The 56298-nt window shown below is 58.3% G+C and carries 58 protein-coding genes and 1 other RNA gene (1 of these 59 cut by a window edge); 42 read left to right on the top strand and 17 right to left on the bottom strand.

The features are described from left to right. Positions 1–169: 169 nt before the first annotated feature. From ADS46_RS14295 to tldD, 7 genes are read left to right on the top strand one after another with little or no spacing between them, the layout of a single operon-like run. A complete protein-coding gene (locus ADS46_RS14295; protein ID WP_066321157.1) occupies positions 170–1207 on the top strand; it encodes a rod shape-determining protein in 1038 nt (345 codons plus the stop codon). A gap of 24 nt (positions 1208–1231) precedes the next feature. Further along, positions 1232–2176, top strand: a complete 945-nt coding sequence (gene mreC, locus ADS46_RS14290; RefSeq protein ID WP_066321155.1) for a rod shape-determining protein MreC — start codon at positions 1232–1234, stop codon at positions 2174–2176. Then, a complete protein-coding gene (gene mreD, locus ADS46_RS14285) occupies positions 2176–2664 on the top strand; it encodes a rod shape-determining protein MreD (RefSeq protein WP_066321153.1) in 489 nt (162 codons plus the stop codon). Before mreC ends, mreD begins: the two co-directional genes overlap by 1 nt. Positions 2665–2703: 39 nt before the next feature. After that, positions 2704–3300, top strand: a complete 597-nt coding sequence (locus tag ADS46_RS14280) for a Maf family protein (RefSeq protein ID WP_066321151.1) — start codon at positions 2704–2706, stop codon at positions 3298–3300. 18 nt (positions 3301–3318) lie between these two features. Beyond that, positions 3319–4782: a ribonuclease G gene (gene rng / locus ADS46_RS14275; protein ID WP_066321149.1), complete on the top strand. Its 1464-nt coding sequence runs from the start codon at positions 3319–3321 to the stop codon at positions 4780–4782. A gap of 3 nt (positions 4783–4785) precedes the next feature. Continuing rightward, a complete protein-coding gene (locus ADS46_RS14270) occupies positions 4786–8661 on the top strand; it encodes a YhdP family protein (protein WP_066321147.1) in 3876 nt (1291 codons plus the stop codon). Continuing rightward, positions 8658–10109 carry a metalloprotease TldD gene (gene tldD, locus ADS46_RS14265; protein WP_066321146.1) on the top strand — a complete coding sequence of 484 codons (1452 nt, stop codon included), beginning with the start codon at positions 8658–8660 and terminating at the stop codon, positions 10107–10109. The genes ADS46_RS14270 and tldD overlap by 4 nt, the downstream gene beginning before the upstream one ends. 5 nt (positions 10110–10114) lie before the next feature. Here tldD and yjgA read toward each other — a convergent pair whose 3' ends face one another. Continuing rightward, complete coding sequence (yjgA, locus tag ADS46_RS14260) at positions 10115–10633, bottom strand: ribosome biogenesis factor YjgA (protein ID WP_066321144.1); 519 nt, start codon at positions 10631–10633, stop codon at positions 10115–10117. Positions 10634–10728: 95 nt separating this feature from the next. On the opposite strand from yjgA, the gene pmbA reads away from it, so the two are divergent. After that, the gene (gene pmbA, locus ADS46_RS14255; RefSeq protein ID WP_066321142.1) at positions 10729–12069 is read left to right on the top strand and encodes a metalloprotease PmbA; all 1341 of its coding nucleotides are present in this window, start codon (positions 10729–10731) and stop codon (positions 12067–12069) included. 21 nt (positions 12070–12090) lie between these two features. On the opposite strand, the gene ADS46_RS14250 is transcribed toward pmbA, so the two are convergent. The 10 genes from ADS46_RS14250 to ADS46_RS14205 form a co-directional block, all read right to left on the bottom strand. Then, entirely contained in the window at positions 12091–12360 is a 270-nt protein-coding gene (locus ADS46_RS14250; protein ID WP_066321140.1) for an HPr family phosphocarrier protein, read from the bottom strand. 63 nt (positions 12361–12423) lie between these two features. Continuing rightward, positions 12424–13305 carry an RNase adapter RapZ gene (rapZ, locus tag ADS46_RS14245; RefSeq protein WP_066321139.1) on the bottom strand — a complete coding sequence of 294 codons (882 nt, stop codon included), beginning with the start codon at positions 13303–13305 and terminating at the stop codon, positions 12424–12426. 78 nt (positions 13306–13383) lie between these two features. Continuing rightward, positions 13384–13857 carry a PTS sugar transporter subunit IIA gene (locus ADS46_RS14240; protein WP_066321137.1) on the bottom strand — a complete coding sequence of 158 codons (474 nt, stop codon included), beginning with the start codon at positions 13855–13857 and terminating at the stop codon, positions 13384–13386. A 4-nt stretch (positions 13858–13861) separates the two neighbouring features. After that, positions 13862–14170 carry a ribosome hibernation-promoting factor, HPF/YfiA family gene (hpf, locus tag ADS46_RS14235; protein WP_027335376.1) on the bottom strand — a complete coding sequence of 103 codons (309 nt, stop codon included), beginning with the start codon at positions 14168–14170 and terminating at the stop codon, positions 13862–13864. An 86-nt stretch (positions 14171–14256) separates the two neighbouring features. Continuing rightward, on the bottom strand, positions 14257–15678 hold the full coding sequence (locus ADS46_RS14230) for an RNA polymerase factor sigma-54 (RefSeq protein WP_066321136.1): 1422 nt from the start codon (positions 15676–15678) through the stop codon (positions 14257–14259). 104 nt (positions 15679–15782) lie between these two features. Continuing rightward, a complete protein-coding gene (gene lptB / locus ADS46_RS14225; RefSeq protein ID WP_066321134.1) occupies positions 15783–16532 on the bottom strand; it encodes an LPS export ABC transporter ATP-binding protein in 750 nt (249 codons plus the stop codon). A gap of 10 nt (positions 16533–16542) precedes the next feature. Further along, positions 16543–17037, bottom strand: a complete 495-nt coding sequence (gene lptA, locus ADS46_RS14220; protein WP_066321132.1) for a lipopolysaccharide transport periplasmic protein LptA — start codon at positions 17035–17037, stop codon at positions 16543–16545. A gap of 3 nt (positions 17038–17040) precedes the next feature. Further along, positions 17041–17619: an LPS export ABC transporter periplasmic protein LptC gene (gene lptC / locus ADS46_RS14215; RefSeq protein WP_066321131.1), complete on the bottom strand. Its 579-nt coding sequence runs from the start codon at positions 17617–17619 to the stop codon at positions 17041–17043. 6 nt (positions 17620–17625) lie between these two features. Beyond that, positions 17626–18162 carry a KdsC family phosphatase gene (locus ADS46_RS14210; RefSeq protein ID WP_066321130.1) on the bottom strand — a complete coding sequence of 179 codons (537 nt, stop codon included), beginning with the start codon at positions 18160–18162 and terminating at the stop codon, positions 17626–17628. 21 nt (positions 18163–18183) lie between these two features. Continuing rightward, positions 18184–19167, bottom strand: coding sequence for a KpsF/GutQ family sugar-phosphate isomerase (locus ADS46_RS14205; protein WP_066321128.1), 984 nt, complete (start codon positions 19165–19167; stop codon positions 18184–18186). Between the two features lie 265 nt (positions 19168–19432). Between ADS46_RS14205 and ADS46_RS14200 the strand changes: the two genes are divergently transcribed. The 9 genes from ADS46_RS14200 (at position 19433) to hisD (ending at position 26267) form a co-directional block, all read left to right on the top strand. Continuing rightward, the gene (locus tag ADS46_RS14200; protein WP_066321127.1) at positions 19433–20254 is read left to right on the top strand and encodes an ABC transporter ATP-binding protein; all 822 of its coding nucleotides are present in this window, start codon (positions 19433–19435) and stop codon (positions 20252–20254) included. Further along, the gene (gene mlaE / locus ADS46_RS14195; protein WP_156524524.1) at positions 20254–21054 is read left to right on the top strand and encodes a lipid asymmetry maintenance ABC transporter permease subunit MlaE; all 801 of its coding nucleotides are present in this window, start codon (positions 20254–20256) and stop codon (positions 21052–21054) included. Before ADS46_RS14200 ends, mlaE begins: the two co-directional genes overlap by 1 nt. A 17-nt stretch (positions 21055–21071) precedes the next feature. Beyond that, complete coding sequence (mlaD, locus tag ADS46_RS14190; protein WP_066321123.1) at positions 21072–21536, top strand: outer membrane lipid asymmetry maintenance protein MlaD; 465 nt, start codon at positions 21072–21074, stop codon at positions 21534–21536. Positions 21537–21657: 121 nt separating this feature from the next. Then, a complete protein-coding gene (locus ADS46_RS14185; RefSeq protein WP_066321235.1) occupies positions 21658–22293 on the top strand; it encodes an MlaC/ttg2D family ABC transporter substrate-binding protein in 636 nt (211 codons plus the stop codon). Positions 22294–22295: 2 nt separating this feature from the next. Next, complete coding sequence (locus ADS46_RS14180; protein ID WP_234346840.1) at positions 22296–22628, top strand: STAS domain-containing protein; 333 nt, start codon at positions 22296–22298, stop codon at positions 22626–22628. A 98-nt stretch (positions 22629–22726) separates the two neighbouring features. Continuing rightward, positions 22727–22978: a BolA family protein gene (locus tag ADS46_RS14175; protein ID WP_066321120.1), complete on the top strand. Its 252-nt coding sequence runs from the start codon at positions 22727–22729 to the stop codon at positions 22976–22978. Between the two features lie 10 nt (positions 22979–22988). After that, the gene (gene murA, locus ADS46_RS14170) at positions 22989–24251 is read left to right on the top strand and encodes a UDP-N-acetylglucosamine 1-carboxyvinyltransferase (RefSeq protein WP_066321119.1); all 1263 of its coding nucleotides are present in this window, start codon (positions 22989–22991) and stop codon (positions 24249–24251) included. Positions 24252–24279: 28 nt separating this feature from the next. After that, on the top strand, positions 24280–24936 hold the full coding sequence (gene hisG, locus ADS46_RS14165; protein WP_066321117.1) for an ATP phosphoribosyltransferase: 657 nt from the start codon (positions 24280–24282) through the stop codon (positions 24934–24936). An 11-nt stretch (positions 24937–24947) separates the two neighbouring features. Continuing rightward, on the top strand, positions 24948–26267 hold the full coding sequence (gene hisD, locus ADS46_RS14160) for a histidinol dehydrogenase (protein ID WP_066321116.1): 1320 nt from the start codon (positions 24948–24950) through the stop codon (positions 26265–26267). Positions 26268–26296: 29 nt separating this feature from the next. Here the strand turns inward: hisD and ADS46_RS14155 are convergent, their stop codons facing one another. Then, positions 26297–27571 carry a Do family serine endopeptidase gene (locus ADS46_RS14155; RefSeq protein ID WP_066321114.1) on the bottom strand — a complete coding sequence of 425 codons (1275 nt, stop codon included), beginning with the start codon at positions 27569–27571 and terminating at the stop codon, positions 26297–26299. A 139-nt stretch (positions 27572–27710) separates the two neighbouring features. Here ADS46_RS14155 and ADS46_RS14150 point away from each other — a divergent pair, with 139 nt between their 5' ends. Then, a complete protein-coding gene (locus tag ADS46_RS14150) occupies positions 27711–28472 on the top strand; it encodes a Nif3-like dinuclear metal center hexameric protein (RefSeq protein ID WP_066321112.1) in 762 nt (253 codons plus the stop codon). Between the two features lie 56 nt (positions 28473–28528). Here ADS46_RS14150 and ADS46_RS14145 read toward each other — a convergent pair whose 3' ends face one another. After that, positions 28529–28981, bottom strand: a complete 453-nt coding sequence (locus ADS46_RS14145) for a YhcB family protein (RefSeq protein ID WP_156524523.1) — start codon at positions 28979–28981, stop codon at positions 28529–28531. 194 nt (positions 28982–29175) lie between these two features. Between ADS46_RS14145 and zapE the strand changes: the two genes are divergently transcribed. From zapE to ADS46_RS14105, 8 genes are all read left to right on the top strand, one after another. Next, complete coding sequence (zapE, locus tag ADS46_RS14140; protein WP_066321109.1) at positions 29176–30357, top strand: cell division protein ZapE; 1182 nt, start codon at positions 29176–29178, stop codon at positions 30355–30357. A 236-nt stretch (positions 30358–30593) separates the two neighbouring features. Continuing rightward, complete coding sequence (gene rplM / locus ADS46_RS14135; RefSeq protein WP_066321107.1) at positions 30594–31022, top strand: 50S ribosomal protein L13; 429 nt, start codon at positions 30594–30596, stop codon at positions 31020–31022. A gap of 13 nt (positions 31023–31035) precedes the next feature. Further along, entirely contained in the window at positions 31036–31425 is a 390-nt protein-coding gene (gene rpsI, locus ADS46_RS14130) for a 30S ribosomal protein S9 (protein WP_066321105.1), read from the top strand. Between the two features lie 194 nt (positions 31426–31619). Continuing rightward, complete coding sequence (gene petA, locus ADS46_RS14125; RefSeq protein WP_066321103.1) at positions 31620–32219, top strand: ubiquinol-cytochrome c reductase iron-sulfur subunit; 600 nt, start codon at positions 31620–31622, stop codon at positions 32217–32219. Next, positions 32219–33478 carry a cytochrome b gene (locus ADS46_RS14120; protein ID WP_066321101.1) on the top strand — a complete coding sequence of 420 codons (1260 nt, stop codon included), beginning with the start codon at positions 32219–32221 and terminating at the stop codon, positions 33476–33478. The genes petA and ADS46_RS14120 overlap by 1 nt, the downstream gene beginning before the upstream one ends. Further along, positions 33478–34227: a cytochrome c1 gene (locus ADS46_RS14115; RefSeq protein ID WP_066321099.1), complete on the top strand. Its 750-nt coding sequence runs from the start codon at positions 33478–33480 to the stop codon at positions 34225–34227. Before ADS46_RS14120 ends, ADS46_RS14115 begins: the two co-directional genes overlap by 1 nt. Before the next feature lie 148 nt (positions 34228–34375). Next, complete coding sequence (sspA, locus tag ADS46_RS14110) at positions 34376–35002, top strand: stringent starvation protein SspA (RefSeq protein ID WP_066321097.1); 627 nt, start codon at positions 34376–34378, stop codon at positions 35000–35002. A 53-nt stretch (positions 35003–35055) separates the two neighbouring features. Then, a complete protein-coding gene (locus tag ADS46_RS14105) occupies positions 35056–35562 on the top strand; it encodes a ClpXP protease specificity-enhancing factor (RefSeq protein WP_066321092.1) in 507 nt (168 codons plus the stop codon). Positions 35563–35651: 89 nt separating this feature from the next. Here ADS46_RS14105 and ADS46_RS14100 read toward each other — a convergent pair whose 3' ends face one another. Genes ADS46_RS14100 through ADS46_RS14085 form a run of 4 tightly spaced genes read right to left on the bottom strand, consistent with a single transcriptional unit; the run spans position 35652 to position 38769 of the window. Next, a complete protein-coding gene (locus ADS46_RS14100) occupies positions 35652–36236 on the bottom strand; it encodes a BON domain-containing protein (protein ID WP_066321087.1) in 585 nt (194 codons plus the stop codon). A 33-nt stretch (positions 36237–36269) separates the two neighbouring features. Then, positions 36270–36857, bottom strand: a complete 588-nt coding sequence (locus tag ADS46_RS14095; RefSeq protein WP_066321086.1) for a phosphoheptose isomerase — start codon at positions 36855–36857, stop codon at positions 36270–36272. Between the two features lie 21 nt (positions 36858–36878). Next, positions 36879–37250 carry a YraN family protein gene (locus ADS46_RS14090; RefSeq protein WP_066321085.1) on the bottom strand — a complete coding sequence of 124 codons (372 nt, stop codon included), beginning with the start codon at positions 37248–37250 and terminating at the stop codon, positions 36879–36881. Then, a complete protein-coding gene (locus ADS46_RS14085; RefSeq protein WP_066321083.1) occupies positions 37240–38769 on the bottom strand; it encodes a penicillin-binding protein activator in 1530 nt (509 codons plus the stop codon). Before ADS46_RS14085 ends, ADS46_RS14090 begins: the two co-directional genes overlap by 11 nt. Before the next feature lie 110 nt (positions 38770–38879). Between ADS46_RS14085 and rsmI the strand changes: the two genes are divergently transcribed. From rsmI to ftsZ, 16 genes are all read left to right on the top strand, one after another. Continuing rightward, complete coding sequence (rsmI, locus tag ADS46_RS14080) at positions 38880–39737, top strand: 16S rRNA (cytidine(1402)-2'-O)-methyltransferase (protein WP_066321081.1); 858 nt, start codon at positions 38880–38882, stop codon at positions 39735–39737. 32 nt (positions 39738–39769) lie between these two features. After that, positions 39770–40128: RNase P RNA component class A (gene rnpB, locus ADS46_RS14075), an RNA gene on the top strand. An 80-nt stretch (positions 40129–40208) separates the two neighbouring features. After that, positions 40209–41159: a 16S rRNA (cytosine(1402)-N(4))-methyltransferase RsmH gene (gene rsmH / locus ADS46_RS14070; protein WP_066321079.1), complete on the top strand. Its 951-nt coding sequence runs from the start codon at positions 40209–40211 to the stop codon at positions 41157–41159. Positions 41160–41173: 14 nt separating this feature from the next. After that, positions 41174–41509, top strand: a complete 336-nt coding sequence (gene ftsL / locus ADS46_RS14065) for a cell division protein FtsL (RefSeq protein WP_066321077.1) — start codon at positions 41174–41176, stop codon at positions 41507–41509. Beyond that, positions 41506–43212 carry a peptidoglycan D,D-transpeptidase FtsI family protein gene (locus ADS46_RS14060; RefSeq protein WP_066321074.1) on the top strand — a complete coding sequence of 569 codons (1707 nt, stop codon included), beginning with the start codon at positions 41506–41508 and terminating at the stop codon, positions 43210–43212. The genes ftsL and ADS46_RS14060 overlap by 4 nt, the downstream gene beginning before the upstream one ends. Positions 43213–43227: 15 nt before the next feature. Next, complete coding sequence (locus tag ADS46_RS14055; protein ID WP_066321072.1) at positions 43228–44712, top strand: UDP-N-acetylmuramoyl-L-alanyl-D-glutamate--2,6-diaminopimelate ligase; 1485 nt, start codon at positions 43228–43230, stop codon at positions 44710–44712. After that, positions 44713–46071 (top strand): UDP-N-acetylmuramoyl-tripeptide--D-alanyl-D-alanine ligase, encoded by a 1359-nt coding sequence (locus ADS46_RS14050; protein WP_066321070.1) that lies wholly within the window; start codon positions 44713–44715, stop codon positions 46069–46071. 9 nt (positions 46072–46080) lie between these two features. Next, a complete protein-coding gene (gene mraY, locus ADS46_RS14045; protein WP_066321067.1) occupies positions 46081–47163 on the top strand; it encodes a phospho-N-acetylmuramoyl-pentapeptide-transferase in 1083 nt (360 codons plus the stop codon). Between the two features lie 56 nt (positions 47164–47219). Continuing rightward, positions 47220–48608: a UDP-N-acetylmuramoyl-L-alanine--D-glutamate ligase gene (gene murD / locus ADS46_RS14040; protein ID WP_066321066.1), complete on the top strand. Its 1389-nt coding sequence runs from the start codon at positions 47220–47222 to the stop codon at positions 48606–48608. After that, entirely contained in the window at positions 48605–49786 is a 1182-nt protein-coding gene (gene ftsW / locus ADS46_RS14035; RefSeq protein WP_066321065.1) for a putative lipid II flippase FtsW, read from the top strand. Before murD ends, ftsW begins: the two co-directional genes overlap by 4 nt. Positions 49787–49806: 20 nt before the next feature. Then, positions 49807–50901: an undecaprenyldiphospho-muramoylpentapeptide beta-N-acetylglucosaminyltransferase gene (gene murG, locus ADS46_RS14030; protein ID WP_082926092.1), complete on the top strand. Its 1095-nt coding sequence runs from the start codon at positions 49807–49809 to the stop codon at positions 50899–50901. 53 nt (positions 50902–50954) lie between these two features. Then, complete coding sequence (gene murC, locus ADS46_RS14025) at positions 50955–52364, top strand: UDP-N-acetylmuramate--L-alanine ligase (protein WP_066321231.1); 1410 nt, start codon at positions 50955–50957, stop codon at positions 52362–52364. Beyond that, a complete protein-coding gene (locus ADS46_RS14020) occupies positions 52361–53302 on the top strand; it encodes a D-alanine--D-alanine ligase (RefSeq protein ID WP_066321064.1) in 942 nt (313 codons plus the stop codon). The genes murC and ADS46_RS14020 overlap by 4 nt, the downstream gene beginning before the upstream one ends. Further along, positions 53299–54012 carry a cell division protein FtsQ/DivIB gene (locus tag ADS46_RS14015; RefSeq protein ID WP_066321061.1) on the top strand — a complete coding sequence of 238 codons (714 nt, stop codon included), beginning with the start codon at positions 53299–53301 and terminating at the stop codon, positions 54010–54012. Before ADS46_RS14020 ends, ADS46_RS14015 begins: the two co-directional genes overlap by 4 nt. 298 nt (positions 54013–54310) lie before the next feature. Beyond that, on the top strand, positions 54311–55600 hold the full coding sequence (gene ftsA, locus ADS46_RS14010) for a cell division protein FtsA (protein WP_066321059.1): 1290 nt from the start codon (positions 54311–54313) through the stop codon (positions 55598–55600). Positions 55601–55634: 34 nt separating this feature from the next. Further along, positions 55635–56298: the 5' portion of a cell division protein FtsZ gene (ftsZ, locus tag ADS46_RS14005; RefSeq protein WP_066321058.1), read on the top strand. It continues 509 nt past the right edge of the window; 664 of the gene's 1173 nt are visible here — the first part of the coding sequence; its start codon is at positions 55635–55637; its stop codon lies off the right edge, out of view.

Below are 56298 nucleotides of genomic sequence, written 5' to 3'. Positions count from 1 at the left end.
TTATTGTAATAACGTCTTGTATCGCAGATGTGTAAAATAGCCGCAAAATGTACCACATCTTGGCGCAAACGGGCAGTGTCTGGCGCGACTCGTGCTTGCTGCCAGGGGGTTGCGGTGATACCGTTTGCATCCGCACAGGGTTCCCAGTCTGCACTAGGTATCAACATCCATGTTCAAACGTCTGAGGGGGCTGTTTTCCAGCGATCTATCGATCGACCTGGGTACGGCCAACACACTGATTTACGTACGCGGTCGTGGCATTGTCCTTGATGAGCCATCCGTCGTTGCTATCCGTCAATCCGGTAATATGCGCAGCGTCGCGGCAGTAGGTGCCGACGCCAAGCGTATGCTGGGGCGTACGCCGGGTAATATCACGGCTATTCGCCCAATGAAAGACGGCGTCATCGCTGACTTTACCGTCACCGAACAAATGCTTCAGCACTTTATCCGCAAAGTGCATCAAAGCACCTTCATTACCCCCAGCCCGCGCGTGCTGGTCTGCATCCCCTATATGGCGACGCAGGTGGAGCGCCGCGCGATTCGCGAGTCCGCGGAAGGCGCTGGCGCTCGCCGTGTGGACCTGATCGAGGAGCCCATGGCGGCGGCGATTGGTGCCGGGCTGCCCGTGGAAGAAGCCCAGGGGTCAATGGTCGTGGATATCGGCGGCGGTACCACTGAAATTGCGATCATTTCGCTCAACGGTATTGTCTATTCCGAATCCATTCGCGTGGGTGGCGACCGCTTCGACGAAGCGATTATCGCCTACGTGCGTCGTCATTACGGCAGCCTGATTGGTGAAGCCACGGCTGAGCGTATCAAGGAAGAAATTGGTTGTGCTTATCCTGGCGGCGAGCTGCGCGAGATCGATGTGCGCGGGCGAAACCTGGCTGAAGGGATTCCGCGCAGCTTTACGCTCAATTCCCACGAAATTCTCGAAGCACTTCAGGAGACACTGGGCTCGATTGTCGCCGCGGTAAAAAATGCGCTTGAGCAATCACCCCCCGAACTGGCGTCTGATATTGCCGAGCGGGGACTGGTACTGACCGGTGGTGGCGCATTGCTGCGTGATATCGACAAGCTGATCGCTGAAGAAACCGGGCTGCCCGTGATCGTGGCGGAAGACCCGTTGACCTGTGTGGCCCGCGGTGGCGGCAAAGCGCTGGAAATGATCGATCAGCACACCTTTGAGTTGCTGTCGAGCGACTGATCGCAGCGGTTAATCGCGGGGGATTTGCCTATTAAACCGCTGTTTTCGCATGGTCCTTTACCGGGATATCGGCTGTTTTTCTGCGTGCTGGTTGCCAGTGCGCTGATGTTCGTCGACCAGCGTTTCACACGTATGGAAAGCGTGCGTGCCCAGATGTCAGTGGTGGTCGCCCCCATCCAGTGGGTGGTGGGCGTTCCCAGCCGGGTTCTGGATTGGGGGTCGCTGGCACTTTCAGACCAGCAAGCGCTCGTTGATGAAAATCAGCGCCTGCGTGAGCAAATTCTGACGCTGTCACACCGCGGGCAGCGAATGGCGAACCTCACCAGGGAAAACGCTGAACTACGGCGTTTGCTTGGCGCTGCCCAGCAGCGCGATATCCCCTTTATGACCGCGGAGCTGCTGTCCCTCGACAATGACCCCTTCAGTCATCAGATGGTGGTGGATCGGGGGCATCGCCACGGTGCCTATGTGGGCCAGCCGGTCATCGATGCCACCGGGCTAGTCGGTCAGGTAACAGCGGTTTCGACCTACTCCAGCCGTGTGCTGCTGGTAGCCGATGCCAGCCATGCCCTGCCGGTGCAGGTCAATCGCAATGGTTTGCGCTTCATTGTCCAGGGGACGGGGCGCTATGATCATGTGAAAGTGTTGCATGTGCCGAACACGGCGGATATCCGCGAAGGTGATCTGTTGACAACGTCTGGCTTGGCAGGGCGATTTCCACCTGGCTATCCCGTTGCGCGTGTCACCAAGGTCGAGCATGACCCGGGGCAGCCGTTTGCTCAGGTCACCGCGGAGCCGATGGCTCAGCTGAAACGCTCACGCCATTTTCTGCTTCTTTCCCCGCCGCCCCAAATACCAGATGATGAGCAACACTGGGACGACTCCCTGCGGGTCTCGGTCGATGCGTTACGCAGTGCGCGTCAGGTGGCCAACCCTGACGGTGAATCATCTACCCAGGAGGTGCCCTGATGCCCCGCGTTCCGGTCACGCCTTTGGTGGTGGTGTGGTTGACCTTGCTGATGGCGCTGTGTCTGCAGGTGATGCCTCTAGGTGATGAGTGGCAGGTATTCCGGCCCCAGTGGCTGGGGTTGATGATGATCTATTGGTGTATGCGCGAGCCCGATCAAGTGGGAGTTTTCCACGGCTTTGTGCTGGGTATTCTGCTGGATTTGATCGAGGGAACGCCTTTGGGCCATCACGCCATCATGTTCTCCCTGCTGGCATTCTTGTGCGCGCTGGTCTATGCCCGTTTTCGTGCCTACTCACTGCTCCAGCAGGCGTTGCTGGTGCTAGTGCTACTTGGGCTGGTACAGCTGGTCGACCAGTGGCTGCGTAGCCTGGTGGGAGATTTTTCCATTCATCTGGCGTTCTTGACCTCGTCGCTGGTCAGCGCCGTGCTATGGCCTTGGCTTGCGACGATGTTTGCCGCACTACAGCGTCGTTCTGCCGGTAGCTGATCGCACGGCGCCGTCCTGAGTCACCGATGTGGAGCCGATATGTTGGAACCAGAGCTGGTCTTGTGTCTGGCGTCTGCCTCGCCACGCCGCCAGGCGTTGCTCGCATCGATTGGCGTTTCAGTCCAGGTTGAGCCCTGCAACATTGACGAAACCCCCTTGCCTGGCGAGCCCGCCGAGCGTTATGTCGTCCGTTTGGCTCAGGCCAAGGCCCAAGCGGCGATGCCCTTGACCGCGCTGCCGACACTGGGCTCGGATACGGCGGTCGTGGTGGATGGACAGATTTTAGGCAAACCCGACGATAAGTCCCACGCTGCGAGCATGCTGCGGCGTCTCTCGGGGCGGCAGCATGACGTATTGACAGGGGTCGCGGTGACGGGTCCCAAGGGGGTCTTGACGTGCTGCGTGACAACCCGCGTGACGCTGCGCGATATCAGCAACGCAGAGATAGCGGCCTACTGGAAAACGGCTGAGCCATGCGACAAGGCGGGCGGTTATGCCATCCAGGGCATGGCGTCGGTATTCGTGGCAGGCATTGAGGGCAGCCACTCGGCAGTGGTGGGGCTGCCACTTTTTGAAACAGCGTGCTTGCTGCGTCGTCAGGGGGTACCGTTATGGAATGGACATTTACCCGCGTAAACCCACAAGGATTTTTGCATGAGCGGTGAGGTTCTGATTAATCTGACGCCGATGGAGACCCGCGTGGCGCTGGTCGAAAACGGCGTGCTGCAAGAGGCGCTCATCGAGCGTTCCCGTCGGCGCGGTATTGTCGGCAATATCTACAAAGGCAAGATCGTACGTGTACTGCCTGGAATGCAGGCTGCCTTTGTTGATATTGGCCTCGAACGTGCCGCCTTTATCCATGCCCAGGAAGTGATGCCCCCGGGCACCTCCGTTGACGAGCAGCAGACCATTGGTCAGTTGCTGCATGAAGGCCAGGCGCTGGTCGTGCAGGTCACCAAGGACCCGATTGGTAGCAAAGGTGCGCGGTTGACCACGCATCTTTCGGTTCCCTCCCGTTACCTGGTCTACATGCCCGATTCGCCTCACCATGGCGTTTCCCAGCGTATTGAAGACGAGCGTGAGCGTGAGCGGCTGAAGGCGTTGCTGGATAACAGTATCGGCGAGCAAACGCTGGAGGTAAGCGGCGGCTTTATCGTGCGTACCGCCGCTGAAGGCGTGGGCGATGAAGAGCTTATCGGCGATATGCATTTTCTGCTTCGCCTATGGCGCAAGGTCAGTGAGCGTAAAATTTCAGCGGCGCCCGCAACGGTCATCTACGATGATCTGCCTCTGTTCATGCGCACCTTGCGTGATGTCATGCGCGACGATATCGAAAAGATCCGCATCGACTCCCGGGAAAACTTTGTCAGGCTGATTGAGTTTGCCGAGGAGTTCATGCCCGACGCCGTGGACCGTATCGAGTATTATCCCGGTGAGCGACCCATTTTTGACCTGTACAGCGTCGAAGACGAGATCCAGAAAGCGCTGGGCCGCAAGGTACAATTGAAGTCGGGTGGCTATCTGGTGATTGATCCCACCGAGGCAATGACCACCATTGACGTCAACACCGGCGGCTATGTCGGCCATCGCAATCTGGAAGAAACCATCTTCAAGACCAACCTGGAGGCGGCGACGTCGATCGCCCGGCAACTGCGCCTGCGTAACCTGGGCGGCATCATCATTATCGACTTTATCGATATGGAAGATGCCGAACACCAGCGCCAGGTACTGCGTGTGCTGGAAAAGGCCCTGGAACGTGACCATGCCAAGACAAAATGCACCGGTGTCACTGAACTTGGCCTGGTGCAGTTGACCCGCAAGCGGACCCGGGAAAGCCTGGAGCAAACCCTGTGCGAAGCATGCCCTACCTGCAGTGGTAGAGGCACCCTCAAAACCCCCGAGACCGTGTGCTACGAGATTTTTCGCGAGATTCTTCGTGAAGAGCGGGCCTACAGTGCCGAGACGTACATGGTGTTGGCTTCCCAGCCGGTCGTTGATCGCCTGTTGGATGAAGAGTCCGCTGCGGTTGCAGATCTGGAAACTTTTATCAACAAGACGATACGTTTTCAGGTAGAACAGCACTATTCTCAAGAGCAGTACGATATTGTGTTGATGTAATCCATGACGACTCGCCCGGTGGTGCATACTGCATTGAGAATCGCCGCGTGGTGGCTCGGCGCGCTGGCGATCATTCTGCTGTTAGTGCGCCTGGCGATGAGCCAGGCGGATGCCCTGACGCCTCGTATAGAGGCATTCCTGGAATCCCAGGTGGGTGTGCCGGTTCACATTGAGCGGCTAACGCTTGCCCTTCAGCGCAATGATATCGAACTCATGGTGGGCGATGTCAGCGCACAAACGCCTAACGGCTACCCCCTTTTCAAGCTGGCCCACGCCACTCTGCGGCTGGACGTGTGGGCGTCGCTTAAAGCACGCGCGCCTATTTTCAACGACGCCGATATTCGCGGCACCGAATTCCACCTGTATCGACTCTTCAGTGATCGATGGGAGTGGCCAGCGCCCGCCAAACTGCCAGTGGTGGAAGAACAGCCTGATATCAATCTAACCGCGCTCGATCGTTGGGTGGGGATCTTGCTCCGCCAACGGTTAAGCGTGGAAGATACCCGTCTGGTGCTGCACGGTGAGGATAATACGGTTGATTTGCATGCGCCGACCCTGTTGCTGGGGGGCGACGAACAGCACACCCAGCTTGAAGGCAGTATCAATATTATTGATCAGTCAGACGGTGAGCCTTCAAGTCCATTGCCGGTGGCGTTTCTGCAGGCGGAGGTTTCTCCGGGGGAAGACGGATATCGAGACTTCTCGGCGGCGTTGAACGTGGATGTTCAGCTTGACAATTTGGCTCTGCTGGCGGATGTCATACGACCCGAGTATGTCCCCCAGGTTACCCAGGCGGGGGGGGACGCGCGTCTTTGGGGGCAATGGTACAAAGGCCAACTGGACCGGGCGCGTATCGGGGTGGATATACCCCAGTTGACGCTGCGCCACGACGTACAGCGGGCAATATTACGAAATGTAGAAGCCTTGGGCCAGTGGCAGCGCGACGGCAAGGGTGGCGAAGCCTGGGTAAGTGGTGACGCTGAGAATGTCGAGTGGGCAAAGCCTTCGGGGGTCAGTGAAGGCCCCGCGCTGCCAAGGCATTGGTACCTGACCCACCAGCCCAGTGATTGGGAGCTGCGCACCAGTGCCTTTGAGCTGGCGTCACTCGCCGCATGGCGCGACTATGTGCCGATGCCGGAATCGGTGACCCGGGTGTTGCAAACGCTTGCGCCGCGTGGCCAGGTAGAAGGGTTTCGGATCGGTCAGAAGGAAGGTGAATGGGGCGTTGATGCGGCCATCAGCAGTCTCGAAGTACTGCCCTGGGAACAGGCACCCGGCGGAGGCCCCTTGGATGCCTGGGTGCAGGCGCGTGATTTCAGGGGGCGCGTTCAATTTGCTAACCGTCGCGAAAGTACGCTTTATTTTCCAGAACTCTTTGATGCCCCCATGCAGTTACGGCATGCCTCAGGCCAGGTGGAATGGGTTTACGATGGCCCGCGTGCCTTGGTCAGCGGGCGCGATATCGCGCTTGATTGGGAGGGGGCGAGCGTCACCGGTGGCTTTGGATTAGTCACCGATGCTGATCGTGGGCACTTCGGCCTGGACATTGATTTTAAGGATGTCGATGCCCTGGAGAACCCGCTCGCGCAGTGGGTGCCAATGAAGGCACTAGCGCCGGAATTGCGCGACTGGTTGGGTAGCGGAGTGGGTGGCTATGTCACGCAAGGCGCGTTAAAGCTCAGCCAGCCTTTGGGCGATGACGTCAGCGACGATGCGTTAACCTCCACCCTTGAACTGACGTTGCGTGATGGGTACCTGCCCATTGCGCCTGACTGGCCGCAGATCGAGGACTTAGCCGGTCGCCTGAAGTGGCAAAACGGGCGTCTTCTGGCTGAGGTTGAGCGTGGGCAAACGCAAGGCGTCATGCTTAGCAATGGCGAAGTGCGGTTGCAGGATGAGGCGCTGAACCTGTCGGGGCAGTGGCAGGCAAGCGGGCAAGACGCGCTGGCGTTCTTGTCGGCGATGCCCGATATCGATACACCTGAGATTAACGCATTGGCGCTTCAGGGCGATATTGATGGAGACGTGGCGCTTGCCATGTCGCTGGATAAGGAAGACGACTTCACTCTTGAAGTCAACGCCGAACCCAGAGGCATGCAGATAGGCTATGGTGAGCTTGCGGAGCGCATCGAGTCGCTGCAGGGCCGGATTACCTGGCAGCAACAGGGCGAGCAAGGCGTACTGGTTGGCCAATTGAACGGGCGGCTATTGAATGGCGCGATTCAAGCAGCGATTGATACCCGGAAAGACAGCGTCGCCCTTCAGGGGGATGCGTCGGCCCGCGGGTTGCTGGGGCTGGCAGGGCTGAGCCCTGAAGTGGCGAGCTCGCTTGCCGAAGGGCGGTCATCCTGGCGGGGGCAGCTAACCCTGTCGCCCACCCCCCAGTTGGCGTTGGAAAGTAACTGGCAAGGCATGGCCATCAAGCTGCCTGCTCCCTTTGCCAAGAGTGCCCAGCAGGCATGGCCCTGGACACTGACGGCTGACCTTGAGCCGTTACGTATCCAGAGTCGCTTGGCGGATATTGCCGATTTACATATCCAGTCTACCGGCGGTCAGCTCGCAGGCAGCGTACGCCTGGATCGGGCTTCTCGCCGCACGTCGGACTGGCGGCAGACGCCAGGCTGGCAACTGACTGCCGAGCTCGAACGGCTGGATATCGCCGCTTGGCAGCGGGCATTATCTCCCCTCATTCAGGGCAGCGGCGCGGCAGACGCTGACGATACGTCAATGGCAACGCTCCCGCCGCTTTCGCTGAATATCGCCACGCCCTGCGTGGTTTATAAGCAGGCTTGCCTGGCTGGGGGGACTGCCGAGGGTAGCCTGCGCGACAGCAAGCTGTCGCTGATGCTTGATAGCGATGTGGTAAGAGGGCGTGTTGAGTACCGCCCCACTGGGCCGACACCATTGGATATTGCGCTCACTCAGCTGTCCCTGGGCCCCATTGTGGAGGCGGTGGCGAGGGATGGTCGGGAGCAGCCAACGGCGCCTATGCCGTCTTCCTGGACCGAGTCAGTTCAGACAACGACGCCAGATGCATCGACCCCGATGGCCTTGCCCGAGTGGCTGGCGGATGTTCCCGATGGCCGTTTGCGGCTGTCCGAGATGTTGCTCGACGGCAAGCGAATGGGCCCTTTAACGGCGTTCTGGCATGCCGATGGTAACGGCTTTTCGCTGGAGCCCGTCGGCTTGACGCTGGGGCAGCTCACCGCCGCCGGTTCGCTGCATTGGGAAGGGGGGAGCGCCACCAGTCGGACGCGTACGGACGTGTCGATCAAGGGTGGCAATGTCGCCACCGCGCTTGAACGCCTTGACCAGCCGGTGGCCATGCGCAGTCGCAGTACCCGGGTGGATGCGACGCTTGCCTGGCCCGGCGCCCCATGGCAGCTGGATCTCGCCAAGGCCGGGGGAGAGATGACCACCGACATCCGCGATGGTCGTTTTCTTACCCTGGAATCGGCACCGGCACGCCTGGTGGGGCTGCTAAGCTTTGACAATATCCTGCGGCGTTTGCGGCTGGACTTTTCCGACGTAACAGGTCAAGGCACGGCATTCGATCGTGTCCACGGGGCTGCCGATATCGCCAATGGCCAACTCATGCTGCGAGGCCCATTGCAAATACAGGCGCCCGCCGCCACCTTATCACTTAGTGGCGACGTTGATTTGGTGAACCGCGAACTTGATCAACGCCTTGGCGTCACATTACCGTTAAGCCAAAGCCTGCCCATGGCAGCGCTCGCCATCGGAGCGCCCGTGGTGGGCGGCGCACTGTTTTTAGCCGACCAACTATTCGGCGACGCCTTGGATCAGGTGACCACGATTTATTACCGTGTGGAGGGGCCATGGGCCTCGCCGCAAGTGACTTTAGAAGGCTCTCGATGACCGCACACACTAACGATTTACAAACCGCCGTTTCGATTTTGCTCACCCCGGGCGGGCTGACCCTTGACGCCCTGGACAGCGGCCTGGGTTACGCCATGGGAGCCGGTATCGACTATGCTGATCTTTACTTTCAGCGCTCATGGGAAGAAGGCTGGATACTGGAAGATGGTGAGGTTAAAGAGGCAAGTTACAACATTGATGGCGGCGTCGGCGTACGCGCCCTGGCCGGCGAGAAAACCGGCTTTGCCTACTCCAACCAGATCACCGCCGATGCACTGATGGATACCGGAAAAACGGCAGCCGGTATCGTGCGCAGTGGCAAGCAACTGACCGGACAGGCCGTCAACCCGGTGACGGCAGCGTCCTACTACGCGGGCATCGACCCGCTCACCGGGCTGAGCGCCGACGAAAAAGTCGCCATGCTGAAAGACGCTGACCGTATCGCCCGCGCGGCCGACCCCAGCGTCACCCAGGTGAGCGCGTCGCTTTCCGGTACCTATGAGGTGGTACTGGTACGTGCCAGTGACGGCACGCTGGCGACGGATATTCGCCCCTTGGTGCGCTTCAATGTCAGCGTGATTGCCGTCAAGAACGGCCGTCGCGAGCGTGGCAGTGCCGGTGGCGGCGGGCGTTATTCGATGTCGCGGCTGCGCGATGAACAGGTCTCGGAGCGCTATGCCAAAGAGGCGGTGCGCCAGGCGCTGGTCAATCTCGAAGCGGTGGATGCGCCCGCGGGTCAAATGCCCGTGGTGTTGGGGGCCGGCTGGCCGGGCATTCTGCTTCATGAAGCCGTAGGACACGGTCTGGAGGGAGATTTCAACCGCAAGGGAAGTTCAGCCTTTGCGGGCCGGATGGGGCAACGTGTCGCATCAAAGGGTGTCACCGTGGTGGACGATGCCACCTTGAGCGACGGTCGCGGTTCGCTCAGCGTCGATGATGAGGGCACGCCAGGGCAGTACACCTCGTTGATTGAAGACGGCGTGCTGACCGGCTATATGCAAGACAAGCTCAATGCCCGCCTGATGGGGATGGCGCCCACCGGCAACGCCCGGCGCGAGTCGTTTGCCCATTTGCCGATGCCGCGCATGACCAACACCGTCATGCTCGCCGGGCAGGATGAGCCAGACGACATTATCAAGAGCGTCAAGCGGGGTATTTACGCCGTGAGTTTTGGCGGTGGCCAGGTCGACATCACCTCCGGCAAGTTCGTGTTCTCCGCCAGCGAAGCCTATCTGATTGAAGATGGCCGCGTGACGGCGCCGGTGAAGGGCGCGACGCTGATCGGTAACGGCCCTGACGCCATGAGCCGTGTCTCGATGATCGGCCATGACATGGCGCTGGATACCGGCATTGGCGTCTGCGGCAAAGAAGGCCAGGGCGTGCCGGTGGGGGTTGGTCAGCCGACGTTGAAAGTTGACGAGCTGACCGTCGGCGGCACGCAGTCTTGAAAAAATTAAAGCTCAGCGGTATTGCGTAAAAACTTGAAAAGCTTGCGAGCGCTGGTGGGCGGCTTGTCTTGATCACGCTCGCGCCTGGCGTTGCGAATCAACTGGCGAAGGGTTTGAAGGTCGGTGTCCGGGTGCTCGTTGAGCCACTGCTCAACGGCCGGGTCGCCTTCATCGATTAGCCGGTCACGCCATTTTTCAAGTCGATGAAACGCATGGTCGCGCTGCTGCTTTTCTTGTTCGATGTTGTCGAACACGGCCTGAATGGCGGCAAGGTCTTCCTTGCGAATTAATTTGCCGACGTACTGCATATGCCGCCGACGCCCTTCATGGGAACGAATGCGAGCGGTCTCGTCGATGGCACGCAGCATGTCATCGGATAGCGGGAAACGCGCCCGCTCGGCGGGCTGCATGGCAATCAGTGTTTCCCCCAATGCCTGAAGCGCATGCATTTCGCGCTTCAACTGGGACTTGCTGGGGCGCTCTGCCATGTCGTCGTCTAGGGGCTCGGGGCGTTGTTTAGGCATCGTAGGTTCTCATCAACAGAATTCGTGGCCTTATTATATCAGGCTGCGATGCTCAATATGGATCTACCGACAATGTCGGTGGTTAAGGAGATTGTATGGCTCAAGCGTTCGACGCATCAGCCCAACAGGCACTGCTCATCCAGCGTGCTGAAAGTGCCCTGGCGATGGCTAAACGGATGGGGGCAGATGCCGCTGAGGTCGGGGCAAGTGTCGATCAGGGAATTGGCGTCAGTGTCCGCCAGGGCGAAGTGGAAACCGTCGAGCTTTCCCGTGATCAGGGCATTGCCATCACCGTGTATGTGGGACAGCGCAAGGGTAGCGCGTCGTCCACGGATGCCAGCGAGGCATCGCTTCTGGCAACCGTGGAAAAGGCCCTGTCGATTGCTCGCTATACGGGTGAGGACCCGTCGGCAGGTCTTGCCGATGCGGCGCTTATGGCGACCGATATCCCGGATTTGAAAGTCCATCACCCCTGGGCGTTAACCACCGACCGGGCCATCGAGCTGGCGCTGAGCTGTGAGCAAGCGGGCCGCGAAGTGACAGGCATCACTCAGTCGGATGGTGCTTCGCTATCGAGCGGTGAAGGCGTGCGCGTTTACGCCAACAGCCATGGCTTCGTTGGCACCCAAAAAGGGAGTCGGCATTCACTTTCCTGCGTGTTGATTGCTGAAGACGAGCAAGGCATGCAGCGTGATATGGACTATACCTCGGCGCGCAACCCTGACGATTTATCCGACCCGGCCGCCGTGGGGCGCGAGGCGGCCAGGCGTACCCTGCGTCGCTTGGGGGCCAGGCGTCCACCAACGGGCGCTTATCCGGTGCTGTTCGATCCAAGTCTGGCAAGTGGCTTGGTGGGCCATCTGATGGGCGCGCTGGCAGGCGGCGCGCTATACCGTCAGGCGTCGTTTCTGTGTGACCGACTCAATACGCCGCTGTTTCCCGATTGGTTTAGCCTTGAAGAACGACCGATGGAGATTGGTGCGACGGCAAGCTCTCCCTTTGATGGGGAAGGGGTTCAAACGCGCAACAACCGCTTTATCGAAAACGGCCAGATAGCGAGCTATATGCTGTCATCCTACAGCGCACGGCGTTTGGGAATGAATACCACGGGTAACGCCGGGGGCGCACGCAATCTGCGCATTACCGCGCCGTTATCCAGCCCGGCCGCCCTGTTCGAGCAAATGGGCACAGGTGTCTGGGTGACCGAGCTGATGGGGCAGGGCATTAACGGTGTCACGGGCGACTATTCCCGCGGTGCAGCCGGTTTCTGGGTCGAAAACGGGGTGGTGCAATACCCTATCGAAGAGTTCACCATCGCGGGTAACCTGGAACGCATGTTCGGTGCGCTTACGGGCGTGGGTGATGACATCGACCGCCGCGGCAGTATCCATTCCGGTAGCTGGCTGATTGATGGCATGACCATCGCCGGCAACTAGCCGAGCGTTGCAGACTGGGTTTTATTTGTCTTCGTCAAAGCGGGCGTCGAACAGCGATTGAATGGCATCCAGGGCCTGTTCGGCGTCATCGCCTTCTGCTTTGATGCATAACTCCGTGCCACAGGGGGCTGCGAGCATCAGCAGCGCCATGATATTGGCGGCATCGGCTTCCTGGTGCTGTTTGTAAACGCGGACATTGGCGTCAAATTGCTGACTGCATTGTACAAGCTTTGTGGCGGCCCGCGCGTGAAGGCCGCGTTGGTTAGTGAGGGTAAGTCTACGTTCTGGCACCCTGGTTCCTTTTGGCTATGAGGGTCTTCGCGATAGATGATGGTCTGGTCAACGTGGCTCGAACTAAAGCGGTGCGTTGACCGTGTATTGCAAGCCCAGCTCGCGGTGGCGTAATTGTACTTCACCCATCAGATTGGCGATGCGTTGCGCCAGTTGTTCAGCGATGTAAACCGAGCGGTGCTGACCGCCGGTACAGCCAATCGCAACCGTCATGTAGCTGCGCTGGCTGTGCTGATAGGCTGGCAGCCAGCGTTCAAGCCAGGCCTCGATATCGCGGGTCATGTCATCGACCAGTGGGTAACTGGACAAAAACGCAATGATGTCAGCGTCGCGGCCAGTGGAGCCCCGTAACGCCGGATCCCAGTAGGGATTGGGCAGGCAGCGGACATCAAAGACAATATCCGCATCCAGCGGAACGCCGCGCTTATAGCCGAAGGACTCGAAAGTCAGCGTTAGCTGGTCACGCCGCTGATGGGCGACCTGATCAGTGATGCGGCGACGAAGGTCATGCACCGAAAGCCGGGTCGTGTCGATGGTCAAATCGGCCAGGTCGCGAATCTCGTGCAGCGTTTGCTCTTCTTTGTCGATGGCTTCTTCTAGCGTGAGGCTGCTGTTGCGGGTTAACGGGTGCCGTCTGCGAGTAGCTGAATAGCGTTCCAGCAAAATGCGTGCGTCGGTGGTGAGATACACGATCTGGCACTTGATGGTCCGCTGCCGAAGCTCTTTGAGCAGTTCGGGAAGTTTGGCAAGTGCGCCTGGCAGGTTGCGTGCGTCAATACTGACAGCCAAGTGGGTGCGATCGCCCTGATCGCGCAACTCCTCCACCAGGGAATCCAGCAGCATGGCGGGCAGGTTATCAATAGCGTAATAACCCAGATCTTCCAGCGCCTGTAAAGCTATCGATTTGCCTGACCCCGATCGGCCACTAATAATGACGAGTTGCATGAAGGCTCTCTTGCTTGCGGTCAAGCGACTTGGACAAGCGACCCGGGATTAGGACGGTCCATTAAGCGCCTCGCCTATTTAAAGGCTGGCAGCCTGTTCGCGTATCTTGGCGGAGATGAGGTCCAGCAATTCACGTTGACTACCCGACTTGCGTAGCTGCTGGCGCGTGTCGGCATCATTCATGATGGAGGCAACTTGGCCCAGCAGTGCCAGGTGCGTGTCGTCGGCTTCTTCTGGCACGAGCAGAACAAACACCAGGTCAACCGGGTCTCCGTCAATGGCGTCGAAGTCGACCGCTTCATTGAGTTTGAGAAAGCCGGCGATGGGCGAATCACAATGCGGACTTCGCGCATGGGGAATCGCCACGCCGTTACCAATCCCCGTACTGCCGAGGCGTTCACGGCCAATCAGACGGCTGAACACCTCCTGGCTGTCGAGGCTGGGAATGTTTTGGGCGATAAAGGTGCTGAAAAACTCCAGCACCCGTTTTTTGCTGCCCCCGGGCACATCGTAGAGAACGCGTTCCGGGGGGAGGATTGTGGCCAACGTCATTGAATTAACGCACACCTGCGCCCTGGGCGCGGGCTTGTGCTTTTTCCTTATGCTTAACGAGTTGTCGATCGATCTTGTCCGCCAGGGCGTCAATGGCGGCGTACATATCGTTATCAAGGGCCTCGGCATGCAAGTCAGCGCCTGCAGCGTGCAGCGTACAGGCGGCCTGTTGACGCTCTTTTTCGACCGAGAGCGTTACCTGTACGGTGGTGATGTTGTCGTAATGGCGCTCAACGCGTTCCAACTTTTCGTTGACATAGTCACGCAAGGCGTCAGTCAGTTCTACATGATGACCGGTGATATTGACTTGCATTGACGTACTCCTTATCCGTCGGACTGTTCTTCGATTGTAACCCTTTTTGGCGTTAAGCAAAGCCCTTGTAGTGAGTTTCCATTTGCCTAACGTAAGCGGCGGCGTTCGCTGGACGAAGGAATGCCCATGCCTTCGCGATATTTGGCGACCGTGCGTCGGGCCACGTGGATACCGGCTTCCTCCAGCAGGGTGACCAGACGGCTATCCGACAAGGGTTTGCCGGGGGGTTCTTCCTGGATCAGTTTTTTGAGGCGTGCGCGAATGGCCGTACTGGAGTGGCTGTCGCCGTCCTGGCTACTGATCTGGCTGGAAAAGAAGTATTTAAGTTCGAAAATGCCCCGCGGTGTATGGATGAACTTCTGGGTGGTGACACGAGAAATGGTCGATTCGTGCATCTCCACCGCATCGGCAATATCGGCCAGGATAAGCGGTTTCATGGCTTCTTCGCCGTGTTCGAGAAAGCCGATCTGGCGGGTAATGATTTCCCGCCCAACGCGTAGCAGGGTGTCGTTGCGGCTGGAGAGGCTTTTGATCAGCCAGCGGGCTTCCTGCAAGTGATCCTTGAGAAATTGGTTATCCTGGCTTTTGTCGGCGCGCTTGATCAGGCTGGCGTAGTCGGGTTGAATCCTGAGTTTGGGCAAGGCCTCGGGGTTGAGTTCGAGGTGCCAGCCTTCGTTATCGTGGTGAACCACCAGGTCGGGAATCACGTAACTATCGTCAGTGGCGCTGTAAACGCTGCCGGGGCGCGGGTCCAGGCTTCTGATCAGTTGGATGACGTCATCGAGCTGTGCATCGTCCAGACCGAGTCGCCGCTTGAGGAGGCGCTGATCGTTCTTGCCCAGGGCTTCCAGGAACTGGCGGACCAGCCGCCGGGCAGGCATCAGCAGCGGGGTGTCGTCGGGCAGGGCGGCGAGCTGAAGCATCAGGCATTCGCGAAGATCGCGGGCGAAGATGCCGGTGGGCTCGAACTGTTGCAGCCGCAGCAGAATGGTTTCGACCTCGCGCTGGCTGAGGCCTTCCACGCCCTGATCTCGCAGTCCTTCACGGATGTCGTTAAGGGGTTGGGTGAGATAGCCGTTAGCATCCAGCGCATCAATCAGGCTTTCGGCTACTAACTGTTCGCGTTGGCTCAAATCGGTCATGGCGAGTTGCCAGAGGAGATGGCCATGAAGGCTTTGCCCGGCTGCCTGGCGCTCGAAGTCAGGCCCGTCGCTGCTTGTGCTGCCGCTGCCAGCCGTATCCTGATAGGTATCTGACCAGTCGCTGTCGACGGACAGCTCCTTGGGAATGCTATCTGCCCACTCGCTTTCTTCCGGCTCGCTGGCGGCTTGTTCGCTTTCGCTGAACTCGTCTTCCTGCTCGAGCATGGGGTTGGCATCGAGCGCTTGCTGAATTTCCTGGCGTAAATCGAGCGTTGATAGCTGTAGCAGGGCAATCGCCTGCTGCAGCTGAGGTGTCATGGTGAGCTGGGTGCCGATCCGCAGTTGAAGAGAAGCTTTCATGACCATCTGAGAACCACTCGTTTATCGGAAAGCATCCACCCTAGTGCGAGTTGTGATCGGGTGCAAGTGCAATAAGTATGCCATTGGCAATAAATATGCCATTAAGGGCTTTAGAGACGAAAATCAGCACCTAGGTAAACGTCACGTACCTCCTGATTGTCAAGAATAGCGTCCGGCGAACCGCTGGCGATGATATGCCCGTCGCCAACGATGTAGGCCACGTCGCAGATATCCAGTGTTTCACGCACATTGTGGTCGGTAATCAAGACGCCAATGTCGCGGTCTTTCAAGGCGCGGATGATCGACTTGATGTCGCCCACGGAGATGGGGTCTACACCCGCGAAAGGTTCATCAAGCAGAATGAACGCAGGTTCGGTGGCGAGGGACCTTGCGATCTCGACGCGCCGCCGTTCGCCCCCGGAAAGGCTCATGCCCATATTGTCGCGGATATGGGTGATATGAAACTCTTCCAGGAGTGTTTCCAGGCGTGCTTCGCGTCCGGCGCGGTCCAGGTCGTTACGGGTTTGCAAAATGGCCATGATGTTGTCGGCGACGGAAAGCTTGCGGAAGATCGACGCCTCCTGGGGCAAATAGCCAATGCCTGCCTTGGCGCGCTCGTGCATGGGCGCTCGGGAAAGGTCGAGGTGATCAATCCCAACGCTGCCTGCATCTGCCTTGACCAGGCCGACAATCATGTAGAATGACGTGGTCTTGCCAGCGCCATTGGGGCCGAGCAGGCCGACGATGCTGCCCTGTGAGATATCCAGGTTGATGTCTTTCACCACGCGCCGGCGTTTGTAGCTTTTTGCCAAGTGACGGGCGTATAGCGTTCGTGTTGCGCTGTTGTCGGCAACGGCCATCTGGCTCTCCTTAACCTTCGGGTTGCAGCGTCATGCGAATGCGCTGCGACTCTTGATTGTCGACATCGGAACGCGCCTTGACGACCTCTTGGTCGATGAAATATTCCAGGCGTCCCCCGGTAAAGCGGTCGCCTTGCTGGATGATTTCCGCCTGATCAATCAACTCGACCCGGCGCTCGGCGACATGGTAGATCACCCGCCGACCCCAGCCTTCCATCGGGCCATCCTGATCCTCGGGCTGGCGCCGCAGATAGGCCCGTTCGCCCAGCGCTGTGGCCCGGGAGAGCTCGCCTTCCTCGTTACGCTGGATTTCCACTTCGTCGCCTCTTATCAGCATGTTGCCTTGGCGAATTTCGACGTCGCCGGTGTAGACCGCTGTACCGGCGCGCTGATCCAGGTCGAGCTGGTCGGCGACGACTTCAACCGGCTGCTGGTGGTTATCCGCCGTCGCATAAAAAGGCACTAGGCAGGCAGCCGCCATCGCCGTGTAGATAAACGCTTTCATGTTTCATTCCTGTCCGGGTTGCGTCTCCGGAGGGTGGTGGCCTTGAACGTCACCTTCAAGCCGCACTTCCTCCTCGTTGAGCCATGCATCCATACGCCGTGCTGTCATGCGCTGGGGTGGTTGCTGGAGCAGCACATGAGTGTCACTCCACGCATGGGCGGTTTTCCCCTCATAGTGCAGAACGTCCGTGTCAAGCTGCCAGCCTTCTTCAGGGGCGATCAATCTTGCGTCGCCCGAAAGCGTCAGCTCCTGAGAACGGGTATTAAGCGTACCTATCTCTGACGTGGCGTTCCAGACGCGCCGCTCGCTGTCATAAAGCGTGGCATGCGGGGTCTCGGCGAGTGTCGAGGCGGATTGGGGAGTATGCACCAGGCGAGGCGTGGTTAATCCCTGCTGAATATTCCCCTGCTCATCAAACAGCGTCAGTTCGGCATCGTGAAGGACGTGGCCTGGCTCCTCGGCACGGGCGTCCGGGTCTGTCGGGACGGTTTGAAGGCCGCCCGGGTCCAGCCATACCAGCAAGCCGCCCAGAGCCAGCACGATAAGTGCCAGTCCCAGACGCGTAGGCCATGTCTTTAGCATAGTGCCTCAGCCGTGTAGATAAGTATCGACAACCGCGCCCCAGTGACCCTGAGCATCAAGCAACGTATCACATATTTCGCGGACAGCACCGTGCCCCCCCAGGCGTTCGGTGACCCAGTCAGCGTGGGTGTGCATGTAGTCAGGGGCGTTGGGTACCGTGATGCCGACGCCTGAGCGTTTGATGCTGGCCAGGTCGGGCAGGTCGTCACCACAATAGGCAACTTGAGACAAATCAAGCTCCAGGCGCTGGCAAAGGCCGCGAAGGGCGGCCAGTTTGTCCTCGCAGCCCTGATAAACGTGGGGAATGCCCAGTGCGGCGGCGCGCTGGCTGACCATGGGGGAGTCGCGGCCGGTGATCAAGGCGACCGAGATGCCTGCGCGTTTCAACAGCTTGAGCCCATGGCCGTCCTGGGTATGAAATGCTTTGATTTCGACACCGTCGGCTTGAAAGTAAAGCCGACCGTCGGTGAGAACACCATCGACATCAAGGGCAAATAAGCGAATGCGACGTAGTCGGTCGAGTAGGTCAGCAGAAAGGGACATTGGGTCTCCGGTCGATTGAAGTTAAATAACGCCGCTGGCAAGCAGGTCATGCATATGCAGCGCGCCTATCGGGCGCTGGTGTTCGTCCACCACTGCCAGCGCGGTAATGCGATTGTCTTCCATGATGCGAACGGCTTCCGCCGCGAGAAGGTCGGGAGATATGCGTTTGCCAGGTCGGGTCATGACGTCATCTACCCGTACATCTCGCAGGTCGTGGAAATTATCCAGGGTGCGGCGCAGGTCGCCATCCGTGTATACGCCGACCAGCAGTCCGTCTGGGTCCACCACGCAGGTGAACCCCAGTCCCTGCCGGGTGATCTCCAGTAACGCATCGCGTAGGGGGCTGCCCAGGGCAACCTGGGGAAGGCGATCGCCTTGGTGCATCAAATCGCGAACGCGTAGCAGCAGGCGTCGGCCCAGGCTGCCGCCGGGATGCGACAGGGCAAAATCCTCGGCGGTAAAGCCGCGTGCTTCAAGCAGGGCAACCGCGAGCGCATCGCCCAGGGCTAATGCCGCTGTCGTGGAGCTTGTCGGCGCTAGATCCAGCGGGCAGGCCTCCCGGTCGACACTGCTGTTAAGGTGTGCATCCGCATGCTGGGCAAGCGTAGAGGTCGGGCGTCCTGTCATGCTGATCAGCGGTGTACCCAGGCGCTTCAGCAGCGGCAGCAGGGCCGTCACCTCAGCGGTTTCCCCTGAGTTCGAGAGCGCGACCACGACATCGTTGCGGGTAATCATGCCCAGATCACCATGACTGGCTTCGCCAGGGTGAACAAAAAACGCTGGCGAGCCGGTGCTGGCCAGTGTCGCCGCGATCTTACCGGCAATATGGCCTGACTTGCCCATGCCGGTAACCACCACGCGTCCCTGGCAGGCCAGAATCAGCTCGCAGGCATGGTCGAAATGCGCATCCAGTTTGCTGGCCAAGCCTGCGATGGCGGCTTGCTCAATGTCTAGCGTACGCAATGCGCTTTGGCGAAAGGGGGTGGTTTCAGTTGTTGCTGGCATGGGCAATCGGTGGCTCGTTAAAAATGACAATCTGGCGTAAGAGTAACATTGACCGAGTGGACTTTGCCCCATCGTTTTGTCGTGAGAACAAGCAATGCTCGCTTGTCGTCGTCAGGTAGGGTTAGAATACGTTGTTCGATAATGGTTTTTTAAACGTGGTTTTTTAAATACAGTATTTAAAATACGAGTTTTTAATCACTGTTTACTTATTGCTTGCTGCGTGAAACGAGCGAATCTGCAAGTAACCGCGAGAGTTGATGGTTCCATGAGCGATGTGCCTTTTATTGAAGTCGATAACCTGTATTTTTCGCGGGGCGATACCGAGATTTTCCGCGGGGTGAACATGACCATCCCGCGCGGTAAAGTGACGGCGATCATGGGGCCCAGCGGTACAGGCAAAACGACCCTGTTAAAGCTTATCGGTGGGCAACTGACCCCCGATAAGGGCCGCGTACTGATCGACGGGGACGAGGTGCATCGGCTTTCGCGCAAGGCACTATTTGCGCTACGCAAACGCATGGGCATGCTGTTTCAAAGCGGGGCGCTGTTTTCTGACCTGGATGTGTATGAAAACGTGGCATTCCCGTTGCGGGTTCACACGGACCTGCCCGATGCCATGATACGTGACCTGGTGTTGCTCAAGCTTCAGGCAGTGGGGCTGCGCGGCGCGCGGCACCTTACGCCAGCCGAGCTCTCCGGGGGGATGGCCCGGCGCGTTGCGCTGGCGCGGGCCGTGGCGCTGGATCCAGAGCTGATCCTCTATGACGAGCCGTTTGTGGGGCAGGACCCCATTTCCATGGGCGTGCTCGTCCAACTGATCAAACGGCTGAATCAGGCGCTAAACCTGACCTCTGTGGTGGTGTCCCACGATATCAAGGAGACCCTGACGATTGCCGATTATCTTTACTTTATTTCCGAGGGGCATGTGGTCGCCCATGGAACGCCAGCAGATCTCGACGTCAACCAGGACGCGCGGGTGAAGCAGTTTATCCATGGTGAGCCTGATGGCCCGGTACCTTTCCATTATCCAGCCGCTCAGTTTTACCCGGATATGCTGGGCGATACGGCGACCCGAGGAGGAGCCTGATGTCGATGAAGGGAGGGCAGGTTGCCACGCGGATTACCCGGTTAGGGCGGCGCAGCTGTGATGTGGTGGAAGCGCTGGGCCGTGCCGGGGTGTTTCTTGCCCAGTCTGCGGTGGGGATCCCATCAGCCGAAGGTTTTCGCCTTTGGGTTCGCCAGCTGCATTTTGTCGGTGTCTTGTCGCTGGCCATTGTGCTGGTATCCGGTCTGTTCATCGGTATGGTACTGGCGCTTCAGGGCTACACGATCCTGATTGATTTTGGTGCCGAGGACGCCCTGGGGCAGATGGTGGCGCTGTCGCTGTTGCGTGAACTGGCACCGGTGGTTGCTGCGTTGTTATTTGCCGGCCGGGCTGGTTCGGCGCTGACCGCCGAAATCGGTTTGATGAAAGCCACCGAGCAGCTAACCAGCATGGAAATGATTGGCGTGGATCCGCTGAGAAGGGTGGTGGCGCCGCGCTTTTGGGCGGGAGTCGTTGCGCTGCCGATTCTCACCGTGGGGTTCAGCGTTGTCGGGATCTGGGGCGGCTATCTGGTTGGCGTCGAGTGGCTGGGTGTCTTCGAAGGCTCTTACTGGAGCAACATGCAGGCGAGCGTTGGGTTCATCAACGATATCGGCAATGGCATGATCAAAAGTATCGTGTTTGCGGTGGTAGTCACCTGGATTGCCGTGTTCCAGGGGTACGACCTGATGCCGACCTCAGAAGGGATTTCCCGGGCTACTACGCGCACGGTCGTCTACTCGTCGCTTGCGGTGCTGGGGCTTGATTTCATATTAACCGCCGTTATGTTCGGCGGCCTCTGAATAGCGGGAGCAGTTTCATGAAGCGAAGTAGAGCCATGGAGTTTGGTGTCGGCCTGTTTATCTTGGTCGGGGTGCTGGGAATGGTGTTTCTGGGCCTGCGCGTCAGCGGCCTGAGCTTTTCAGGCCCATCGAACACCTTCCAGCTGGACGCGCATTTTTCCAATATCGGCGGGCTCAAGCCTCGCGCCCGCGTCTCCATGTCGGGCGTGACCGTGGGGCACGTCGAGTCCATCGAGCTTGATACCGAGTGGTACGATGCGCGGGTGACGCTGAGTCTTGACAGTGAGTTGGAAGGGCAGATTTCCCGCGACTCCACCGCCGCCATCCTGACGTCGGGGCTGCTGGGCGAGCAGTACGTTGGCTTGAGTATGGGGGGGGACCCCGAAATGCTGGAACCCGGTGATACTATTCGTGATACTCAATCCGCGCTTGTGCTTGAAGAACTTATTCAGCAATTCATATCCAATATGGCAAGTAACTAACCGTGGTGATGGCGTACGGCTTGCCGCGTTTCGTGCCCGTTGCTCAGGACCAGCGAAATAGCGGGGACGTGTTCGCTGTCGATGAAAGGAGAAAATGATGTTGGTAAAAAAATGGTCATTAATGGCAGGGGTTACCCTGATCGCCGCGTTACTTGCCGCCTTGATGCCGTTGTCGGCTAGCGCACAGCCGCAACCGCCCGAGGCGATGATCCGCGATAACATCAATGATTTCATGGAAGAGCTCGAAGGTCGGGAAGCGTATTACGAAGACAATATTGATGAGCTGAAACAGCAAGTCGATGAAAGCCTTGAAGAAGTGGCGGACTTTCGCTACATCGGGGCCAGCGTCATGGGCAGCTATTTCCGTAACGCGTCACCGGAACAGCGCAGCCGTTTCGTCGATGTCTTCCGTCAGACGCTTATCGATACCTATACGCAGGGTCTGGTGACCTTCGATTACGATGAGATTCGCGTGCTGGATGACCAGCGTCCTCAGCGCGAAGAGGACCGCGCCAGCGTGGCCATGGAAGTTGTCGGTACCAACGGTGATGTTTACCCGGTCAATTACAGCCTGCGTTTATCCGACGGTGAGTGGCGCGTGGTTAACGTCATCGTCAACGGTATCAACCTGGGGCTGACGTTCCGCAACCAGTTCGATCAGGCCATGCGCGACAACAACCGCGACTATGATGCGGTGATCGACGGCTGGTCGCCAGGCGTCGGCGTCGACGAGCTGGAAGAAGGGGGCAATGAGTGACGGTGATCTATACTGATCGCGATGTATCGCTCCATCATCAGGCCGAGGGCTTGAGCGTCAAGGGTGATGTGGATGTGACTTCGGCGGCGGCACTTGCCGCCGAGGGCTCACGCTGGCTTGCCGAGCACCACCCCGCGACGGTAACGCTCGATTTCAGCGAGGTGGCCACACCGCGTAATGTGGCCCTGAGCGTTTTACTCCAGTGGCTGCGCACCTGCCATCAGTATCGTATCAGGGTGACGTCCATCGTCCTGTCAGCGCCGCTCCAGCGGCTTGCCGAACTTGCCGAGTTGGACGCGCTGATCCAGGCGCCTGACGAACAGCCTGTCGACTGATCCTTGGGCGTCGCCAAAGCGGCGGCTTTTCTTTATGATGTCACCCTCTTGATGTCCATCCAGCCCTTTACCAATGTCCTTTAAGGAGTCTCTGACCTATGCAACCCCAAGAGGTGAAAGCCCTGCTCGAATCGCGTGTCGATGGATGTGAGTTCCATATCCAGGGAGAAGGCTGTAATTTTCAGGTGATTGCAGTGGGCGATGCCTTTGAAGGATTGTCGCCCGTGAAGCGCCAGCAACTGGTGTACTCCGCCTTGAGCGACGAGATCGCTTCGGGGGCCCTGCACGCGATCAGCATCAAAACCTATACCCCGGCACAGTGGCAAACCGCCGCTGAAAACGCGCAGTAACGGTTATTTCATGGATAAACTCATTATTACCGGTAACGGGTCGGTCGACGGCGAAGTCTGGGTCAGCGGTGCCAAAAACGCGGCATTGCCCATCCTCTGCGCTAGCCTGTTATCCAAAGGCCCCGTGGTGATCGGTAATTTGCCACACCTGCAGGACATCACCACCACGTTGGAGCTGCTTGGCCGTATGGGCGTCGAGCCGGTAATGGGGGATAACCTCACCATCCAACTGGACGGCTCTCAGGTCACTCATTGCCATGCGCCCTATGAACTGGTCAAGAAAATGCGCGCCTCCATTCTGGTGCTGGGTCCTCTGTTGGCACATTTCGGCCAGGCTGATGTGTCCTTGCCCGGCGGTTGCGCGATCGGTTCGCGCCCGGTGGACCTGCACATTCGCGGGCTCGAAGCCATGGGCGCCGAGATTCGCGTCGAAGCGGGTTATATTCGTGCCCGCGTGGATGGTCGCCTGAAAGGGGCGACGATTTATTTTGACACCGTGACGGTTACCGGTACCGAGAACCTGTTGATGGCCGCTACGCTTGCGGAAGGCGTCACTGTGCTCGAGAACGCCGCCCGGGAGCCCGAGGTGGTGGATCTGGCCGAGTGCCTGATCAAGATGGGCGCACGGATCAGCGGTCACGGCACTGATACCATTACGATCGAAGGAGTGGAAACACTCAGCGGCTGCCATCACGATGTCATGCCCGACCGCATCGAGACCGGTACCTTTCTGGTGGCGGCGGCCATGACCGGCGGTCGCGTGAAAGTCAAACGCACCCGGGCAGACATCCTTGAAGCCGTGCTTGCCAAGCTCGAAGAAGCGGGCGCCGAGATTTCTACCGGCGACAACTGGATTGCCCTGGACATGCACGGTAAACGCCCGCGTGCGGTCAATATCCGCACCGCGCCGTACCCTGCATTCCCCACCGATATGCAAGCCCAGTTCGTGGCCATGAATGCCGTGGCTGAAGGGTCGTCGAGAGTGGTTGAAACGATTTTTGAAAACCGTTTCATGCACGTTCAGGAACTGAACCGCATGGGCGCTGATATCGTTCTGGAGGGCAATGCCGCCTTGATTAACGGTGTTGACAAACTTTCGGGGGCGCCGGTGATGGCGACGGATCTGCGCGCGTCTGCTTCTTTGGTGATTGCCGCCATGATGGCGGAGGGCGAAACCCTGGTCGATCGCATTTATCATATCGACCGTGGCTATGAATGCATCGAGGAAAAACTGCAGCTGCTGGGTGCGCGTATCCGCCGTATCCCAGGCTGAGCCTGGCCTCCAACCATTGGCATCCAAAATGAGTAAGCAACTGATTTTAGCCCTCTCGAAGGGCCGTATTCTGGAAGAGACGCTGCCGCTGCTAGCCGATGCGGGCATTACGCCTACTGAGGATTTAAATAAAAGCCGCAAGCTGCTGTTCGATACCAATCTGCCCGACGTCAAATTCGTTGTGATCAGAGCAACGGACGTGCCGACTTACGTTCAGCTTGGGGCGGCCGACCTGGGGGTCGCCGGTAAGGATGTTCTTTTGGAGCACGGTGCCGAAGGGCTTTATGAGCCGCTTGATCTCGATATTGCACGTTGCAAGCTGATGACCGCTGGCGTTACCGGTGAATCGCCGAAGCTGGCGCGTCGCCGGGTGGCAACGAAATTCGTCAATATCGCCCGACGCTACTACGCCGAGCAAGGTATCCAGGCCGAGGTGATCAAGCTTTATGGTGCCATGGAACTGGCGCCGTTGATGAACCTGGCCGACGAAATTGTCGACATCGTCGACACCGGCAATACCCTGCGCGCCAATGGCATGGAGCCGCGGGAGCTGATTGCGCCGATCAGCACCCGCCTGGTGGCCAACAAGGCGGCCATGACAATGAAGCACGCACGTATCAAGCCATTGCTGGCGCGCCTGGAACGTGCCATTGCCGACCGCAAGACGATATCGCCTGCCGACTAAGTGAGGTTGCTATGAACGAGAACGCTACAGCGACGATAGCACGACTCAATACTGCCGATGAGGCGTTTGCCGGACAACTGGATGCGTTGCTGGACTGGGAGGGCGTGTCGGATGGTGCCGTTCAGGCGCGCGTCAATGAGATTCTCACCAACGTCAAGCGTCATGGTGATTCAGCGGTCATCGAAGCCACCAATCGCTTTGATCGCGTCTCGGTCACCCATATGGATGAGCTTCGCCTGACGGCCGAGCAATTACGCCAGGCCTTTGAGTCGTTACCTGCTGAGCAGCGCGACGCCCTGGCGAGTGCTGCCGAGCGAATCCGGCGTTATCACGAGCGACAGAAACCGACCTCCTGGCAATATGAAGAACCCGATGGCACGGTGCTTGGCCAGCAGGTAACGGCCATCGACCGCGCGGGCATTTACGTGCCTGGTGGCAAGGCCGCCTATCCCTCATCGGTGCTGATGAATGCGATTCCTGCCCATGTGGCGGGGGTGCAAGAGATCATCATGGTGGTCCCCACTCCCGATGGCGTGCTCAACGATCTGGTGCTGGCGGCAGCGCACGTGGCCGGTGTTAACCAGGTGTTTACCATCGGCGGTGCCCAGGCCATTGGCGCCCTGGCCTATGGAACAGAAAGCGTCCCCAGGGTGGATAAGATCGTTGGACCGGGCAACATCTATGTGGCCACGGCCAAGCGGGCCGTGTTTGGTCAGGTGGGTATCGACATGATTGCCGGCCCCTCTGAAATCATGGTGGTGTCGGATGGATTGACCGATCCTGATTGGCTGGCGATGGACCTGTTTTCCCAGGCGGAGCACGATGAAGATGCTCAAGCTATCCTGGTGAGCTGGGATGCTCAGCATCTGGCGGATGTGGAAGCCGCGATAGAGCGTCTGCTTCCGACCCTGGAGCGGGCCGAGATCGTCCGTGAATCATTGCGCCGACGCGGCGCGCTGGTTCACTGCCGCGATGCCGAGGAAGCCGTCACGCTGATCAACCGGGTAGCCCCCGAGCACCTTGAACTTTCAGTGGCAACGCCCGATACCTGGCTGGCGGGCGTTCGTCATGCGGGAGCCATCTTCATGGGGCGTTATACCGCAGAGGCGCTGGGTGATTATTGCGCAGGGCCGAACCACGTGCTTCCCACTTCCGGCACCGCACGCTTCTCATCACCGCTGGGTGTGTACGATTTCCAAAAACGTTCGTCGCTGATTCACTGCTCAGCCGAGGGCGCGTCAGCGCTGGGTGAGGTTGCCTCTGTGCTGGCGCGGGGCGAATCGTTGACTGCCCACGCACGTTCTGCTGAGTATCGTATTAAACCGTCTTGACGGGATGACGAAGGCGGCCACTCAGCCCGTCAGGGCTGGCTTGAGTCGCCTTCATTATTGCCACTTCGGCGGGTTCCATCGGGTCTTGGAAGTGTCGAGGGAATGGGTCGCTCACCCACATTCAGCGTCATTTCCATGCGTTCGCCGTCGCGGACAATCGTCAGCGGCAGCTCGGTACCCGGCTTGATCGAGGCGATATCGCTCATGGTGGCGCGCGCATCCAGGATAGGCTGACCATCGACGGATAGCAGGACATCGCCTGGCAACAGGCCGGCCTTCTCCGCAGGCCCACCGTCCACGACCCCCGCAACGATCACCCCTTGAGGTGTACGCAGGCCGAAAGAGGCGGCAAGCTCTCGGGATAGCGCCTGCGCCTCGATGCCCAGCCAGCCACGGATGACCCGGCCCTGGGTCACCAGTTCGTCCAGAATGCTATGGGCAAGGTTGGCAGGAATGGCAAACCCGATACCCTGAGAGCCCCCCGAGCGCGAAAAGATGGCCGTATTAATGCCCACCAGTGCGCCTTCCGGGTTGACCAGCGCCCCTCCCGAATTCCCCGGATTAATGGCTGCATCGGTCTGGATGAAATCTTCGTAGGCGTTCAGGCCCAGATGGCTGCGCCCTGTGGCGCTGATAATCCCCATCGTCACCGTCTGGCCGACGCCAAAGGGGTTGCCGATAGCCAGCGCGACATCGCCTACCGCAACATCTGTTGAATTACTCAGCTCAATGACGGGCAGGTTTTCCAGATCAATCTTAAGCACCGCAAGGTCGCTTTCCGGGTCAGTGCCAATCACTTCGGCGAGCACTTCGCGTCCATCGCGCAGCGCTACCTGAATTTCGTCGGCACCGTTGATGACATGATGATTGGTAAGCACATAGCCTTCGTCACTGACGATGACGCCGGAGCCCAGGCTCGACAGCATGCGTTGATGGGTAGTGGCGTCATCGCCGTTAAAAAATTGCTGAAAGAAGGGGTCTGACATCAGCGGGTGCTCGTCGCGTTCGACGATGCGTGACGAGTAGATGTTGACCACAGCAGGCGCCGCCTGATTGACTGCATCGGCGTAGCTGGCCGGGCCCTGGTTGCGGTTCAGTGGCGTCGCTTGTCGGACCTCAGGTGCCGGTCGGTCCGGGTCGGCCTCCTGGTCTGCCGTGGTGACCAGAGAAGGTGGGTCCTCGGCCTGGGGGGGCGACGCCTGAAAGGGCAGCGGGAAGCGCTCAGGAAACGCAAACATGATGACAGCTGCCAACAAGAAGCCTGTGATGATGGGCCATAGGTAAGGCAGCACAAAGCGTTTCATTGAGGGGTCCTTTGGCGATCGTCGAGGAGTGGGTATTAGCGCTGACGCGTCGTCAGTCTTACACTAGGCAATATCAGGTACAGGGTAACATTTTATTGGCTTGTATCTCATGGATGCCAGCAGATACTTAGGAGCAACGGTGATTCAACGCGATATATTAGTAGCAGCCTGCGACCATCAGCTTCGCGCTTCACAGTTTAAGGACTTTACGATTAACGGCCTTCAGGTGGCAGGCCGTGATCGAGTGGCGCGTGTCATGACCGGGGTAACCGCTTGCCAGTCCCTGCTTGACGAAGCAGTAAACTGGCAGGCCGATATGCTGATTGTTCACCATGGCTATTTCTGGAAGAACGAACCGGTCGCCATTACGGGCATGAAACAAAGACGAATCAAAACCTTGCTGGATCACGGGATAAACCTGCTGGCCTATCATTTGCCCCTGGATGCGCACAGCGAGATGGGCAACAACGCTGAGCTGGCCAGGCAGCTTGGCTGGAAAGTCGAAGGTTGTCTGGATGGCGAGCTGGGTGAGGGGCTGCTTTGGTCTGGGCGCGTTGCCAAACCACTGAGCGCGACCGCGCTTGCCGAGCAAATAAGCCAGACCCTGCGGCGAGAGCCACTGCTGATTGAAGCGCCGGGTGTGGGGGATATAGAGCGTATCGCTTGGTGCACGGGGGGCGCGCAGGACATGATTAGCGCTGCTTGTGAAGGCGGGGCGCAGGCGTTTGTTTCCGGAGAAATTTCAGAGCGAACGACACATCTTGCCAGAGAAATGGGAATTCATTATCTGGCGGCAGGTCATCATGCTACCGAACGGTACGGCGTTCAGGCACTAGGGGAGTGGTTGGCTGATGAATACGGTGTGGCGCACCGTTTCGTCGATATTGATAATCCCGCTTGATCGCTTTCACCCTCGGCAATACTGCCGAGGGTCGATTCCCTGACTAATAAGAAGGCTCAGTAACGTGGCGGTGTTGCGGCGTCGTCGCGAGTGTCTTTATCTTTGAGGCCGAAATGTTCGGAGAGCGTGCCGTTCTGGCCATCGGCGTAGTCCCGAGGCGTTGCGGGTGCGCTCAGCGTATCCGTTGGCTCGGTCACCGGGCGAAGGTCAGTCAACTCGGCAGGGCGATGTGTTAGCTGGTCTAGCTGCCAATGGCCAGCGTCGTCTTGCAGCTTCTTTTCCAGCTCGTCGGCTTCCTGCCGGATCGTTGCCAGCGACTCATGTACACTGGAAAGTTGATGGCTGACGCCATTCTTGAGTGACGCAACCTGATGTTCGCGCTCCAATAGTGTTTGGCGAAGTGAAGCAAGCTGACGCTGGCTTTTGCTCAGTAACCGGTAGCATCCTGCGCCGATTATCAAGCCGATCACAAGGCCTATGGCGGCATAGGTTAATGGCTCGCTTTCCACATTTATCTCCCTTGATACCTGTCGCTGCTGGGGATACAGCGCATGAAACAGTCGGTTGCTATTATAGGCGCCTTGATGATGGTTGGGTCAATGCTCATGCGTTGGTAAGCCTAACCACGTATACTCATTGCCTTTATTCATGTTGTGTGGTGGTTTCCAGTAACGCTTGGCGGAAATAACGGGAGAGTCAAACGATGAGGGCAACGTCGGACGGTGGTGGGCCAACGCCGAATGCGGCGACGCCGATGGGGCGTTATCGTGCAGATCTTAAGCGAGAGGGTTTTGAGTACGACCCGGCCCAGGAAGCGGCAGTGGCACATCTGCAGCGTTTGTACGATGCATTGCTGTCAACCCCGACGACGGTGCCGAAAGCGGTCCTGGCCAATAAAGGCCTGAAAGCCAGGATGGCGGGGTTGATAGGCAAAAAATCGTCTACACAACAAGAGCCTGTGACGCCGAGCGTCCAGGGGCTTTATTTCTGGGGAGGTGTGGGTCGCGGCAAGACGTATCTGGTAGATACTTTCTACGAATCGCTGCCGTTTGCCGATAAAATGCGCACCCACTTTCATCGCTTCATGCAGCGTGTGCATAACGAACTTACTCATTACAAAGGGGAAAAGAACCCGCTGACATTGGTGGCGAGCAAGTTTGCCAGTGAAGCGCGGGTGATTTGCTTTGATGAGTTCTTCGTCAAGGACATTACCGACGCCATGATACTGGCGAATCTGCTTGAGGCCCTCTTCGAAAGAGGTGTCGTCCTCGTGGCAACGTCGAATATCGTGCCTGACGATCTGTATAAAGATGGTCTTCAGCGTGCGCGGTTCCTGCCCGCTATCGATTTGCTCAATCGCCACTGCCAGGTGGTGAATGTCGACTCGGGTGTTGATTATCGTCTGCGCGCCCTGGAACGTGCAGAAATCTTTCACTCGCCGCTGGACGATGCCGCTGAAAGAGAGCTTGCGCGCAGTTTCCGGGAAATCGCCGGGCATGCTGGAGAGGAAGGTGCCCCGCTTGAGATTAATCAGCGTGTGTTGACGACACGCCGACTGCACGACGACATCGCCTGGTTTGAATTTGCTGAGCTTTGCGATGGCCCGCGCAGTCAAAACGACTATATTGAACTGGCGCGAGAATTTCACACGATTATCGTTTCTAATGTCCCCGCCATGCGCGGCGCTGACGACGATCAGGCAAGGCGCTTCATCAACATGGTGGATGAGTTCTATGACCGGGGCGTCAAGGTGTTGATGTCGGCAGAAGTGCCGGTGGAGTCGCTCTATCAAGGTGGCAAGCTGACGTTTGAATACCAGCGAACGCTCTCTCGGCTACAGGAAATGCAGTCCCATGATTATTTGGCACTGCCGCATAAGCCCTAGCCGCATAAACCGGGTCGTGTACCGCCTGGTGTATAAACCTCGTCCGCATGGAAAAGAGAAATCCGGAAAAGTGCCGGTGATTACTCAGAAAGGCTTAACTTGGCGGATGGCTTGCTGTAGAATGCCGCCTCGCTACATGTTGTGGGTTTAAAGCCTGCAACCAAAAAAAATAGGGATGGTGCAACGCCGCATAGCGGTGTGTCGTACCCAACACATTTTAACTGGTGATTTCATCCATGAAGACGTTCAGTGCTAAGCCGCAGTCCGTCCAGCGCGATTGGTACGTTGTCGACGCAACGGACAAGACGCTAGGCCGTCTGGCTACCGAAATTGCTCGCCGCTTGCGCGGTAAGCATAAGCCCGAATTTACCCCTCACGTTGATACCGGCGATTACATCGTGGTGATCAACGCTGAAAAAGTCCAAGTGACCGGCAACAAGGCAAAGGCCAAGACCTATTACCGCCATACCGGTTACCCGGGCGGTCTACGCTCCATGACGTTCGATAAAATGATCGACCATGCGCCCGAGCGTGTTATTGAGTCTGCCGTGAAAGGCATGCTGCCCAAAGGCCCGCTTGGCCGTGCCATGTACACCAAGCTTAAAGTGTACGCTGGTGCCGAGCATCCGCATGCTGCCCAACAGCCGCTTGAACTGAACATCTGAGGAAATCTCCGCCATGACACAGCAGTATTACGGTACCGGGCGCCGCAAGACTTCCACCGCCCGCGTCTTTATGAAGCCGGGTTCCGGCAAAATTACCGTCAACAACCGTGAGCTCGACAACTACTTCGGTCGTGTAACCGGTCGTATGGTTGTTCGCCAGCCGCTGGAACTGACCGAAACCCTCAACCAGTTCGACGTCTACGTCACGGTCGAAGGCGGCGGTGGTTCAGCGCAAGCCGGTGCCATTCGCCACGGTATTACCCGTGCGCTGATGAACTATAACGAAGACCTGCGCCCTGCACTGCGCGCCGCGGGTTATGTAACGCGCGATGCACGTCAGGTAGAGCGTAAGAAAGTCGGCCTGCGTAAAGCACGTCGTCGTCCGCAGTTCTCCAAGCGTTAATCGACGCTCAAACACTGTGGAAAAAGCCCAGGCCATTGGTCTGGGCTTTTTTTTTGCTATAACAAATACCCGCGTTGATTACGCGAGCCTGGCGAACTGTGCGCTGGTTAAACTACTTTATACATAGACATTAAATAACAACAGTCATCCTTGCCAGGTGAAAGCGCTGCGTGAGGGAAGAGTGGGGGCCGGATATGGCAAATAACGGCGTTAACAAGGGGCGGCGGCGTTTCCTTGTAGGCGCGACGACGGTTGTCGGCGCAGTCGGAGTGGTTGGGGTTGCAGTCCCGTTCGTGTCGGCTTGGCAGCCGAGTGCCAGAGCCCGGGCGGCGGGGGCGCCTGTTAAGGCCGATGTTTCGAAGCTGGCGCCTGGACAGCGCATGACGGTCGAATGGAGAGGGCGCCCGGTCTGGATTATCAACCGAACGCCCGAGATGATCGAGCGCACGGAATCCTTGGCCGCTGGCCGTCTCGCCGATCCTGATTCCCAAGCGTCTCTTCAGCCTTCCTATAGCGCCGGTCAAATGCGCTCCATACGGCCGGAAATCGGTGTCCTGATCGGTATCTGCACACACCTTGGGTGTTCGCCCGTTTACCGTCCCGAACCTGATGCAACGGGCGTTGGTGTCGACGACTGGCCCGGCGGCTTCTTCTGTCCCTGTCATGGCTCACGGTTTGATTTGGCAGGACGTGTGTTCAGCAATGTACCGGCGCCGACCAATCTGGAAGTGCCCCCCTATCGTTTCGAAGGCGATAACATCATTGTTGTCGGTGAAGATGAGGAGACGGCCTGATGGGTAATTCAAATAAAACCAACGCTCCCCGGGGCCTGATGCGCTGGATTGATGCCCGTTTTCCGGCAACGCAGCTCTTTCAGGATCATCTGTCGCACTACTACGCGCCGAAGAATTTTAATTTCTGGTATTTTTTCGGCTCCCTCGCGCTGTTGGTTCTCGTCAACCAGATTCTGACCGGCATCTGGCTCACCATGAGCTTCAATCCCAGTGCTGAAGGCGCCTTTGACTCCATCGAATACATCATGCGCGATGTGGAATGGGGCTGGCTGATCCGCTATATGCACACCACAGGGGCGTCAGCTTTCTTTGTGGTCATCTATCTGCATATGTTTCGGGGATTGCTGTATGGCTCTTACAAAGCACCCCGGGAACTGGTGTGGATTTTCGGCATGGCCATTTATTTAACCCTGATGGCCGAGGCGTTCATGGGGTATCTGCTGCCTTGGGGGCAAATGTCTTACTGGGGTGCGCAGGTGATTATTTCACTGTTCTCTGCCATTCCCTTTATTGGGCCGGATCTGGCGCAGTGGGTGCGCGGCGATTATCTGATTTCAGGCATTACGCTGAATCGCTTTTTTGCCTTGCATGTGGTGGCCTTGCCGATTGTGATTCTCGCCTTGGTGGTGCTGCATATTGTGGCGCTCCACGAGGTGGGCTCCAACAATCCCGACGGTATCGATATCAAGCAGAAAAAAGATGAAGCCGGTAATCCGCGGGATGGTATTCCTTTCCATCCTTATTACACGGTTAAGGATCTGGTGGGGGTTGCTGTTTTCCTGTTCGTGTTCTGCATTGTGGTGTTCTATTTCCCGGAAGGGGGCGGGTACTTTATCGAAACGCCCAACTTTGAACCGGCCAATCCGTTACAGACCCCCGACCATATTGCGCCCGTATGGTATTTCACGCCGTTTTACGCGATTTTGCGTGCCATCACCTTCTCGATTTTTGGTTTGGAGGCGAAGTTTCTGGGGGTGATGTGCATGGGGGGCGCGATTGCCGTCATGTTCGTCCTGCCATGGCTGGATCGCAGCCCTGTGCGCTCGATCCGCTATAAAGGCTGGATATCCAAGCTGATGTTAGCGCTGTTTGCGGCAAGCTTTGTAACGCTTGGGGTCCTGGGTGTGATGCCTTCAACAGGCGGGCGGACACTGCTGGCCCAAGTCTGCACGGCGATCTATTTCGCTTATTTCCTGTTGATGCCGATCTATACACGGTTGGAAAGAACAAAACCCGTTCCGGAAAGGGTGACTGGCTAATGAAAAAACAACTGATCGCGCTAATCGCTATGCTGGTGCCAATGACCACAATGGCTGCCGGTGGCGCAGGTGTTGCGCATTCCATGGAGCCGGATCTCCGGGATCAGGCGTCGTTGCAAAATGGCATGAAGCTCTACGTTAACTATTGTATGGGCTGCCATTCGCTTGAGTATCAGCGTTTTTCCCGCGCTGCCGAGGATCTGGATATTCCGCGGGACATTATTGAGGACAATGTCATCTTTTCCTCCGAAATGGCGTTCAACGATCAAATGCAAACGTCGATGAACGAAGACGACGGTGAGACCTGGTTTGGTGCGCCGCCTCCTGACCTGACGCTGTCAGCCAGGCTGCATGGCACTGATTGGCTGTATTCCTACCTGCTCAGTTTTTATCAAGACCCGAGCCGTCCCACCGGGGTCAATAATGCAGTGTTCGAGCTGGTCGCCATGCCCAATGTGCTGGAACCGCTCCAGGGGGTACAGGAAAAGGTATGCCCTGAGGCAGATGCATCAGAGAGTGCCTCCGACGGCGAGGCTGACTGTGATACATTGGAAGTCACCCGCCAGGGTGAGCTCTCGCCAGAGGAGTTTGAAGAGGCGGTTTATGACCTCACAAACTTTCTTGCCTATGTGGGCGAGCCTTCAAAGCTTCAGGCCCAGGCGTTAGCGCCGAAGGTGCTCATCTTTTTGTTTGTCTTTGGCGTGATTGCCTATCTTCTCAAGCGTGAGTATTGGCGCGATATTCATTGAAGGCGCTGATGCAGGGCAAATTCAGGGCGTGCGGCCGAGTCGCGCGCCCTTTGCGTGTTAGCCTTTAACGTAATGCATGGCGTTGCCTTCCCCAAGGGTGGGGTGGACGTGTTATTATTCAAGATTGATTCGTTGCGAGGATGGTTTCATGGGAGTTGTGGCCAAACGGTCGTCGATGATTTTTTATTCAGGTAATGATGATCATTTCAGTCATCGTGTCCGCATTGTACTGGCTGAGAAGGGGGTGGCTGTCGACGTCGTCGATGTCTCCGACGAGAATGTCCCTGACGAGCTCGCCGACTTGAATCCGTACAACAGTGTGCCTACGCTGCTGGACCGCGATCTGGTGCTTTACGAGTCGAAGGTCATGATGGAATATCTGGATGAGCGTTTTCCGCATCCGCCACTATTGCCTGTCTATCCTGTGGCGCGTGCGCAGAGCCGTCTCTGGATGCATCGTATCGAACGCGAGTGGTGCCCGTTGGTCGAGCAAATCACCAGCGGTGGGAAAAAAGAAGCAGAGAAAGCACGTAAAGAGCTGCGCGAAAGTCTTGTTGGCATTTCGCCTATTTTCGAAGACATGCCGTATTTCATGAGCGACGAGTTCACCTTGGTGGACTGCTGCCTGGCGCCGATCCTATGGCGTTTGCCGGCACTGAACATCGAGCTGCCGGAAAAACAGGTAAAGCCGCTGATGAGCTATATGTCGCGGGTGTTTGAGCGAGACGCATTTAAAGCCGCCTTGAACGAGCGCGAAAAAGAGATGCGTGCCTGAACCCACTCAGGCCTCGCCTGGCGGGGCCTTCTCTCTGGTAGGAGCGAGACGAGATGAAATCGAGCCGTCCTTATATTGCCCGAGCGCTTTACGAGTGGTTGCTTGACAACGAGCTCACGCCCCACCTGGTCGTGGATGCCACGCAGCCCGGTGTTGAAGTGCCGCGTCAATTCGTGCAAAACGGCCAAATCGTACTCAATGTTGCGCCTACAGCGGTTCGCGACCTGTTTATGGAAAACCAGGCCATCGGTTTTAATGCGCGCTTTGGCGGGCAGCCCATGCAGGTGATGATTCCCACGCCAGCACTCATCGCGATTTATGCCCGGGAAAACGGTGCTGGTATGGTGTTCGGCCACGAGCCGGAATTAACCCCGCTCGAGGGCGAAGAAGAAGCGGCTGATGAAGCGTCTTCGCCAAGTAAGCCAACGCTGGCTGCGACGGAATCAACCGGCGAAGCGGATTCAACATCTGAGGAAACGTCAACGAAAACGCCGGAATCAGGCAGTGAATCAAAGGATAAGCCCAGCAAGAAAAAACCATCGCTGCGGGTAGTGAAGTAACACGATAGTTTCTTTCTTAAGCGTTCCTAAACAAAAAAGCCTCGCTGTTCAAAACAGCGAGGCTTTTTTGGTTGCTTTGGGTATCGGGTTCAGTCGATGTACTCGAAGACTTTCACAATCCGCTGGACACCTGCCACGTTGGAGGCCGTATTGACGATGCGATCCGCTTCTTCACGCGATACCATGCCCATGATGTAAACGCTGGCGTTTTCAGTCGTGACCTTGAGTTTTGAAGAGTCAATTCGGTCATTGGTTGCCAGCTGAGCGATCACGTTGGTGGTTAACCAGGTATCGGTCAAGCGCTGGGTGCTGGGTAAGCGGGCCGATACCGTCAGCTCGTTGTGTACGTCATTGACGCCACGTATGTCAGCGGTGACGTTTTCGGCCATCTCGCGCAGCTCTTCGCTGGGCACTTGGCCCACCAGCAGAACGACGCCATTAAAGCTGTGGGGGCGAATGCGAGCATCACCCAGCCGTCCGTCAGCTCGATCCAGCGCACGCCCGACTTCTCGTTCAATCGTTTGATCAATGGCAGCCACGTCTTCGCCGCGTTGACCGTAGTTTGAAGCATCGACGGCGGTATTGGTCGCGCAGCCTGCGAGCAGAATACTGGCCCCCAGAGTGGCTGCCATTAACAAACGGGAAAAACGCGAGGCTGAGAGTTTTGAAGTCATTGATAGGTTCCTTTTCATTATCGGCAGGGCTGGTTAGCCGCCGAAGAGTTGCTCATCGATCAAGTCGCAAAGGCAGTGGATGACCAACAAGTGCACTTCCTGGATGCGTGCCGTGGAGGTGGCGGGCACACGAATTTCGCAGTCATCCTGACCCAGTAGCGATGCCATGTCACCGCCATCCCGGCCGGTTAACGCCACGACCGTCATGTCCCGGTCGTGAGCGGCTTGTATGGCCTGCACAATATTAGCCGAGTTGCCGCTGGTTGAAATGGCCAGAAGAATGTCGCCTGGCTGACCTAGCGCCCTGATTTGTTTAGAGAACACTTCGTTATACGTGTAGTCATTGGCGATCGAGGTTAGCGTGGAGGTATCCGTGGTTAACGCCAGCGCCGGTAAGCTCGGCCGCTCGCGCTCAAAGCGGTTAAGCAGCTCCGACGAAAAATGTTGGCTATCCCCCGCGCTGCCGCCGTTTCCACAGGCGAGAATTTTGCCTTCGCTTACCAGGCATTGCACCATCATCTGACTGGCGACCTCGATAAAAGGCGGCAGCACCTCGCTGGCGTAGGTTTTGGTATCAATGCTGGCGTTGAAGTGGTCCAGTATGCGTGGTTGAAAGTCCATTAGGGCTTCCTGGTTGTCAATTCAAAAGGCGTCAAAAGCGGCTTTTACCCACTCGACTTCCATCTGAGGGGGTGTGCCGGTCATGGCGATAACATCAAAACGACACGCTGACGGGCATCGTTTCGAGGCCAGATAAAGGCGTGCGGCCCGGATAAGCCGCTGCCGTTTTTGAGCGGTTACGGACTCTAGAGGATGCCCATAGCGGCTCGATTTGCGATGTTTGACCTCTACGAAGACCAGAATATCCGCATCTTGCATGATCAGGTCAAGCTCACCGCCTTTAACATGGTGATTGCTGGCGATTAAACGTAACCCTTGCTGCTCCAGCCATTGAGCTGCCAGCTGCTCAATGGCCTGCCCGCGCGCTCGCGCCGTCTTTGAGCTAGTCGTCATCGCGTTCGTCGTTGTCTTCTTCACTGCTCATCAAGCCGGGGATTAAAATCGGCGCAGGTGTGCCGTTCTGGAACTTGGCCCAGGGCAGCTCGCGATAAATCCTGCCGTCGGCGGTGAGAAACAGCCTGCCGGTGCTGCCATCGAAGCCTTCCAGTGCAGAAAAATCAGAAAGGCGAGTGGCAATCTCATAGGCATCGACACCCATGGCCATTAAGCGGAACATCGAGGCGTCGGGCTCTTCTCTTAGCCGCTGGTAGCTGTCGTAGAAGGGCAGCACTTCTTCACCACCCACGGCGGCATCGGGAATTTGCCAGGGGATGTCCATGAACATGACGTCATTGAGGTCCTGATCAAGGCGCGTCTGACCCCGCCCTTCGTGAAGGTGGGAAGTCGCATAGATGGGAAGGTCGGGCGCGTAATAGTAATCCATGGTGGGCGGCACCTGGCGAGCATAGTCAGGTAGCGCGAGCAGGAAAAGGGCATCAATCTCATTCAACTGGGCGCGCTCACCGCGAACGTTCAAAGCCGTCTTTACCGCATCAGACACCGGGTTGTCAGGGTTATAGCGCACGGCGTTGCTGATCTCGCCTCCCTGGCGATGCCACTCGTTCCAGAAGGCTTCACCGACACGCTGCCCCCAATTGTTATCAGGTACCATAAGTGCCATTTGGCGGTGGCCATCCTGCCAGGCGCGGCGTGCGGCTTGACGCGCTTCGTCTTCAGCCGAAAGACCGTATTGGAAAAGCCGCTTGGCTTGATTGCGCTCGCCGCTACCGTAGTTGAGCGCCAATGTTGGCACGGGAACGCTGTCGCGCTGTTCAAGCTGAGTGACCTGTTCCTTGTCCAGCGGTCCAATCATCACCTGTGTGTTCATCTGCTGGGCGCGGTCGTAAAGCTCGTTGAGCGAGTACTGAGAAGCATCCAGAAAGCTCAGCTGTACGTCGTCGCCCTGGATGTCGTGATGGCGACGCAAGGCGGAGGCAATAGTCTCGGCGACGCTGCTGAGTGCGCCGGATTCGGGAAGTGCCACGAGGATACGATTGATCGTTTCGCCTTCCAGTTCTGGTAGTGCAAAGCGTTCGGGGTCGGGTTTGTCGAGCGCTTCGCGTGCCCAGCGTTGACGGTCTTCAAGCGTACGCTGCTGGTCGGACTGCATCGGCAGCTCGTCATCAAGCACTTGGGTGGCGCGCAAAACACTGTCAGGTTCATTGAGTGCGCGGGCCAACTCGGAAAAGAGTAGTGCCCAGCGAACACGGTTGGCTTCGGAGAGCGCTTGTTCATCAATGGCGCCAGCCGCCTCAAAGGCGTCTTCGCGTTGGCCCTGGCGGGCAAAAATATTCGCCGCCTCGAGGCGCGTTCTGGCGGCTTCTCCCGGCGCCTGTTCTTGCGCCTGGCTAAGCAGGCGGCCGGGATCCTCGTCGGGTACTCGATCTACGACGCTGGGGGGCTGCATCGCACAACCCGCAACGAAAAGCGCCATGAGCGTAGCGGCAAGAAAGCCACGTAATGACTGTTTCATGTATCCTTCCTTAGTTTCCATTTGCGCCGTCGCTGCTTGTCAACGATTTGGCGACTATTGCACAAGCATAGCGTACCGAGGGGCAAGCCATTGACGAATTGGGAGTCATGATGACACACACACCACCGGGTACATTGTACGTGGTCGCCACGCCGATTGGGAATTTGGATGATCTTTCTGCCCGCGCCGTGCGACTGCTGGGTGAAGTGACACGCGTTGCCGCTGAGGATACCCGTCACAGCGCCCGCTTGTTGTCGCATCTGGGCTTGAATAAGCCGATGATATCGTTGCACGAACACAACGAGGAGCGGCGGGTCGAGAGCCTGGATCGCTATCTTGAAGCGGGGGAGGATATTGCCTTGATCAGCGACGCCGGGACGCCGCTGATCAGCGACCCGGGGTTCGTGTTGGTGCGCGAGCTTCGCGCCCGCAACCGCCATGTCGTGCCGATACCTGGGCCCTGCGCACTGATTACCGCGTTGTCTGCGGCTGGCTTGCCTACCGACCGATTTGTATTTGGTGGGTTTCTACCGGCCAAGCCCGGCGCGAGACGGCAAGCACTGGAGGCCTGGAAGGTGCGCGAGGAGACGCTGGTATTTTACGAATCCCCGCATCGTATCGTGCATACACTGGAAGCCTTGCATGAACAGTTGGAAGGCCGCGAGGTTGTCCTGGCTCGCGAGTTGACCAAAACCTTCGAGACATTTCTTCACGGTACGCCAGCGGCGTTACTGGCGCAGTTGTCCAACGACCCCAATCAGGCGCGTGGTGAGTTCGTGGTGATCGTCGCGGGTGCGCCGCCGGTAGCGCAAAGTGAGCAGCAGGCGATTGACGCCGACACCCTGCTTGAGGCGTTGCTTGGAGAAGGGGTTGGTGTCAAGCAGGCGGCAAGCGTTGCCGCCCGGCTGTTCGGCGGTCGTAAGCAAACCTGGTATGCCCGCTTGCAAGGCATGAAAGGCGAGCATTGAGGCGAACGTTGGGCGCTGGTATGCTTGCCGCCGGAGTTGGCCAGACAGTCGCCGCTGATACCCCTAAAAAGGTGTTGGGGGAGGAAAGTCCGGGCTCCATAGGGCAGAGTGCCAGGTAACGCCTGGGCGGCGTGAGCCGATGGAAAGTGCAGCAGAGAGTAGACCGCCTAAGCCCTTCGGGGCCGGTAAGGGTGAAAGGGTGCGGTAAGAGCGCACCGCGCGCCTGGCAACAGTGCGTGGCAAGGTAAACCCCACTCGGAGCAAGACCAAATAGGGACCCAATGGCGTGGCCCGCGCTGGGTCCGGGTAGGTTGCTTGAGCGCTGTGGTAACGCAGCGCCTAGAGGAATGACTGTCCACGACAGAACCCGGCTTATCGGCCGACTCCCCATTCATCGGGGCATGCCCAGGCATGCCCCCCATTACCCTGTGAGTGTACTGTCTGTGAGCTGTACTATCTGCGAGCTTTACCATGCCGTCATCTGACCAGGCTAGCGCTCAATTCGAACACACCAGTGTGCTACTGGACGGCGCCGTCGATGTCCTCGTGCATCAACCTGATGGCGTATACCTTGACGGCACCTTTGGCCGTGGCGGCCATTCCCGGGTCATCCTGTCGCGCTTGAATGAGGCAGGGCGCTTGATTGCCCTTGACCGGGATCCTCAGGCTGTGGCGGCGGCGTCGGAGATTGCCGACTCACGATTTACCATGGTGCAGCGCGACTTTGCCCGGCTCGCCGACGTTGCCCGCGAGCAAGGCGTGCATGGCAAGCTTGCCGGGATTCTGCTTGATGTTGGCGTATCATCACCACAGCTTGATGACCCTGAGCGGGGGTTCAGCTTTATGCGCAATGGCCCGCTGGACATGCGCATGGATCCCAGCCAGGGTGAAAGCGCCGCGGAATTTCTTGCTCACGCCAGTGAAGCCACCATCGCGCACGTATTCAAAGCCTCTGGTGAGGAACGCTTTGGAAAACGACTCGCGCGGGCGGTCGTCAATCGACGTGTCGAGGCGCCCTTTACGCATACGGTGGACTTGGCCGACGTGCTGAAAGCTGCCCATCCTGCCTGGGAAAAAGGCCGTCATCCCGCCACGAAAGCTTTTCAGGGGTTGCGGATTTACTTAAACGGCGAGTTGGAGCAGCTGGATGCGGCGCTAGAAGCTGCCCTCGAGGCCTTGGCGCCAGGTGGCCATCTGGTGGTCATCAGCTTCCATTCGCTCGAGGATCGCCGGGTCAAGCGATTTATTCGCCACCATGTGCGGGGCGATACCCATCTACCCAAGGGCGTGCCGATTCGTGATGACCAGTTGAACCGTCGTCTCGAGGCGCTGGGTAAAGGAAAACGGCCAAGCGATGACGAGGTGGCCGAAAACCCGCGAGCCCGTAGTGCGGTCATGCGCGCCGCGCGTAAACGAAAGTGATCACGGATGTCAGCATGAGCTTGGAGCAACTTGATCGGTGGTGGTCTTCTTTACAGGCTGGATGGCCGTTTCCTTTGCGCCTGCGGCCCTGGCCAGTGGCACTGAGCCTGCTTTTTTTAGCCTGCCTGGCAACGGCTTTTGGCGTCGTCGTGACGACCCATGCGACGCGGGGGCAGTACGCCGAGCTACAGCAACTAGAGCAAGAGCGGAGCCAGTTGAACACCGAATGGGGGCAGCTGCTGTTGGAGGAAGGCGCGTGGTCAACGCCTGCGCGTATAGAGCAGATTGCCACACAGCGTCTGGGGATGCGCATTCCCGATGTTGACGACGTTGAGGTAATTCGGCCATGAGCACTCAGCGCCGGGGCGTCAGTTCACGCCAAGCGCCTGTCGCCCCCCCGCTACCGGGGGGGCGGTTTTTCTTCGTCATGCTGCTTATCGGCCTAGCAGCTGCAGTCCTGATAGGGCGGATCACCTTACTGCAGGTGATCGACCGTCCTTTTCTGCAAAGCCAGGGGGATGCGCGCACGTTGCGCAATGAAGTCATCCCCGCCCACCGGGGGATGATTACTGACCGCAATGGCGAGCCGCTGGCGATCTCTACGCCTGTAGTAACGCTTTGGGCGAACCCTCAAGAACTCCCCGACGATGCGATTCAACGCATTGTCCTGGCGCAGGCGCTGGGTATGTCGCTGGAGTCGTTTGAAGCCCGGGTGGCGCGCTACAGCGACCACGAGTTCATGTACCTGCGGCGCCAAATGACGCCTGAAGCCGCTCAGCGTATCCTCGATTTGCGCACGCCTGGGGTCTACCCTCAGCGTGAATACAAGCGCTACTACCCTGCGGGTGAAGTCGCGGCACAACTGCTTGGCGTGACCAACGTTGATGATGTCGGACAGGAAGGGCTCGAGCTTGCCTACCAGTCTCATCTGGCCGGTCGTCCTGGGCAGCGACGCATTATCAAGGATCGACGTGGTCGGCTGGTCAGGGAACTGGATGTCATCCGTGAAGCTCAGCCGGGCGGCGACTTGACCCTCTCAATTGATCAGCGTTTGCAATACATGGCCTATCGGGAGCTCCGGTCAGCGGTCGTTGAAAACAAGGCGGATGGCGGTGTCCTGGTCATGATGGACGCCCGCAGCGGCGAAGTGCTGGCCATGGTCAATCTGCCTTCCTATAACCCGAACAATCGGGCAGGGCTCGACCCTCGCGGGCTGCGCAACCAGGCGCTGGTCGATGTTTTCGAGCCTGGCTCGGTGATGAAGCCGCTGGCGATGTCGGCAGTGTTGGAAAACGAGGGTTTTGATCGCGATACCGTTGTGGACACGTCACCGGGCTGGATGCGGATCGACGAGTACACGATCCGCGATTTTCGTGATTACGGTGAGCTGGATCTAGCGGGCATTCTCGAAAAGTCGTCCAATATTGGCATGTCGCATCTTGCCCTTGAGCTTGATGACACTGAGATCTGGGAAAAGTATCGGCAGCTTGGCCTTGGCCAAAGTATGGAAACGGGATTTCCCGGCGAAGCCACCGGCCACTTGCCCTCACCGATACGTCTGTCGCGCAGCGAGCGGGCCGCAATGTCCTATGGCTACGGCCTCTCGGTTTCAGCCGTTCAGTTGGCGAGTGCCTATACGGCGCTTGCCAATGACGGCAAGCGCTTGCCGCCCTCGCTGCTGCGTCTTTCCGAGTCGCCCCAAGGCATTCCCGCAATAGAACCCGGGGTTGCGAATGACTTGCTGGATATTCTGGAAAGCTCGGTAGCCGCTTATACGGGCGGCCGACGAGCGCGGGTTGAAGGTTATCGTGTAGGCGGCAAGACCGGGACGGTCCGTAAATCCAGCCAGGGGGGATATGCAAAAGACGCCTACCGCAGCGTGTTTGCCGGGATTGCCCCGATCTCGGACCCGCGCATCGTGACGGTGGTCATGATCGACCATCCCAAGGCAGGCGAATTCTACGGAGGTGCCGTGGCGGCGCCGGTATTCTCAAGTGTGACAGGTAATGCGCTAAGGTTATTGGACGTGCCTCCTGATCGAGAGGCGGAATAGTGGGAAGGAGATTGCATGACGCTTAGCCCGAATGAGGTGATACAAGCGCTCGCCAAGGTGTGGCCAGCCGGTGGGCTGCCCGCAACGCTGCCATCGTTGTCCGACAATATCAATATCACCAGCGATTCTCGCCAGATCGCCCCTGGCGATATTTTTGTGGCCGTTCCAGGCGGCCAGCTAGACGGTCGCGATTTTATTGATAGCGCCCTTGAGGCAGGTGCGGGCCTGGTGCTTGCCCATGCCAGCCATGGTGATATCACCCTCGATGGCCGTGTCCTGCAGTTACCTTATCTGACACGGCGGCTCGGGGAGCTTGGGCGTGCGCTGTTTCAACTGCCTGAAGGCCCCGAGGTTATCGGTGTCACGGGAACTAATGGCAAAAGCTCGGTGACGCACTACATTGCTGCATTGAGCGATGCGCTCGGGACACCGGCTGGTGTCATCGGCACCCTGGGCGTAGGCCGCTTGGGTGCGCTGAGCGATACCGGGCTTACGACGCCGGGCGCCCTTGCCATGCATGCAGCGCTGGGCGGGCTGGCTCGTCAGGGTGTCAAGCGTGTGGCGCTGGAAGTGTCATCCCATGCCCTTGATCAATCCCGGCTGGATAGCGTTGATATCACGACCGCCGTGTTTACCAATTTGAGCCGTGATCATCTGGATTATCATGGCAGCATGGCTGCCTATGCGGCTGCCAAGGCCAAGTTATTCCGGCGTACTGAGCTTGCCCTTGCCGTGATGAATGGTGATGACCCGCTCGTGCGTCTGATGTTGGCGGGTTGTGATAGCCACGTGCGTGTCCTGGCGACAGGCACCGAAGAGGCCGTCACGCTACGCGTGGTGGGCTGGAATCCGCATAGTGAAGGCCAGCAGGCACTGATCGCTACGCCCGATGGTGAAAAAACGCTGTCGCTGTCGCTGATGGGGCGCTTTAACCTGGATAACGTCTTGCTGGCCATGGCAACGCTATACGGCCTGGGCGAACCATTGGATTCACTGTTCAAAGCGGCAGAGTCGCTTCACCCGGTGCCGGGGCGCATGGAATGCTACCGCCAGGCGGGCGCCCCCAGCGTAGTGATCGATTATGCCCACACGCCGGATGCGCTCGATAACGCACTGCGCGCCCTTGATGGGCATGCGGGCAAATTATGGTGCGTGTTCGGCTGTGGCGGTGAACGTGATACCGGCAAGCGCGCCGAAATGGCGCGTGTAGCAGAAGCGCATGCGGATGGCGTGATCGTGACGGATGATAATCCCCGGGGTGAGTCTGCCGAAAGCATACGCGCTGATATTCTGGCAGGCTTCAGTCAGAAGGCTAAGCCGCTGGAAATAGCCGAGCGAGGCGAGGCGATTGCTTATGCGGTCCGTCACGCCAACCCTGACGATGTCATTCTGGTGGCGGGTAAAGGTCATGAGCCCTATCAGGAAATCAAGGGGGTGCGCTATCCCTACCATGATGGGGAGGCCGTGCAGTCAGCGCTGGCCGCTCGGGAGGCGCTCTAGATGAACTGGACGCTCGGTCGCGTGGCGGCGGCGCTCGCCGTTGAAGCGCCGCCATCCTTGGCGGACATGCCCATCAGCACTGTCGTCACCGACACACGCAAGATGGTGGCGGGAGGCCTGTTTGTCGCCCTCAAGGGGCCGCGGTTTGACGGTCATGATCTATTGGCCGAGGCGCAACAGGCGGGCGCGGCGGCGGCGCTGGTGGAGGCGCCTGTGAATAGCTCGCTGCCACAGTTGGTGTGTCCTGATACCCGTCTGGGATTGGGGTTGATGTCTGCCGCCGTGCGCGAAGACTGGCAGGGCCCTCTGGTCGCGGTGACCGGCAACAGTGGCAAAACCACGGTGAAAGACATGACGGCCGCCTTGCTGGCACCGCTGGGCGCGGTTCATTCCACCCAGGGAAACCTCAATAACGACATTGGGGCGCCATTAACCTTGCTGGCGTTGACGCCGGACCATCAGGCGGCGGTGGTTGAGTTGGGGGCCAATCACCTGGGGGAAATTGCCTGGACGACGCGTCTGGCTCGGCCACAGGTCGCCGTTATTACCAATGTTACCGGTGCTCATGTCGGCGAGTTTGGCGGGATGGGGCAAATTGCCCAGGCCAAGGGGGAAGTGCTGAGCGGTTTGGCGGACGATGGCGTGGCGGTTTTAAATCTCGACGATCATTATTTTGCCTACTGGGCAGTCTGTGCTGCGCCGCGTCATGTGATCAGCTTCAGCATCAAGGGACCGGCGGATATCTGGGCCGAAGCGCTTTCCTGTGACTCCCAAGGGCGTTATGCTTTCACGCTTAACTATCAAGGGCGATCCCTTGGGCGGGTACAGTTACCGCTGCTGGGCAAGCATAATGTGAGTAATGCGCTCGCGGCAGCGGCGGCGGCGTTCTCTCTGGGGGTGCCGCCAGCGCAGGTGATCGAGCGCCTGGCGCGCCTGTCTGCACTGCCCAACCGGCTTGGTGTGCTACCCGGGCTGCGCGGTGTAAACCTGCTTGATGATAGCTACAACGCCAACCCTGGCGCGGTGAAGGCCGCGCTGGAGACGTTGATGAGCCTGCCGGGGCCGCACTGGTGTGCCTTGGGGGCAATGGGGGAGCTGGGTAGTGATTCCAGCGCCTTGCACGCGGACATCGGCCAATATGCGGCGCAGTTGGGGGTCGATCTGCTGTTAACGCTGGGGGAAGCTGCCAAGCCGGCCAGCGATGCCTTTGATGGTGGGTTGCATTTTAATGATCACGCGACGCTTGTGCGTCATCTTCACAATACGTTGCCGCCCAATGCCAGCTTGTTGGTAAAAGGGTCGCGCAGCGCAGGCATGGAACAAATTGTCACCGCCCTGCGCACGGATGAGATAAGGTAAACGCCGTTCATGTTACTTCACTTGGCGAATTTTCTGTCGCAGTATCAATCTGCCTTCCAGGTTTTCAACTATTTAACCTTGCGGGTGATTCTAGCCGCCCTGACAGCGCTGTTTCTGTGCCTATGGCTGGGGCCCTGGGTAATAAGGCGGCTGGTCGAGGGGCAAATTGGCCAGGCCGTGCGTGATGACGGTCCGCAATCACACCTCTCAAAGGCCGGTACGCCGACCATGGGTGGGGCGATGATTCTGATGGCCATGGCGATCAGCACCTTGATGTGGGGGGATCTGACCAATCACTACGTATGGGTCGTGCTAGGGGTGACACTGGGTTTTGGCGCGATTGGCTGGATAGATGATTACCGCAAGGTGGTCGAGAAAAATCCCCGGGGGTTACCGGCGCGCTGGAAGTATTTCTGGCAATCGGTGGTGGGCTTGAGTGCGGCACTGATTCTTTACTTTACAGCGGCCTCGGCAGTGGAAACCAGCCTGCTGATACCGACGCTCAAAGACGTTGCGATTCCTCTGGGCATTTTTTATATCCTGTTAACCTATCTGGTGATTGTCGGCAGCTCCAATGCCGTCAACCTGACCGATGGTCTGGATGGCTTGGCCATCATGCCGACGGTGCTGGTGGCGATGGGGCTGGCGATTTTTGCCTATGCCAGCGGCAACGCGCTTTTCGCTGACTACCTGCATATCCCGTTTATCCTGGGTACCGGCGAACTGGCCGTCTTTTGCGCAACGATAGCGGGCGCCGGGCTTGGGTTTCTTTGGTTCAATACCTACCCTGCACAAGTCTTTATGGGCGACGTGGGAGCGCTTGCTCTGGGCGCTGCGCTTGGCGTCGTGGCTGTTATTGTCCGCCAGGAAATCGTGTTGTTCATTATGGGCGGTATTTTCGTGCTTGAAACCGTCTCGGTCATTTTGCAGGTGGGCTCTTACAAGCTCACTGGGCGCCGGATATTCCGAATGGCGCCTTTGCATCACCACTATGAGCTGAAAGGCTGGCCAGAACCTCGGGTGATCGTGCGCTTCTGGATCATTACCGTGGTGCTGGTGCTGCTGGGGCTGGCCACGCTTAAAGTTCGTTAAGTTTTTTCATTTTCAATGCGACCGGGCCCGACATGGGTCGGTATGAGGGAGCCGGGATGGTTCACGTTCCACCAGGAATAACGCTCGTCGTGGGGTTGGGACTCTCGGGGCGGGCAATATGTCGTCATTTGGCGCGACAGGGCGTGCCCTTCATGGTGGCGGATACCCGCGAGGAACCGCCCGAAATGGCTGATTTCTACCGTGCCCATCCCGACGTTAGCGTTCATTGCGGCCCCCTTGAGGCCCTGGATATTGAAGCGGTGGAAGAGGTCGTGGTGAGCCCGGGTGTCGACCCTCATCATCCAACGTTAGCGCCGCTGGCGGCGCAGATGAACCCTCGCACTGGTGACCCCCGGCTGGTCGGCGAAATGGCCCTGTTTGTGCGTGCGGCGTCCGCGCCCATTGCCGCGATTACCGGCTCGAATGCCAAATCAAGCGTGACGACCCTGCTCGGGCAGATGGCCCAGGCGTCAGGTGTCAAAGCCGCTGTAGGCGGAAATCTCGGCACCCCGGCACTGGATCTATTGGAGCAACAGCCTGACGCTGAGCTATTCATCCTCGAACTTTCCAGTTTCCAGCTCGAAACCACCCCCCGCCTTGGGGCGGCGGTAGCCGCCTTTTTAAACTTATCGGAAGATCACCTGGATCGACATGGTGACATGCAAGGCTATTGTCGTGCCAAGCAAGCCATTTTTCGCGGTGCGCAGCATGCTGTCGTCAATGCCGATGACCCAATGACGTTTCCCAACCAGCCGGTGGCCGAGCTGACGCGCTTTGGCAGTCAGCCGCCAAGCGGTCGTGATCTGGGGTTGGCATTAGCGCAGGGACGGCTAACCCTGATGAAGGGTAAAGCGCCTTGGCTTGCCGCCGATCAGTTGGCGATGGTGGGCCAGCATCATTACCTTAACGGGTTGGCCGCTCTGGCCATGGGAGACGCACTGGGGTTTGATCGAGCGGCCATGTGCGAGGCATTAAAGGCATTCAAAGGTTTGCCCCACCGCAGCGAGCTGATCGCCGAACTCGACGGCGTGAAATGGGTGAACGATAGCAAGGGGACCAACGTGGGAGCGACCCTTGCGGCCATTGAAGGCATTGGCGCCGACTTGAATGGTCGGTTGATATTGCTGGCAGGCGGTGTCGGCAAAGGGGCCGATTTTTCTCCCCTGGCGGCGCCATTAAGCGCCAACGCACGCTGCGTTATCTTGTTCGGCCAGGATGCATTACGTCTGGATGAGGCGTTGTCGGGTCACGTTGAGACGCGTCTGGTGGCGGATCTGGCGCATGCCATGCAAGAAGCGTACGCGCTTGCGAAACCCGGGGACTGCGTGCTGCTGTCGCCGGCCTGTGCGAGTCTGGATCAATTCGTTAATTACCAGGCAAGAGGCGATGCCTTTCGTCACTGGGTAGAGCAAAAAGCACGATTCGTCCACGAGGCAACGTCATGAAGCGACTAGGGGATCTACGCCAGGCACTGTCTACCCAGGGGGCATCCTGTGATATTTGGTTGATTGTGGTGGCGGTGGCGCTGGCGGGCTTCGGTTGGGTGATGGTGAGTTCTGCCTCTATCGGGTTGGTTGACAACAGTTATCACTATGCACAGCAACATGGTGTGTTTTTGCTGCTTGGCATAGCAGCGTGCCTGGTGATGCTGTGTCTTCCATTGGAAGTATGGCGTCAAAACGCCAGCTTGATTCTGCTTGTCAATATTTTCCTTCTCACACTGGTGCTGTTCATCGGTCAGGAAATCAACGGCAGCAAACGCTGGATTGCGCTGCCCGGTCCATTGCCGAGCCTGCAGGTATCCGAGCTCGCCAAGATTGGCTTGATTCTCTACATGGCGGCTTTTATGTCGCGCTTTACCTACGACCTCAGGCGCAAGCCGTTCAGTATGTGGCGGCCACTGGCCGTATTGGCCGTGCCGACCGGGCTATTATTTTTGGCACCTGATTTTGGCGGCATGGTGGTGTTTACAGCCTGCGTTATTGGGATGCTGATGATGGCGGGGGCGTCGCTAACCCTATTGATCGGTAGTGGCAGCCTGTTGGCGACGGGGGCGGTGATGATGGTGGCGCTGGAACCCTATCGGCTGGCTCGCTGGACCAGTTTTTTGGACCCTTGGGCCGATCAGTTTGCGACCGGCTATCAGTTGACCCAGGCACTGATTGCCTTTGGTCGTGGTCATGTCACCGGTACCGGGCTTGGCAACAGCGTGCAGAAGTTGCATTACCTCCCCGAGGCGCATACCGATTTTATTTTTGCAGTGGTCGCCGAAGAGTTGGGGATGTTGGGCGCCATCACAGTGGTGTTGTTATTTACCCTGTTGATTGCCCGGGCCATGTTGGTAGGGCGTCGAGCCGAGCTGTCAGGGCATCTGTTCGGCGCTTATGTCAGCTATGGTATTGGTTTCATTATTGCGGCTCAGGCGTTTATCAACATGGCGGTAAGCTCTGGGCTGCTGCCAACCAAAGGATTGACGCTACCACTGATGAGCTATGGCGGTTCCAGCTTGCTGGTGACCGGCGTCATGATAGGTTTGTTGTTGCGCACTGATGTGGAAACGCGCCAACAGCCTAAACGTGCCTCGACGCCCTATCGCCCGCGGCGTGAACCACGCCTCTCATAATCAAGCTTAAGGAGTTGCCTGTGACACAGCCAGCGCGCCGAGTGCTCATCATGGCAGGAGGAACCGGGGGCCACGTGATGCCTGCTTTATCGTTGGCGCGGGCCTTGATGGCTCAGGGTGTCGAAGTTGAGTGGCTGGGTAGTCCGAAAGGTATTGAAAACCGCCTGGTGCCCGACGCGGGAATCACCCTGCATACCATTGCCATTTCAGGGCTGCGCGGTAACGGCCTTGCAGGCTGGCTGAAGGCACCCTTGAACCTGAGCCGCGCGGTGCGTCAGTCCCGTCGTGTCATGGCAGAATTCAACCCTCAGGTTGTGGTGGGGTTGGGTGGTTTTGCCAGCGGCCCCGGTGGTCTGGCCGCCAGAACATTGGGCATTCCACTGGTGATTCATGAGCAGAACGCCGTGGCGGGGTTGACCAACAGGGTCCTGTCGCGCCTGGCGACCCGCACCTATGCCGCTTTCCCCCAGGCCTTTGGCCAACGGGCGGAAGTGATTGGCAATCCGGTCCGCGACGATATTGCCACCTTGGGCAATCACCCGCGCGATTCGGCGACCATGGCAGGCCGTCCTCTGCGCCTGTTGGTCGTCGGTGGTTCACTGGGTGCCGTGGCCCTCAATGAGCGACTGCCCCAAGCCATCGCCAGCCTGGAGGCTGCAAAGCGGCCGGCTATATGGCATCAGGCCGGCAAGGCGCGGGATGCCGATACCGCGGCTCGGTATGCCGAGCAGGACGTCGAGGCTCGGGTTGAACCTTTTATTGATGATATGGCGGCGGCTTATGACTGGGCCGATCTGGTGGTTTGTCGTGCCGGGGCATTGACCGTTGCAGAGCTGGCAGCCGCGGCCAAGCCAGCCTTGCTGGTGCCTTTTCCATTCGCGGTGGATGATCACCAGCGCGTCAATGCCCAGGTGCTTGTCGAGGCAAAAGCGGCGCTTTGCATCGTTCAGTCCGAGTTGACCGCCGAGCGCCTTAGCCATGAATTGGCAAACTTATTAACGCCTGACACCCTGGCGGCGATGGCCGCTAACGCCCGCCAGGCCGCCTACCTGGAGGCAACCCAGCACTTGGTCGAGGGGTGTCTGGCTGTCATACCGCAAGGAGAGACTGTGTGACCCATTCTGAAACCAAGGCGGCATCAGCAACGACCGCCCCCAATGGTCGCGGCATGCGTCGCATTCGGCGCATTCATTTCGTCGGCATCGGCGGTGCCGGGATGTGCGGCATCGCGGAGGTGCTAGCCAACCAGGGATACGCTGTCAGCGGCAGTGATTTAAAACCTTCGCCGGTTACCGAGCGTTTGAGCCAGTGCGGTGTCAGCATATCGATTGGTCACGCCGAAGCAAACGTGTTTGGGGCGGATGTCGTGGTTGTATCGAGCGCCATTGATCCGACGAATCCAGAAATTCGCTGGGCCCACGATCACCGCGTACCGGTGGTGCGCCGCGCTGAAATGCTCGCCGAGCTGATGCGCTTTCGCCATGGCATTGCGGTGGCCGGTACCCATGGCAAGACCACAACCACCAGCTTGACGGCAACGATACTAGGCGAGGGCGGCCTTGACCCAACCTTCGTGATCGGTGGCAAGCTGACCAGCGCGGGTGTCAATGCAAGGCTGGGTGAGGGTGATTATCTGGTGGCCGAGGCCGATGAATCCGACGCGTCATTTCTGCACCTGCAGCCGATGGTGTCCATCGTCACCAATATCGATGCTGACCACATGGCAACCTACGGTGGTGATTTCTCGCGCCTTAAAAGCACGTTTGTCGAATTTCTTCATAATCTGCCCTTTTACGGGCTTGCAGTGCTCTGCACCGATGATGGCAATGTGCGTGAGCTCTGTGATCAGGTGAAACGCCAGTTCGTCACCTACGGGTTCGACGAGGATGCCGACTACCGAATCATCGATTTTGAGCAGCAAGGGGGCGAGGTGTCGTTTACCGCGTTGCGTCCCGGTGATGCCGACCCGTTACCCATTCGGCTGGCCATGCCCGGACGGCACAATGCGTTGAACGCCATGGCGGCGATTGTGGTGGCCACCGATGCCGGTGTCAGTGATGCAGCGATCACTCGCGCCCTGGCGAACTTTGCGGGCGTGGGGCGTCGCTTTCAGGTGCATGGCCATTACCCCAGCCCGACGGGGGGAGACGTCATGCTGGTGGATGATTATGGACATCACCCCCGGGAAGTGGATATGGTCATCCAGGCGGTTCGGGCAGGTTGGCCTGAGCGGCGTCTGGTGATGCTTTATCAGCCGCATCGCTACAGCCGCACGCGTGATTTATACGAGGATTTTGTCCGGGTGCTCTCCCAAGTGGATACGCTAGTGCTGTTGGACGTTTACAGCGCTGGCGAGGCGGTGATTCCCGGGGCAGAAGGCCGCACGCTGGCGGGTTCGATTCGTCAGCGAGGCGAGGTTGATCCGCTGTTTGTCGAGCATAAACACGAATTGCCCAATCTGCTAAGCCACGTGCTGCGCCCCGGCGACATTTTGATTACCCAGGGTGCCGGTGATGTCGGCGGTATCTCGCTGCGCCTGGCGCAAGCCCAGTTGGCGTTAAATGAGGTAGATCTGTGAGCGGACTCAACTCTGAACCCCTATCGCTTGAGCGTGTTGTCGTCATCTACGGCGGTCAGTCTGCCGAGCGTGAAGTGTCACTGAAGAGCGGTGCTGCGATTATCGCGGCGCTGGAACGCCAGGGCGTGAATGTCCAGGGCTATGACCCGCGCGAGGGTGGTTTGGTCGGCCTGGAAAGACTGGCCCCGACAGCGGTTTTTGTTGCGCTGCATGGTCGCGGCGGCGAAGACGGCACCCTGCAAGGGGCGCTAGAGCTATTGGGCATTCCCTATACGGGCAGTGGTGTCCTGGCGTCGGCATTGGGGATGGATAAGCAGCGCACCAAGCAGGTATGGCATGCCCTGGCGTTGCCAACGCCGGAAAGCATCATGCTCCACGCGGATGCTGACTGGGCCGGGGTGGTCGCGCAGCTTGGTCTGCCGCTGATTGTCAAGCCCGTCCATGAGGGGTCGACGCTTGGCATCAGCATTGTCGACGATCAGGCGGCCCTGGAAGCCGCCTATCATGATGCCGCCCGTTTCGACGCGCGGGTCATGGCGGAGCGATTCATCCAGGGCGATGAATACACGGTGAGCCTGTTAGACGATCAAGTGCTTCCCGCCATTCGCGTTGAAGTACCGGGTGGTTTTTACGACTATGAAGCCAAGTACTTGACCGATACAACGCAATACCACCTGCCGTGTGGCCTGTCCCAAGAGGATGAGGCGGCGCTGGCAGCACTCTGCCAACAGGCGTTTGCCGCCGTGGGCGGGCAGGGCTGGGGACGCGTTGACGTGATGCGTGACAGTGAGGGGCGCTTTTGGTTACTCGAAGTCAACACCGTGCCGGGCATGACCGACCACAGCCTTGTACCTCAGTCGGCCGCCCATGCCGGTATCGATTTTGATCAATTGGTGATGCGTATTCTGCAAACGGCCGGTCAAAAGAGCGCCTCATGAAAAGACGCCAGGCCTGGTTGGGTGGTTTGATGTTGGGTCTGCTGTTGGTGGCAGGTGGCCAGGCGCTCTGGCTGTGGCTTGATCGTCCCATTGAGCGTGTCTCCATCCGGGGCGACTGGGACTACGTCGATGCTGACTATCTACGGACCCAGTTGGCACCTGTCGTTGAAGACAGTCAGTGGTTATCTGCTGATCTGGGGGCGCTAAGGCAACAGGCATTGCGCATTGGCTGGTTGAATGAAGTACGCATAACACGTGAGTGGCCCAATGCGCTGGTGTTTGAGCTGGTTGAGCAAACCCCGGTGGCCCGCTGGAATGACGACTTTCTGCTTAACGCAGAAGGCGAAACCTTTGCATTCGCTCCGATGGAAGCGCCCAAGGGGTTGCCCGACATGGCAGGCCCCGCCGGTAGCAGTAAAGAAGTGCTGGATTATTACCATCAATTAACCCCGCATTTCGCAGGGCTGGATTTACGTTTAACGCAGTTACGCCTAGAGCCGCGAGGCGCCTGGCGGTTACAGTTAAATGATAGCACCTGGGTTATGTTGGGGCGTCGTCAACATCAAGTGCGGCTGGCGCGTTTAAGTGCCTCCTGGCAGCGGGAATTGAGTCGTTTAAGTGACCGCATCCGTTATATCGATTTACGCTACCCCAATGGGGTGGCGGTGGCCTGGCACGGAGAAAGTGAATTTGATGTGCAAAAAGAGTAACGCATCGAAGAAAGGGCGTTTAACGGTGTAAAGTAAGCAGTCGCTGTCGATGAAAACCGCGCAAACGGGGTTTTATTTCCCTTTGATGGCGACTATTGTGATAATTGACTAGTCGTAATGCGCTGATTGTTTCTATACTATGAGCCACTCGTGAATTATAAATGTTAATTCATCTGATTAAGTTGGCTCATTGCTCGGCGATGCAAAGACACAAGTTGGCACTCTTATTAATTAGAGCCCAAGTAAGATTGAACGTTAATTGTTTTTTATTTAAGGCGACAAGGAGATTTCCCGACTCATGGCAGGCTCACCCAACGCATCCAACATGGTGGTCGGGCTGGACATTGGAACGTCCAAGGTCGTCGCGATCGTCGGTCAGCCAACCGACGATGGTGGAATTGAAATTGCGGGCATTGGCTCGCATCCATCCCGGGGCATGAAGCGCGGCGTGGTGATCAATATTGAATCGACCGTGCAGTCGATTCAGCGCGCCGTTGAAGAAGCCGAACTGATGGCGGGCTGCGACATTCATTCTGTCTACGTCGGCGTTGCTGGCAGCCATATCAAGTCAATGAACTCCGATGGTGTAGTGGCCATCAAAGAACGCGAAGTGACACCCTCGGATATCGAGCGAGTAATTGACTCGGCCCGCGCACGGGCTGTTTCAGAAGGACAGCGAGTTCTGCATGTGCTGCCCCAGGAATTTTCAATCGACGCTCAGGGCGGCATTCGCGAACCCCTTGGGATGTCGGGAGTCCGCCTTGAGGCTCAGGTTCATCTGGTAACCGCGGCGCTCAATGCGGTGCAGAACATTGAAAAATGTGTGCGTCGCTGTGGTCTGGATGTGGATGCCATTATCCTCGAGCAGTTGGCGTCCAGCATGGCAGTATTGACCGAGGACGAGCGCGAGCTGGGTGTCTGCATGGTCGATATTGGCGGTGGAACGACCGATATGGCGATCTTCACCGAAGGCGCCATTCGTCATACGGCGGTGATTCCGATCGCGGGCGATCAGGTCACCAACGACATTGCCATGGCGTTGCGGACGCCTACACAGCACGCCGAAGAGATCAAGGTGAAGTACGCTTGTGCGCTGACTCAGCTGGCGGCAAGCGACGAAATGATCAAAGTACCTAGCGTAGGTGACAGGCCGGCTCGGGATCTTTCCCGGCAGGCCCTGGCCGAAGTGGTTGAGCCACGCTATGAGGAGCTTTTTACGCTGGTCAGAGACGAGCTGCGTCGCAGCGGCTATGAAGACATGGTCGCTGCCGGTATTGTGCTGACCGGCGGTACGTCACGTATGGAAGGCGTGGGCGAGCTGGCAGAAGAAATCTTTCATATGCCCGTTCGTATTGCGTGTCCGCAAAATGTCAAAGGGTTGTCAGACGTTGTACGCAACCCTATCTATGCAACGGGTGTGGGTTTACTGCATTATGCACTGCAGGAATCCCGCCATGGGCATGGTCGAGAAAGTCAACGGGGAGTCATCCCTGTGCACAAGGGGCGTACTGACGTCTCCCGGCGTGACGTCAAGGATGGCAGTGCAGCGCTGGCAAGAATCAAAGGCTGGTTCAAAGGAAATTTCTGACAGGGCCGCAAGCGCGGTTCAGGAGACGGGGCTTATGTTCGAATTGGTAGATAGCGCACCCTCGAGCAGTGCGGTCATCAAAGTGGTTGGCGTTGGCGGCGGTGGTGGCAACGCTGTTAACCACATGGTCGAAAGCAACATCGAAGGCGTCGAGTTCATCTGCGCCAACACCGATGCTCAGGCGTTAAAGCGGGTATCCGCCAAAACGGTTCTGCAGCTTGGCGGGGAAATCACCAAGGGCCTGGGAGCAGGCGCTAACCCGGATGTTGGCCGTCAGGCGGCGATGGAAGATCGTGAGCGTATCGCTGAGCTTCTCAACGGCGCTGACATGGTGTTCATCACCGCTGGCATGGGCGGTGGTACAGGCACTGGTGGTGCACCCGTGGTTGCGCAGGTGGCCAAGGAATTGGGCATTCTGACGGTGGCGGTCGTGACGCGGCCCTTCCCGTTTGAAGGGCCCAAGCGTATGCGCGCGGCAGAAGAGGGCATGAAAGAGCTCTCGGAGCATGTGGATTCGCTGATCACCATTCCCAACGAAAAACTGCTTTCTGTGCTGGGCAAGAACGCCACCTTGTTGACCGCCTTCAGCGCAGCCAACGATGTGCTGCTGGGCGCTGTCCAGGGCATTGCCGAGCTGATTACCAGCCCGGGCATTATCAACGTCGACTTTGCCGACGTGCGTACGGTGATGTCCGAGA

Source organism: Halomonas sp. G11, from assembly GCF_001663515.1.
GTDB lineage: Bacteria > Pseudomonadota > Gammaproteobacteria > Pseudomonadales > Halomonadaceae > Vreelandella.
This window is presented reverse-complemented; position numbering and strand designations above follow the sequence as displayed.

Coding starts and splice junctions, on each gene's coding strand:
- ADS46_RS14295 (WP_066321157.1), top strand. CDS start 170: ATGTTCAAACGTCTGAGGGGGCTGTTTTCCAGCGATCTATCGATCGAC.
- mreD (WP_066321153.1), top strand. CDS start 2,176: ATGCCCCGCGTTCCGGTCACGCCTTTGGTGGTGGTGTGGTTGACCTTG.
- ADS46_RS14280 (WP_066321151.1), top strand. CDS start 2,704: ATGTTGGAACCAGAGCTGGTCTTGTGTCTGGCGTCTGCCTCGCCACGC.
- rng (WP_066321149.1), top strand. CDS start 3,319: ATGAGCGGTGAGGTTCTGATTAATCTGACGCCGATGGAGACCCGCGTG.
- ADS46_RS14270 (WP_066321147.1), top strand. CDS start 4,786: ATGACGACTCGCCCGGTGGTGCATACTGCATTGAGAATCGCCGCGTGG.
- tldD (WP_066321146.1), top strand. CDS start 8,658: ATGACCGCACACACTAACGATTTACAAACCGCCGTTTCGATTTTGCTC.
- yjgA (WP_066321144.1), bottom strand. CDS start 10,633: ATGCCTAAACAACGCCCCGAGCCCCTAGACGACGACATGGCAGAGCGC.
- pmbA (WP_066321142.1), top strand. CDS start 10,729: ATGGCTCAAGCGTTCGACGCATCAGCCCAACAGGCACTGCTCATCCAG.
- rapZ (WP_066321139.1), bottom strand. CDS start 13,305: ATGCAACTCGTCATTATTAGTGGCCGATCGGGGTCAGGCAAATCGATA.
- ADS46_RS14240 (WP_066321137.1), bottom strand. CDS start 13,857: ATGACGTTGGCCACAATCCTCCCCCCGGAACGCGTTCTCTACGATGTG.
- hpf (WP_027335376.1), bottom strand. CDS start 14,170: ATGCAAGTCAATATCACCGGTCATCATGTAGAACTGACTGACGCCTTG.
- ADS46_RS14230 (WP_066321136.1), bottom strand. CDS start 15,678: ATGGTCATGAAAGCTTCTCTTCAACTGCGGATCGGCACCCAGCTCACC.
- lptB (WP_066321134.1), bottom strand. CDS start 16,532: ATGGCCGTTGCCGACAACAGCGCAACACGAACGCTATACGCCCGTCAC.
- lptA (WP_066321132.1), bottom strand. CDS start 17,037: ATGAAAGCGTTTATCTACACGGCGATGGCGGCTGCCTGCCTAGTGCCT.
- lptC (WP_066321131.1), bottom strand. CDS start 17,619: ATGCTAAAGACATGGCCTACGCGTCTGGGACTGGCACTTATCGTGCTG.
- ADS46_RS14210 (WP_066321130.1), bottom strand. CDS start 18,162: ATGTCCCTTTCTGCTGACCTACTCGACCGACTACGTCGCATTCGCTTA.
- ADS46_RS14205 (WP_066321128.1), bottom strand. CDS start 19,167: ATGCCAGCAACAACTGAAACCACCCCCTTTCGCCAAAGCGCATTGCGT.
- ADS46_RS14200 (WP_066321127.1), top strand. CDS start 19,433: ATGAGCGATGTGCCTTTTATTGAAGTCGATAACCTGTATTTTTCGCGG.
- mlaE (WP_156524524.1), top strand. CDS start 20,254: ATGTCGATGAAGGGAGGGCAGGTTGCCACGCGGATTACCCGGTTAGGG.
- mlaD (WP_066321123.1), top strand. CDS start 21,072: ATGAAGCGAAGTAGAGCCATGGAGTTTGGTGTCGGCCTGTTTATCTTG.
- ADS46_RS14185 (WP_066321235.1), top strand. CDS start 21,658: ATGGCAGGGGTTACCCTGATCGCCGCGTTACTTGCCGCCTTGATGCCG.
- ADS46_RS14175 (WP_066321120.1), top strand. CDS start 22,727: ATGCAACCCCAAGAGGTGAAAGCCCTGCTCGAATCGCGTGTCGATGGA.
- murA (WP_066321119.1), top strand. CDS start 22,989: ATGGATAAACTCATTATTACCGGTAACGGGTCGGTCGACGGCGAAGTC.
- hisG (WP_066321117.1), top strand. CDS start 24,280: ATGAGTAAGCAACTGATTTTAGCCCTCTCGAAGGGCCGTATTCTGGAA.
- hisD (WP_066321116.1), top strand. CDS start 24,948: ATGAACGAGAACGCTACAGCGACGATAGCACGACTCAATACTGCCGAT.
- ADS46_RS14155 (WP_066321114.1), bottom strand. CDS start 27,571: ATGAAACGCTTTGTGCTGCCTTACCTATGGCCCATCATCACAGGCTTC.
- zapE (WP_066321109.1), top strand. CDS start 29,176: ATGAGGGCAACGTCGGACGGTGGTGGGCCAACGCCGAATGCGGCGACG.
- rplM (WP_066321107.1), top strand. CDS start 30,594: ATGAAGACGTTCAGTGCTAAGCCGCAGTCCGTCCAGCGCGATTGGTAC.
- rpsI (WP_066321105.1), top strand. CDS start 31,036: ATGACACAGCAGTATTACGGTACCGGGCGCCGCAAGACTTCCACCGCC.
- petA (WP_066321103.1), top strand. CDS start 31,620: ATGGCAAATAACGGCGTTAACAAGGGGCGGCGGCGTTTCCTTGTAGGC.
- ADS46_RS14120 (WP_066321101.1), top strand. CDS start 32,219: ATGGGTAATTCAAATAAAACCAACGCTCCCCGGGGCCTGATGCGCTGG.
- ADS46_RS14115 (WP_066321099.1), top strand. CDS start 33,478: ATGAAAAAACAACTGATCGCGCTAATCGCTATGCTGGTGCCAATGACC.
- sspA (WP_066321097.1), top strand. CDS start 34,376: ATGGGAGTTGTGGCCAAACGGTCGTCGATGATTTTTTATTCAGGTAAT.
- ADS46_RS14105 (WP_066321092.1), top strand. CDS start 35,056: ATGAAATCGAGCCGTCCTTATATTGCCCGAGCGCTTTACGAGTGGTTG.
- ADS46_RS14100 (WP_066321087.1), bottom strand. CDS start 36,236: ATGACTTCAAAACTCTCAGCCTCGCGTTTTTCCCGTTTGTTAATGGCA.
- ADS46_RS14095 (WP_066321086.1), bottom strand. CDS start 36,857: ATGGACTTTCAACCACGCATACTGGACCACTTCAACGCCAGCATTGAT.
- ADS46_RS14090 (WP_066321085.1), bottom strand. CDS start 37,250: ATGACGACTAGCTCAAAGACGGCGCGAGCGCGCGGGCAGGCCATTGAG.
- ADS46_RS14085 (WP_066321083.1), bottom strand. CDS start 38,769: ATGAAACAGTCATTACGTGGCTTTCTTGCCGCTACGCTCATGGCGCTT.
- rsmI (WP_066321081.1), top strand. CDS start 38,880: ATGACACACACACCACCGGGTACATTGTACGTGGTCGCCACGCCGATT.
- rsmH (WP_066321079.1), top strand. CDS start 40,209: ATGCCGTCATCTGACCAGGCTAGCGCTCAATTCGAACACACCAGTGTG.
- ftsL (WP_066321077.1), top strand. CDS start 41,174: ATGAGCTTGGAGCAACTTGATCGGTGGTGGTCTTCTTTACAGGCTGGA.
- ADS46_RS14060 (WP_066321074.1), top strand. CDS start 41,506: ATGAGCACTCAGCGCCGGGGCGTCAGTTCACGCCAAGCGCCTGTCGCC.
- ADS46_RS14055 (WP_066321072.1), top strand. CDS start 43,228: ATGACGCTTAGCCCGAATGAGGTGATACAAGCGCTCGCCAAGGTGTGG.
- ADS46_RS14050 (WP_066321070.1), top strand. CDS start 44,713: ATGAACTGGACGCTCGGTCGCGTGGCGGCGGCGCTCGCCGTTGAAGCG.
- mraY (WP_066321067.1), top strand. CDS start 46,081: ATGTTACTTCACTTGGCGAATTTTCTGTCGCAGTATCAATCTGCCTTC.
- murD (WP_066321066.1), top strand. CDS start 47,220: ATGGTTCACGTTCCACCAGGAATAACGCTCGTCGTGGGGTTGGGACTC.
- ftsW (WP_066321065.1), top strand. CDS start 48,605: ATGAAGCGACTAGGGGATCTACGCCAGGCACTGTCTACCCAGGGGGCA.
- murC (WP_066321231.1), top strand. CDS start 50,955: ATGCGTCGCATTCGGCGCATTCATTTCGTCGGCATCGGCGGTGCCGGG.
- ADS46_RS14015 (WP_066321061.1), top strand. CDS start 53,299: ATGAAAAGACGCCAGGCCTGGTTGGGTGGTTTGATGTTGGGTCTGCTG.
- ftsA (WP_066321059.1), top strand. CDS start 54,311: ATGGCAGGCTCACCCAACGCATCCAACATGGTGGTCGGGCTGGACATT.